The 56379-nt window shown below is 71.0% G+C and carries 52 protein-coding genes and 1 pseudogene (2 of these 53 cut by a window edge); 27 read left to right on the top strand and 26 right to left on the bottom strand.

What is annotated here, in order from left to right; all coding sequences use genetic code 11:
• From ACIOHP_RS11655 to ACIOHP_RS11645, 3 genes are all read left to right on the top strand, one after another.
• On the top strand, positions 1-415 hold the 3' portion of the coding sequence (locus tag ACIOHP_RS11655; RefSeq protein WP_361485142.1) for a glycoside hydrolase family 11 protein. Its footprint begins 266 nt before the window's first position; the window shows 415 of its 681 coding nt (coding positions 267-681); its start codon lies off the left edge, out of view; the stop codon is at positions 413-415.
• On the top strand, positions 415-1089 hold the full coding sequence (locus ACIOHP_RS11650; RefSeq protein ID WP_401885996.1) for a polysaccharide deacetylase family protein: 675 nt from the start codon (positions 415-417) through the stop codon (positions 1087-1089). The genes ACIOHP_RS11655 and ACIOHP_RS11650 overlap by 1 nt, the downstream gene beginning before the upstream one ends.
• 120 nt (positions 1090-1209) lie before the next feature.
• Complete coding sequence (locus ACIOHP_RS11645; RefSeq protein ID WP_401885993.1) at positions 1210-1974, top strand: hypothetical protein; 765 nt, start codon at positions 1210-1212, stop codon at positions 1972-1974.
• A 70-nt stretch (positions 1975-2044) separates the two neighbouring features.
• Here the strand turns inward: ACIOHP_RS11645 and ACIOHP_RS11640 are convergent, their stop codons facing one another.
• Genes ACIOHP_RS11640 through ACIOHP_RS11630 form a run of 3 tightly spaced genes read right to left on the bottom strand, consistent with a single transcriptional unit; the run spans position 2045 to position 3302 of the window.
• Positions 2045-2428: a peptidase inhibitor family I36 protein gene (locus ACIOHP_RS11640; RefSeq protein ID WP_351682887.1), complete on the bottom strand. Its 384-nt coding sequence runs from the start codon at positions 2426-2428 to the stop codon at positions 2045-2047.
• Between the two features lie 50 nt (positions 2429-2478).
• Complete coding sequence (locus tag ACIOHP_RS11635) at positions 2479-2940, bottom strand: hypothetical protein (protein ID WP_401885991.1); 462 nt, start codon at positions 2938-2940, stop codon at positions 2479-2481.
• A complete protein-coding gene (locus ACIOHP_RS11630; protein ID WP_401885989.1) occupies positions 2937-3302 on the bottom strand; it encodes a hypothetical protein in 366 nt (121 codons plus the stop codon). The genes ACIOHP_RS11635 and ACIOHP_RS11630 overlap by 4 nt, the downstream gene beginning before the upstream one ends.
• Positions 3303-3461: 159 nt before the next feature.
• On the opposite strand from ACIOHP_RS11630, the gene ACIOHP_RS11625 reads away from it, so the two are divergent.
• Complete coding sequence (locus tag ACIOHP_RS11625) at positions 3462-3686, top strand: cold shock domain-containing protein (protein ID WP_351682896.1); 225 nt, start codon at positions 3462-3464, stop codon at positions 3684-3686.
• A 28-nt stretch (positions 3687-3714) separates the two neighbouring features.
• Here ACIOHP_RS11625 and ACIOHP_RS11620 read toward each other — a convergent pair whose 3' ends face one another.
• Complete coding sequence (locus ACIOHP_RS11620; protein ID WP_401885987.1) at positions 3715-4953, bottom strand: DegT/DnrJ/EryC1/StrS family aminotransferase; 1239 nt, start codon at positions 4951-4953, stop codon at positions 3715-3717.
• Positions 4954-5066: 113 nt separating this feature from the next.
• Positions 5067-6179, bottom strand: a complete 1113-nt coding sequence (locus ACIOHP_RS11615) for a GNAT family N-acetyltransferase (RefSeq protein WP_401885985.1) — start codon at positions 6177-6179, stop codon at positions 5067-5069.
• Positions 6180-6364: 185 nt separating this feature from the next.
• On the opposite strand from ACIOHP_RS11615, the gene ACIOHP_RS11610 reads away from it, so the two are divergent.
• From ACIOHP_RS11610 to ACIOHP_RS11590, 5 genes and pseudogenes are all read left to right on the top strand, one after another.
• Entirely contained in the window at positions 6365-7345 is a 981-nt protein-coding gene (locus ACIOHP_RS11610; protein WP_401885982.1) for a toll/interleukin-1 receptor domain-containing protein, read from the top strand.
• Position 7346: 1 nt separating this feature from the next.
• Positions 7347-7763 (top strand): hypothetical protein, encoded by a 417-nt coding sequence (locus tag ACIOHP_RS11605; RefSeq protein ID WP_401885979.1) that lies wholly within the window; start codon positions 7347-7349, stop codon positions 7761-7763.
• The gene (locus ACIOHP_RS11600; protein WP_401885976.1) at positions 7760-9766 is read left to right on the top strand and encodes a tetratricopeptide repeat protein; all 2007 of its coding nucleotides are present in this window, start codon (positions 7760-7762) and stop codon (positions 9764-9766) included. The genes ACIOHP_RS11605 and ACIOHP_RS11600 overlap by 4 nt, the downstream gene beginning before the upstream one ends.
• A gap of 41 nt (positions 9767-9807) precedes the next feature.
• Positions 9808-10641, top strand: coding sequence for a Scr1 family TA system antitoxin-like transcriptional regulator (locus ACIOHP_RS11595; RefSeq protein WP_401885973.1), 834 nt, complete (start codon positions 9808-9810; stop codon positions 10639-10641).
• Positions 10638-10742: pseudogene (locus ACIOHP_RS11590) on the top strand (DUF397 domain-containing protein); the annotation flags it as partial. The gene ACIOHP_RS11595 and the pseudogene ACIOHP_RS11590, both read left to right, overlap by 4 nt.
• Here ACIOHP_RS11590 and ACIOHP_RS11585 read toward each other — a convergent pair.
• A complete protein-coding gene (locus ACIOHP_RS11585) occupies positions 10713-11951 on the bottom strand; it encodes an MFS transporter (RefSeq protein ID WP_401885971.1) in 1239 nt (412 codons plus the stop codon). The pseudogene ACIOHP_RS11590 and the gene ACIOHP_RS11585 sit on opposite strands and share 30 nt — an antisense overlap.
• 71 nt (positions 11952-12022) lie before the next feature.
• Here ACIOHP_RS11585 and ACIOHP_RS11580 point away from each other — a divergent pair, with 71 nt between their 5' ends.
• From ACIOHP_RS11580 to ACIOHP_RS11570, 3 genes are read left to right on the top strand one after another with little or no spacing between them, the layout of a single operon-like run.
• Positions 12023-13048 carry an ArsR/SmtB family transcription factor gene (locus ACIOHP_RS11580; protein ID WP_401885968.1) on the top strand — a complete coding sequence of 342 codons (1026 nt, stop codon included), beginning with the start codon at positions 12023-12025 and terminating at the stop codon, positions 13046-13048.
• A 47-nt stretch (positions 13049-13095) separates the two neighbouring features.
• Positions 13096-13602, top strand: coding sequence for a glutathione peroxidase (locus ACIOHP_RS11575; RefSeq protein WP_401885964.1), 507 nt, complete (start codon positions 13096-13098; stop codon positions 13600-13602).
• Positions 13603-13658: 56 nt separating this feature from the next.
• Positions 13659-14525: a MerR family transcriptional regulator gene (locus ACIOHP_RS11570; RefSeq protein WP_401885962.1), complete on the top strand. Its 867-nt coding sequence runs from the start codon at positions 13659-13661 to the stop codon at positions 14523-14525.
• A gap of 7 nt (positions 14526-14532) precedes the next feature.
• On the opposite strand, the gene ACIOHP_RS11565 is transcribed toward ACIOHP_RS11570, so the two are convergent.
• Together ACIOHP_RS11565 and ACIOHP_RS11560 are read right to left on the bottom strand one after the other, a co-directional pair.
• Positions 14533-16392 (bottom strand): MFS transporter, encoded by a 1860-nt coding sequence (locus tag ACIOHP_RS11565; protein ID WP_361538318.1) that lies wholly within the window; start codon positions 16390-16392, stop codon positions 14533-14535.
• 205 nt (positions 16393-16597) lie between these two features.
• Positions 16598-19636: a D-alanyl-D-alanine carboxypeptidase gene (locus ACIOHP_RS11560; RefSeq protein WP_401885958.1), complete on the bottom strand. Its 3039-nt coding sequence runs from the start codon at positions 19634-19636 to the stop codon at positions 16598-16600.
• A 217-nt stretch (positions 19637-19853) separates the two neighbouring features.
• On the opposite strand from ACIOHP_RS11560, the gene ACIOHP_RS11555 reads away from it, so the two are divergent.
• The 3 genes from ACIOHP_RS11555 (at position 19854) to ACIOHP_RS11545 (ending at position 22238) form a co-directional block, all read left to right on the top strand.
• The gene (locus ACIOHP_RS11555; RefSeq protein WP_307029423.1) at positions 19854-20609 is read left to right on the top strand and encodes a GPP34 family phosphoprotein; all 756 of its coding nucleotides are present in this window, start codon (positions 19854-19856) and stop codon (positions 20607-20609) included.
• A 348-nt stretch (positions 20610-20957) separates the two neighbouring features.
• A complete protein-coding gene (locus ACIOHP_RS11550; protein ID WP_351682926.1) occupies positions 20958-21815 on the top strand; it encodes a helix-turn-helix transcriptional regulator in 858 nt (285 codons plus the stop codon).
• Between the two features lie 231 nt (positions 21816-22046).
• Positions 22047-22238 carry a DUF397 domain-containing protein gene (locus ACIOHP_RS11545; RefSeq protein ID WP_327717679.1) on the top strand — a complete coding sequence of 64 codons (192 nt, stop codon included), beginning with the start codon at positions 22047-22049 and terminating at the stop codon, positions 22236-22238.
• A gap of 108 nt (positions 22239-22346) precedes the next feature.
• On the opposite strand, the gene ACIOHP_RS11540 is transcribed toward ACIOHP_RS11545, so the two are convergent.
• Positions 22347-23186: a hypothetical protein gene (locus ACIOHP_RS11540; RefSeq protein WP_361538323.1), complete on the bottom strand. Its 840-nt coding sequence runs from the start codon at positions 23184-23186 to the stop codon at positions 22347-22349.
• 94 nt (positions 23187-23280) lie between these two features.
• Between ACIOHP_RS11540 and ACIOHP_RS11535 the strand changes: the two genes are divergently transcribed.
• Both ACIOHP_RS11535 and ACIOHP_RS11530 read left to right on the top strand, forming a co-directional pair.
• Entirely contained in the window at positions 23281-24066 is a 786-nt protein-coding gene (locus ACIOHP_RS11535) for an SDR family oxidoreductase (protein ID WP_361485103.1), read from the top strand.
• A 127-nt stretch (positions 24067-24193) separates the two neighbouring features.
• Positions 24194-25762 (top strand): sodium:solute symporter family protein, encoded by a 1569-nt coding sequence (locus ACIOHP_RS11530; protein WP_361538327.1) that lies wholly within the window; start codon positions 24194-24196, stop codon positions 25760-25762.
• 16 nt (positions 25763-25778) lie between these two features.
• On the opposite strand, the gene ACIOHP_RS11525 is transcribed toward ACIOHP_RS11530, so the two are convergent.
• Entirely contained in the window at positions 25779-26894 is a 1116-nt protein-coding gene (locus ACIOHP_RS11525) for an ADP-ribosylglycohydrolase family protein (protein ID WP_361538329.1), read from the bottom strand.
• A gap of 239 nt (positions 26895-27133) precedes the next feature.
• Here ACIOHP_RS11525 and ACIOHP_RS11520 point away from each other — a divergent pair, with 239 nt between their 5' ends.
• Complete coding sequence (locus tag ACIOHP_RS11520) at positions 27134-27628, top strand: DUF2165 domain-containing protein (protein ID WP_401885950.1); 495 nt, start codon at positions 27134-27136, stop codon at positions 27626-27628.
• On the opposite strand, the gene ACIOHP_RS11515 is transcribed toward ACIOHP_RS11520, so the two are convergent.
• The 3 genes from ACIOHP_RS11515 to ACIOHP_RS11505 all read right to left on the bottom strand — a co-directional run bounded on the left by ACIOHP_RS11515 (position 27625) and on the right by ACIOHP_RS11505 (position 32045).
• Positions 27625-28185, bottom strand: a complete 561-nt coding sequence (locus tag ACIOHP_RS11515; RefSeq protein ID WP_401885947.1) for a hypothetical protein — start codon at positions 28183-28185, stop codon at positions 27625-27627. The two genes, ACIOHP_RS11520 and ACIOHP_RS11515, sit on opposite strands and share 4 nt — an antisense overlap.
• A gap of 349 nt (positions 28186-28534) precedes the next feature.
• Positions 28535-31120, bottom strand: coding sequence for a bifunctional FO biosynthesis protein CofGH (locus ACIOHP_RS11510; RefSeq protein WP_401885945.1), 2586 nt, complete (start codon positions 31118-31120; stop codon positions 28535-28537).
• 79 nt (positions 31121-31199) lie between these two features.
• Positions 31200-32045, bottom strand: coding sequence for an LLM class F420-dependent oxidoreductase (locus ACIOHP_RS11505; protein ID WP_401885942.1), 846 nt, complete (start codon positions 32043-32045; stop codon positions 31200-31202).
• Positions 32046-32173: 128 nt separating this feature from the next.
• Between ACIOHP_RS11505 and ACIOHP_RS11500 the strand changes: the two genes are divergently transcribed.
• The gene (locus tag ACIOHP_RS11500) at positions 32174-33691 is read left to right on the top strand and encodes a CehA/McbA family metallohydrolase (protein ID WP_401885940.1); all 1518 of its coding nucleotides are present in this window, start codon (positions 32174-32176) and stop codon (positions 33689-33691) included.
• Between the two features lie 22 nt (positions 33692-33713).
• Here ACIOHP_RS11500 and ACIOHP_RS11495 read toward each other — a convergent pair whose 3' ends face one another.
• Positions 33714-34547 (bottom strand): endonuclease/exonuclease/phosphatase family protein, encoded by an 834-nt coding sequence (locus tag ACIOHP_RS11495; protein ID WP_401885937.1) that lies wholly within the window; start codon positions 34545-34547, stop codon positions 33714-33716.
• Positions 34548-34583: 36 nt separating this feature from the next.
• Between ACIOHP_RS11495 and ACIOHP_RS11490 the strand changes: the two genes are divergently transcribed.
• A complete protein-coding gene (locus tag ACIOHP_RS11490; protein WP_361485084.1) occupies positions 34584-34979 on the top strand; it encodes a nitroreductase/quinone reductase family protein in 396 nt (131 codons plus the stop codon).
• On the opposite strand, the gene ACIOHP_RS11485 is transcribed toward ACIOHP_RS11490, so the two are convergent.
• The 7 genes from ACIOHP_RS11485 to ACIOHP_RS11455 all read right to left on the bottom strand — a co-directional run bounded on the left by ACIOHP_RS11485 (position 34976) and on the right by ACIOHP_RS11455 (position 43313).
• Positions 34976-35749, bottom strand: a complete 774-nt coding sequence (locus ACIOHP_RS11485) for an alpha/beta fold hydrolase (RefSeq protein WP_401885933.1) — start codon at positions 35747-35749, stop codon at positions 34976-34978. The two genes, ACIOHP_RS11490 and ACIOHP_RS11485, sit on opposite strands and share 4 nt — an antisense overlap.
• 107 nt (positions 35750-35856) lie before the next feature.
• On the bottom strand, positions 35857-37308 hold the full coding sequence (locus ACIOHP_RS11480) for an aldehyde dehydrogenase family protein (RefSeq protein WP_401885930.1): 1452 nt from the start codon (positions 37306-37308) through the stop codon (positions 35857-35859).
• The gene (locus ACIOHP_RS11475; RefSeq protein WP_401885927.1) at positions 37305-39035 is read right to left on the bottom strand and encodes an amidohydrolase family protein; all 1731 of its coding nucleotides are present in this window, start codon (positions 39033-39035) and stop codon (positions 37305-37307) included. The genes ACIOHP_RS11480 and ACIOHP_RS11475 overlap by 4 nt, the downstream gene beginning before the upstream one ends.
• Before the next feature lie 121 nt (positions 39036-39156).
• Complete coding sequence (locus tag ACIOHP_RS11470) at positions 39157-40275, bottom strand: LLM class flavin-dependent oxidoreductase (protein WP_401885924.1); 1119 nt, start codon at positions 40273-40275, stop codon at positions 39157-39159.
• 100 nt (positions 40276-40375) lie between these two features.
• Positions 40376-41146, bottom strand: coding sequence for an SDR family NAD(P)-dependent oxidoreductase (locus tag ACIOHP_RS11465; protein ID WP_401885921.1), 771 nt, complete (start codon positions 41144-41146; stop codon positions 40376-40378).
• An 11-nt stretch (positions 41147-41157) separates the two neighbouring features.
• On the bottom strand, positions 41158-42066 hold the full coding sequence (locus ACIOHP_RS11460) for a TIGR03619 family F420-dependent LLM class oxidoreductase (RefSeq protein WP_401886411.1): 909 nt from the start codon (positions 42064-42066) through the stop codon (positions 41158-41160).
• Between the two features lie 5 nt (positions 42067-42071).
• Entirely contained in the window at positions 42072-43313 is a 1242-nt protein-coding gene (locus ACIOHP_RS11455; RefSeq protein WP_401885918.1) for an amidohydrolase family protein, read from the bottom strand.
• 208 nt (positions 43314-43521) lie between these two features.
• On the opposite strand from ACIOHP_RS11455, the gene ACIOHP_RS11450 reads away from it, so the two are divergent.
• Together ACIOHP_RS11450 and ACIOHP_RS11445 are read left to right on the top strand one after the other, a co-directional pair.
• Positions 43522-46476 carry a BTAD domain-containing putative transcriptional regulator gene (locus tag ACIOHP_RS11450; RefSeq protein ID WP_401885916.1) on the top strand — a complete coding sequence of 985 codons (2955 nt, stop codon included), beginning with the start codon at positions 43522-43524 and terminating at the stop codon, positions 46474-46476.
• A 224-nt stretch (positions 46477-46700) separates the two neighbouring features.
• On the top strand, positions 46701-46901 hold the full coding sequence (locus tag ACIOHP_RS11445) for a hypothetical protein (protein WP_361485072.1): 201 nt from the start codon (positions 46701-46703) through the stop codon (positions 46899-46901).
• A 114-nt stretch (positions 46902-47015) separates the two neighbouring features.
• Here ACIOHP_RS11445 and ACIOHP_RS11440 read toward each other — a convergent pair whose 3' ends face one another.
• On the bottom strand, positions 47016-48593 hold the full coding sequence (locus ACIOHP_RS11440) for a FadD3 family acyl-CoA ligase (RefSeq protein WP_401885913.1): 1578 nt from the start codon (positions 48591-48593) through the stop codon (positions 47016-47018).
• 94 nt (positions 48594-48687) lie between these two features.
• Between ACIOHP_RS11440 and ACIOHP_RS11435 the strand changes: the two genes are divergently transcribed.
• The 3 genes from ACIOHP_RS11435 to ACIOHP_RS11425 are packed head-to-tail and all read left to right on the top strand — an operon-like array spanning position 48688 to position 51029.
• Positions 48688-49836, top strand: a complete 1149-nt coding sequence (locus tag ACIOHP_RS11435; RefSeq protein WP_401885910.1) for a lipid-transfer protein — start codon at positions 48688-48690, stop codon at positions 49834-49836.
• Between the two features lie 15 nt (positions 49837-49851).
• Positions 49852-50259: a Zn-ribbon domain-containing OB-fold protein gene (locus tag ACIOHP_RS11430; protein ID WP_401885906.1), complete on the top strand. Its 408-nt coding sequence runs from the start codon at positions 49852-49854 to the stop codon at positions 50257-50259.
• Positions 50256-51029, top strand: a complete 774-nt coding sequence (locus ACIOHP_RS11425; RefSeq protein ID WP_401885903.1) for an enoyl-CoA hydratase/isomerase family protein — start codon at positions 50256-50258, stop codon at positions 51027-51029. Before ACIOHP_RS11430 ends, ACIOHP_RS11425 begins: the two co-directional genes overlap by 4 nt.
• Position 51030: 1 nt before the next feature.
• Here ACIOHP_RS11425 and ACIOHP_RS11420 read toward each other — a convergent pair whose 3' ends face one another.
• The 3 genes from ACIOHP_RS11420 to ACIOHP_RS11410 all read right to left on the bottom strand — a co-directional run bounded on the left by ACIOHP_RS11420 (position 51031) and on the right by ACIOHP_RS11410 (position 54962).
• Positions 51031-51534, bottom strand: coding sequence for a hypothetical protein (locus tag ACIOHP_RS11420; RefSeq protein WP_401885898.1), 504 nt, complete (start codon positions 51532-51534; stop codon positions 51031-51033).
• A 175-nt stretch (positions 51535-51709) separates the two neighbouring features.
• Positions 51710-54046, bottom strand: a complete 2337-nt coding sequence (locus tag ACIOHP_RS11415) for a serine/threonine-protein kinase (RefSeq protein WP_361538365.1) — start codon at positions 54044-54046, stop codon at positions 51710-51712.
• Between the two features lie 169 nt (positions 54047-54215).
• Positions 54216-54962: a VOC family protein gene (locus tag ACIOHP_RS11410; protein WP_401885893.1), complete on the bottom strand. Its 747-nt coding sequence runs from the start codon at positions 54960-54962 to the stop codon at positions 54216-54218.
• Between the two features lie 133 nt (positions 54963-55095).
• Here ACIOHP_RS11410 and ACIOHP_RS11405 point away from each other — a divergent pair, with 133 nt between their 5' ends.
• A complete protein-coding gene (locus ACIOHP_RS11405; protein ID WP_046262934.1) occupies positions 55096-55731 on the top strand; it encodes a TetR family transcriptional regulator in 636 nt (211 codons plus the stop codon).
• 78 nt (positions 55732-55809) lie between these two features.
• Here the strand turns inward: ACIOHP_RS11405 and ACIOHP_RS11400 are convergent, their stop codons facing one another.
• Entirely contained in the window at positions 55810-56262 is a 453-nt protein-coding gene (locus tag ACIOHP_RS11400) for an Lrp/AsnC family transcriptional regulator (protein WP_046262935.1), read from the bottom strand.
• 82 nt (positions 56263-56344) lie between these two features.
• Between ACIOHP_RS11400 and ACIOHP_RS11395 the strand changes: the two genes are divergently transcribed.
• Positions 56345-56379 carry the beginning of a LysE family translocator gene (locus ACIOHP_RS11395; RefSeq protein ID WP_401885887.1) on the top strand. The gene runs 583 nt beyond the window's last position, so only the first 35 of its 618 coding nucleotides appear in the window; it begins with the start codon at positions 56345-56347; the stop codon falls past the right edge of the window.

The following is a 56379-nucleotide window of genomic DNA, read 5'->3' as shown; positions in this document are numbered from 1 at the left end:
GAGCAACGGCAGTCGCAGGACCGTCAGCTACTCGGGGTCCTTCAACCCGTCCGGCAACGCCTACCTGTGCCTCTACGGCTGGACGTCGAACCCGCTCGTCGAGTACTACATCGTCGACAGCTGGGGGACCTACCGGCCGACGGGGACGTACAAGGGCAACGTCACCAGTGACGGCGGGACGTACGACATCTACCAGACCACCCGGTACAACGCCCCGTCCGTCGAAGGCACCCGCACCTTCAACCAGTACTGGAGCGTCCGGCAGTCCAGGCGGACGGGTGGCTCCATCACCACCGGGAACCACTTCGACGCGTGGGCCCGCGCGGGGATGACCCTCGGCAGCTTCCGCTACTACATGATCATGGCCACCGAGGGCTACCAGAGCAGCGGCAACTCCAGCATCACGGTGGCCTGATGAGGACCCGGACGCACCTACCGTTACTGGCCGCCGCCGCCCTGGCCGCCGCCGGCACCCTCACCGTCCCCACCGCCGCCTCCGCACAGCCCGCCGCCTGCACCGGATACGTCGGACTCACCTTCGACGACGGCCCGGGCAGCGGCACCACCGCCCTGCTCAACTCCCTGACGCAGAACGGCCTCAGGGCCACCATGTTCAACCAGGGCCAGTACGCCGCCGCCAACCCGTCCCTGGTCAGGGCACAGGTCAACGCGCGGATGTGGGTCGCCAACCACAGCTACACGCACCCGCACCTGACCCAGCAGAGCCAGGCCACGGTCGACTCGGAGATCTCCCGCACCCAGCAGGCGATCGCGAACGCGGGCGGTGGCACACCGAAGCTGTTCCGGCCGCCGTACGGCGAGACCAACGCGACGGTGAAGGCCGTGGCGGCCAGATACGGGCTGACCGAGATCATCTGGAACGTCGACTCGCAGGACTGGAACAACGCCAGTACCGACGCGATCGTCGCGGCGGCCGGCCGGCTCACCAACGGCCAGGTCATCCTCATGCACGACTGGCCCGCCAACACCCGCGCGGCGATCCCGCGCATCGCCCAGACGCTGGCCGCCAAGGGGCTGTGCTCCGGGATGATCTCCCCCACGACCGGCCGCGCCGTGGCCCCGGGCTAGCAGCCGACCGGACGACACCCGACCGCCGTACGCGGGAATGTCGTATCCTCATCGCACCTGCCGTGCCCGTGACCTGGGGGGTTCCAGGGTCAGCGGCCGGCTCGAAGCAAATGGGGATCCATGCGTGCAGCAGTCATGGGCGCCGCTCTCGGCGGCGCCCTCCTCCTTGCCGGCTCCGTGCTCACCGCCCCGGTCGCGTCCGCGGCCGAGACGGGAGTGGTGATCGAGAAGGTGTCGGTGAACGGTGGCAAGTCCATCGTCTTCGGTACGTCCCGTACGGAGTCGTTCACGATCGCGGTGACCGTCTCCGACGACTCCGGCATCAGCAAGGACCTCGCGTTCCTGGCGATCGACCGCGAGAAGGGGGACGACTACTGGTCGTTCCACGGCAAGCCCACGTGCACCGCCGTCAGCGCCACGACGTCGAACTGCAAGCTCGGCGTCCAGCTGGAGAAGGACATCGACCTGCCCCGCAACACCCTCGCGGGACCCTGGGACGTGTACGTCCAGTTCCAGGCCAAGGACGGTGACTACTACGGGGGCGTCTACCAGACCCACCCCGTGAAGCGGCGTTCCACGCTCGGTGTCGACGCCTCGCCCGAGCCCGTCACCAAGGGCCGGACCATCACGGTCACGGGCAAGCTGGCCCGCGCCAACTGGGACAAGTACGTGTACGCCGGCTACACCTCGCAGCCGGTCAAGCTGCAGTTCCGGCCGAAGAACAGTGCCACGTACACCACGGTCAAGACCGTGACGAGCGACGGCACCGGCAAGCTGAGGACGACCGTCAAGGCCGCCCAGGACGGCTACTGGCGCTGGAGCTTCGGCGGCACCGCGACGACCGCCGCGGTCAAGGCCACCGGCGACTTCGTCGACGTGCGCTGACCGTATCCCGCGCGGCCGAGGGCCGGTTCGCAGGTCGAGGCCTGCGAACCGGCCCTCGGCCGTGTCCGGGTCAGCAGCCCATCGACCACACATGCGCGTCGCCGCGGTCGTTGGCCGTGGCGTTGTAGCCCACCTCGTCGCCGGGGCGCAGACAGATCGTCATGGCGCCGCCGGTGGAGGGGAACTGGATGGCCGACTCGTAGACCTTGACGTGGTCCTTGACGCCGGGCCCGGAGATGCCGTGGTTGGCCCAGGAGGAGTCGGTGTCGGCGATCCAGCTCTCCCACCACTCGTCGTCGCCCGAGGCGTTCATGCGCTGGCCGCCGAAGTTGGCGTCGGTCCAGACGCAGAAGTTGCCGCTGGGGCAGCTTGCCGCCGAGGCCGGGGTGGCGGTGGTCAGGCTCGCCGCGGCGGCGAGCAGGGCGGCCGCCACGAGGGCTGCGGACTGCTTCATGAAAGGTGCCTTTCCTTGCGTTCTTGCGGTGGGTGCCGACTGGTGGCTGGTCACTGGTGGTGTGCGGCGCTGAGCAGCGCTCTCGCCTCGGCCAGTGCGTGCGTCCGCATCTGCCGATACGCCGCCCGATCCCGTCGCGGCGCGCGGGACTTGAGGTTGTTGACGAGCGTCACCGCCCGGAACCAGCGCCGCTGGTCGCCGTAGAGCCGGCGCTCGGCCCCGGCGAGACAGCCGTCGGTGTGGTGGGCGACGACGAGACCGCCGGGCAGCTTCACCGAGAGCTCGGGCCGGCCCGTGCCGAACAGCGCGCTGTCCACGCGGCTGCTCGGGGCAGGGCCGCCGGGCCGGGGCGGGGTGAGGCCGCGGTCGGTCAAGCAGCGGTCGGTGAGCAGGAGTTGGGCGGCCTTGAGGGTGTCGTCCGGGGTGAGCGACACGGCCGGTTCGCGTGCGGTGCCGCAGGCCGTCGTCAGCGCGGCCAGCAGACAGGCCACGGCGGCGGTCCTGGCCTTCACCCCGGTTCGCAGTCGGCGTGCGGGGTGGTGTCGACCGCGTCGAGCTTGTCCCACCACTCCCAGTTCTCGGAGTAGTCGCCGCCGCGGATCACGCGCTGCAGACAGGGGCCGTGGGCGGGGAAGTGGAGGGCGTACACGGTCTTGTCGACCTGGGAGCCGAACGACTTGGCATGCCGGAGCACACGGTCGGCGGGTACGGCGAAGCCGCCGCGCCCGGGGTCGTAGCACCAGCCGCCGCCCGCGCCGGTCTCCCCCGGCTCGGGCCAGAAGCAGACGTGGCCGGGCAGGGCCGAGGCGGGGGTGGGGGCGAGGGTGGGCACGAGCGCCGCGCACAGCAGAGCGAGGGCAGCCGAACGTCTCAAAGGGACCTCTGGGGACAGGGGTTGGATGGTGCACGCGCTGCCTTCCCGCGCACCATCCCCACTACACACCGTGAACGTCGGCACCACTCATTACGGTGAGTAGTCGTATTGCGGTAATCCGATGTCCCCGCCACCGCCTTCGCTCGTAGAGTTCCCTTCATGGTGATGGCGACGGTCCGCGAGTGGCGCGACGAAGAAGGCTGGGGTGTCCTCGACAGCCCCGAGACCCCCGGCGGCTGCTTCGGCCACTACGCCGACATCCAACGCCCCGGGTTCCGCACCCTCACCCCCGGCCAGCAGGTCGAACTCGTCTGGGAGGCCCCGGGCTTCAAGCAGGACGGCTACGACTACCGCGCCGTGAGCATCGTGGTACGTCCCACCTGACAGCCGGGTCCGGTCCTCCCCCGTCCGCTCACTGGCCCAGCGGTGCCGGTGGTGTGGTGTCCGGGACGGGCTTCGGGGGGACCGGGGTCGGGGGATGGGCTGTTTTCGTGCGTTCCTTGGTCAGGGCTTTTGTCATCCTGCGGGCCAGCAGGGGGTCGGCCGGGAGGACGTGGGAGGCGAACCAGCGGGCCGCGGTGGGGTCGGGGGACGGGTCGGTGAACTCCGGTCCCGCGTAGTCGTCCAGGGGTGGGTCGTAGATGTAGCCGGAGACGATTCCGTGGCTGACCAGGCGTTCCACGAGGGCGTCGCGGTCCTCGACCAGCAGGGGGACCCGGAACAGGGGCAGGGGGCCGTGGTGGGCCGCCCGGTCGTTCAGAGCCGGGGAGGCCCAGGGGGTGCCTGACAGCAGGGTGACGCCTTCTCTGCGGCGGGAGAGGTTCTCGTCCAGCACGTTCATGCGCAGGTTCAGGCCCGCCCGCACCAGTCGCCCGTGGCGGGCGCGGTAGTCGTGCAGGTCCACGCGGATCCAGGGGTCGTACGGCAGCAGGCTCGGAGCCTCGTGGGCACAGAGCGACAGCCTCGGTGCGTGCAGGGACATGCGGAAGGCGTCGCGTTCCAGAAGGCCCAGGCGCTGCATGGTGCGCCAGGTGGGGCGTACGAGACGCAGCGCGCGGACCGTGGAACGGGCCAGGGGGCGCAGGGCCGTCGACAGGTCCGCCGTCAGCCTCGCCGGTGTCAGCAGGTCGTCCCGCAGCAGCTCCAGCTCCCTGCGTGCCCGCGCGTCCTCGACCGCCAGGAAGCCGCCCGCCATTCCCGCCACGTGCTTGGAGAGACTGAAGGCGGCCGCCTTGCCGAACGTGCCGATCGGCTGCCCGTCCACGTGCGTGCCGATCGCATGCGCCGCGTCCTCGATCAGCGGTATCCCCAACTGCTCGCAGCGGTCGCGCAGTTCGACGATCCGGTCCGGCATCCCGTACAGACTCGTGGTCAGCACCGCGTCCACACCGCGCCAGGTGGACTCCGGTACGGCCGCCGGGTCGATGTTGCCGTCCCACGGCGACACCGGGGCCTGCACCGGGCGCAGGCCGGCCGCGAGGACGACGAAGAGGATCACGTCGTCGTTCACCGGGGACATCAGGACCCGGCCGCCCGGGCGGCACCAGCGCCGCAGGGCCAGGTAGAGGGCCAGTCGCGCCGAGGGCGTGTAGACGCATTCCCGTCCGAGCCGCCGTGTCATCGTCGCGGCGAGCCGCGATCCGTACGGCATCGTCACCTCTTCCAGCAAGGAGTCATGAAGGGATCGGAGCCCCAGCGAGAGGGATCTCCGAAGGGGCACCCGGGAGCGCTGTGCGCTCTCGGACGCGAGGCCGGACGACCGGTTCAGCGCGTCTTCGCGCGCAGACCGCCGATCGTCTTCAGCAGACGGTCCGCCGGCTCCCGCAGCCGCGGATGCGCCAGCACCGTGTTCCGCAGGCCCCTGACCGGTCTGCGCCACAGACGGTGGGTCGCGGCGACCGGGTGGGGCCGGTACGCGAAACCCTCGCCGACGCGCAGTTCACGGGTCTTGAGCCAATCCTTGTACTCCTTGTCGCCGCGCCCCAGGTCCATCACCCGCACGCCCTGCCGGCCCGCCGCTTCCGCCATCCGCAGATGCATGATCAACCCCGGTGAGTAGTACCGGAGTTCGGGGTCGTACGCCGTGAACCAGGCCGCGAACACGGTGCGCGAGGTGGGGCCGAAGTGGGCCGCGACCGGACGGTCACCGGCGTAGACGACCGACAGGACGCCGGTGAAGTGCTCCTCGCGCATCTGGAAGAAGTGGTCGGTGAGACCGACGATCCAGGGGCGGGCGAAGCGGTCCATACGGCCCGTGCGGCGGTACTGGGCCGACTTCCACCGCATCAGCTGCCGCAGCATCGCCGGATCCCGCTCGTCGAAGACGAACCGCAGCTCACCGAGGTCGCGGGCCAGCCGCCGTTCCTTCTTCAGAACCGTCTTGGCGAGTCCCGGATAGGAGCCGCGCAGCCACTCCGGATACGTCGTCCCCTCGGCCGCCTTGAGATCGACGACCGGGGACGCGAACGTCCCGGTGACGTACCGGCCGAGAGGTTTCTGCTCGTCGACCAGGTGGTCGAACTCGAAGACCGAGAGACCGCAGGCCCGCAGCAGCTCCCCCGTGTCCCACGTGACTCCGGGACGGTGGACCAGCGCCTGGCAGTCCGAGAGGCCCAGACCGATGGCCCGGCCGACACCGAAGGCGTTGCGTTCGTACGGGAAGAAGCCGACGGGCTCCCCGTGCTCGTGCAGGACCGCCACCCGGGCCCCGCCGCGGTATTTTCCGACTCCGGCCGCGAACTCCGGTGCCAGGAACGGGTTTCCGAAGTCGGGCGACTCGTCCGTCACCCGGTGCCAGGCCGCACGGAGCTCTCCGCCCAGCTCCTCGGGTCTGTGAATCGTGATCCGGTTTCTCATGGAGTTGCTCGTGGATCGCATGGGCGACCGCTCCCCCCAGTTCCCCCCACGACGCGTCTACCGCGTCCTGCCACGCGCACAGAGTGCGGTGAGGCTCAAACGTCGCGAAACAGTACGCAGACTGTCAAGAGTGCCTGTCGTAACGGAACCGTACGGAGTGGGAGGTTCCGTTCCCTCCGCGTTTGCGCGACCCCTACATTGATCTCATGGCCGTGCCCGTTCCCGATGTCCGTGTGCTCATCTCGTACTCGCACGACGGCGATGGACACCGCAAGGCGGTCCTCAACCTCGCGAACCGGCTCCGCCACGCGGGCATCGACGCCTGGATCGACCAGTTCGAGGAGCACGAGCCGCCCGAGTCGTGGCCGGACTGGATGCGGCGCGAGCTGACCAGGGCCGACTTCGTGCTGGTCGTGGTCACCGAGGTCTATCTGGAGCGGTTCAACCGGGACTCGCCGCAGGGCGTCGGGTCCGGGGTCAGGTGGGAGGGCGCGCTGATCACCGCCGGGCTGTATCACGGGCGGCAGGACAAGGCGCGGTACCTGCCGGTCGTGCTGCGGGAGGAGGACCGGCCGCTGATCCCCGTGCCACTGAACCTGACGACGTCGTACGTCGTCGGCGAGACCGGCGACGGGGACCTCGCCCCGCTTCTCCGGGTCCTGCGAGGAAGCCCCGGGGCCGTTCCCGTCACGCTCGGCTCCCGGCCGGAGGACGCGGCCCGGGACTGGCAGATCGACCTGTATCTGGGAAATGCGCGGGAGGTCTGGAGGCGGCTCGACCCCGACCTCCGTCTCGCCCTCGCCCAGGACTGGATCACCGCCAACTCCGCCCACCCGGAGGTCCGGGACCACGACCGGGACGAACTGGCGCACGCCCTGGCGGAGGAGCGGCCGCGGCACGCGCTGTCCGAGCTGCTGCTGGAGGGCAGGGTGGAGGTGCTGCGGGACCACTTCGCCACCGTGAACCCGTCCTCCTGGGGTCCCGTGGGGACTCCGCGCCAGGTCGGCCCCGACCACGCGATCGTGGCGATGGGCTCGTCGGACGGGGGCTCGCCGGAGCGGTCGTTGCTGATGAGGCGAATGGGCCGTGAGTGGCTCGTGGCCAACTTCCGGGCGGCGTACGTGATTCCGGGGTGGCCGCCTCGGCAGGAGGAGATACCCGGAGCGTTGTCGGACAGGGGGATGTGACATGGCGGACGCCGAGTTCGTGCAGGGGATGACGCCGTTCCTGAGGGAGTCCTTGGGCGTGTACGGCGATGAGGTGCTGACGAGTGCGGCCGTGGCCGGCGCGGGGGCGGGGGCCGAGGTCGGGCGGGAGCTGTTGCGGACGACGCACCGCCGGGTCGATGAGCGCGGGCGCGAGGGGCTGACGGAGGCGGTTCGGGAGGCGGCCGCCGAGCCGGGGAACGAGGACGCGCTCGGGGTTCTCCGCCAGGAGATCCGGCGGGCGTTGCGGAAGCATCCTGAGTTGGAGGGGGAGTTGGCCGCGCTGTTGCCGAGCGGGGGCGGTACGACGGTCATCGCGTCGGGGGCTCGGTCGATCGCCGCGGGCGGGAACATCGGGATCGCCATCACCGGTGACGGTCACGGTTCGTCGAAGCGATGAGCGAGGCGGGGTCGGGGGCTTCGGCTTCCGGGGAGCGGGCGATCTCGGCGGGTGAGTCGATCGGGGTCGCGGTCAGTGGGGACAACGCGCGGGTCGTTGTGCTACCTGCGGAGGCCGTGCACTGGGCGCGGACCGTCGGGGCGTCGGCGGGGGCGGGGTTTCTGCCGGGGTCGGCTACCGAGGTGTTCGTCGGGCGGGGCAGTGAACTCGACCAGCTGCGCGCGCTGTTGACCGGGGGTGGTTCGGCCGCGGTGACTCAGCAGGTCGCCGTGCGGGCGATCCATGGGTTGGGCGGGGTGGGGAAGAGCTCGCTGGCCTTGCACTACGCCCAGGAGTACCGGGAGTCGTACTCGCTGGTGTGGTGGATCACCGCGGAGAGCGCCGAGTCGATCGTGTCGGGTCTGGCGGGGCTGGCCATGGCGCTGTGCCCGCAGTGGGCGGGAGCGGTGGGGTCGGACGAGCGGGCGGCCTGGGCGGTGCTGTGGCTCCAGGAGCATGAGGGGTGGTTGCTGGTCTTCGACAACGTCGAGGATCCGGCGGTGCTGAAGCCGTATGTGGGGACGCTGCATCGGGGGCATCATCTGGCGACCAGTCGCAAGGCGACGGGGTGGCATGTGGTGACCACGCGGACCATGGCTCTGGGAGTGCTGCCTTTGGAGGACGCGGTCGATCTGCTGACCCGGCTGTCGATTCCCGGGCGGGCTCCGTCGGGTGAGGAGTGGGAGGCGGCTACGGAGTTGGCGCGGGACTTGGGGTGTCTGCCGCTGGCTCTGGAGCAGGCGGGGGCCTATGTCCATGAGACGGGGGCCGGGCTGGATGAGTATCGACGTTCACTGGGGTTGGTGCTGGACGAGGCGAGCGAGGGGATCGATCCGGAGCGGACGATCGCGCGGATCTGGGATCAGACGATCACCGCGGTCAGCGGACGGAACCCCTTCGCGGTGGTGCTGCTGAACGCTATGGCGTGGCTGGCTCCGGACGACATCCCCCGGGCGCTCCTCGCACCGCTGGCGCCGGACGGGGTCGCGTTGAACAGGGCGCTGGGCGTGCTGCACGCCTACAACATGGTCAGCTTCACCGATGCGCGGAACATCAGCGTCCATCGACTGGTGCAGACGGTGATCCGCGACAAGGAGCCGGCCGAAGGGAGGGAGAACGCAGAGCAGGCCGTTCAGCAGGTCTTGCCATCCGGAGTCGATGACGACAGCCTCGGTACGGACCGCTGGCGGCGGATCCTCCCGCACATCACCGCTCTGGCCGAGAACGCGCCGGCGGACCGTGTGAACGTCGGGATGCTCTTCGCCTATCAGGCAGCCTCCGCCTATCTGTCCCGGCAACAGCGAGACGCCCAGACTGTCGGCTTGCGTCGGCAGATCGTCATCCAGTGCGAGCATGTCTTCGGCGACACCCACCCCAACACCCTCGGCGCGCGCAACAACCTCGCCAGCGCCTACGCCACCGCCGGGGACCTCGAACGAGCCATCCCCCTGCTGGAAAGCAGCCTCGCAGAGACCGAGGCGACCTTCGGCGATACCCACGCCAACACCCTCACCGCACGCCATAACCTCGCCGACACCTACGCGGACGCCGGGGACCTAGAGCGAGCCATCCCTTTGCTGGAAGCCAATCTGGCCCAGTACGAGCAGATCCTCGGCGACACCCACCCCAACACTCTCGGCGCCCGCCACGGCCTCGCGCGCGCCTACCACGCCGCGGGGGACCTGGAGCGAGCCACTCTCCTGCTGGAGACCACCCTCGCCCAATGCGAGCAGGTCTTAGGCGACACCCACCCCAACACCCTCACCGCACGCCACAACCTCGCGCAGGCCTACAACACCGCCGGAGACTGGCAACGAGGCATTCCCCTCATGGAGGCGGCCCTCGCGCAGCGCGAGCAGGCCCTCGGCGACACCCACCCCTACACCCAGGACAGCCGCAGCGCCCTCGACCGTGCCCGCACGGCGTCGGCCGTGGTCACCCGTACAAATGACTTGTACGGGTGACCAAGGGTGAACGTACGCCGCCCGATGGGCAGTTCCTCCGCATGAGCAACAAGAGCCGCAGCTCGCGGATGAGGAAGAACGCGTCCGCCGTGAAGATGGTCGGGAGTCTCGTCGGTACGTTTCGGCGGGCGGCCGGGCTGACCCAGGTGGCGCTCGCCGAGCGGGTGGGCGTGGACGAGGAGACCATCGCGTCGATCGAGCAGGGCAGACGGACGCTGAAGGAGGATCTGGCGGCGCTGCTGGACGAACTCCTGGACACCAAAGGTGCGTTGGCCGTCGCGCTGGCGCACATGCCCGAGGTCGACCTGTTCCCGCGGTGGGCGGAGGAGTACATCGACCTGGAGCGGGAGGCGTTGGCCCTGTCGTCGTTCGAGAACCAGGCCGTGCCGGGCCTCCTGCAGACCCCGGCGTACGCCCGTGCGGTCTTCCTGAACGAGGTGCCCGCCTTGACCGAGGGCGAGATCGAGCAGCGTGTCACGGCGCGCGTCGAGCGTCAGGAGGTCCTGACCCGAAAGGTCCCACCGACCGCGACCTTCATCCTCTCCGAGATGACTCTCATGGATCGGCTGGGTGGGGACGAGGTGCGCGACGGACAGCTGCGGCGCCTGCGTGAGTGGGCCGTCCTGCCCGGGATCACGATCCAGGTCATGCCGGTGGGCCGGGACTTCCACGCCGGACTCTCCGGCCCCTTCGTTCTCATCGAGACCCTCGACCACCAGCACCTCGCCTACGTCGAGGGCCAGCGCAAAGGCTGGATGATCGCCGACCCCGACGAGGTGTCCGTCCTGGAACTCAAATATGCGATGCTGCGGTCACAGGCTCTCAACCCCCAGGAGTCCAGAGACCTGTTGGACCGTCTGCTAGGAGAGCGATGAGCACCGCACTTGAGTGGTTCAAGTCCAGCTACAGCACCGAGCAGGGCGGTAACTGCCTCGAAGTCGCCACCTCACCCCACACCATCCACATCCGCGACTCCAAGCACACCGACGGCCCCGCCCTCACCGTCACGCCCGACACCTGGACGTCGTTCCTCACGCTTGCCGGCCGCCACTAGAGCCAGCGTCACCGCCACCGACGCAGCGGCCATCACCGTCATCCCCGTCGCCGGGGACGTCAGTTGGGCCACCGTGCCCGCCAGCGCCGCCGCCACGCCCTGCATGGTGAGCATCCCGGCGGACCGCAGCCCGAGCGCGTGGCCCGCCATGTCGTCCGGGGTGAGGGACATCAGCCGCTCCTGCTGGACCAGGCTCGCGGCGAAGCCGACGTTGGAGAGGCATACCGCCAGCGCCGCGACAGCGACCGGCGGGTGGAACGCGAAGAGCAGGTACGGCGTCGCCAGCAGCAGGAGCAGCGGGGTGGCCAGCCGGGGTCGCAGCGCGGGGCGTACGAAGCGGCCCACCCACACGTCACCGGCGAACATGCCCAGCGCCCCGCTCGCGAACAGCGCGCCCGCGGCCTCCGGGGCGTAGGAGACGTAGAGGGAATCGCAGCCCACGACCAGGCCGTTGGGGATCCACAGGCCCAGGTAGGTGAGGCGGCGGGGGCGTGAGGACCACAGGACGGCGTTGTTGCGCCAGGTCGCCGTGACCGAGAGGCGGCCCGAGGTGCGGGGCGGGCGGGCGGTCAGGCCCAGGCGGTAGCCCAGGGCCTGCGTCAGATACAGGGCGGCCGCCAGGAGCAGGCAGGTGCGCGGGGACAGCAGTGCCAGGAGCGCGCCGCCCATCGCGAAGCCCAGAACCTGCATCAGGCCCGAGGCCATGTTGAACATCGAACGCCCCAGCACGAAACCGGACTTGGGGAGGATCTCGTTCAGCAGCCCGCCGGTCACTCCCCCGCCCAGCGACGCGATCAGTCCCTGTACCAGGACCACCGCGAAGACCGCCCAGACCGGCAGCCCGGGCACCGCCAGCACCGCCGTCAGGGCCGCGAAGGCGAGCCCCATCCCGGCCAGCGTCGCCCGCGGGGGCAGCCGGTCGGCGCCCGAGAGCAGGAAGGTCGCGCCCAGTACCTGCGCCAGCTGCGGGCCGAACATGCTCAGCGCCGCCAGCAGCGGCGAGTCCGTGGCCCGGTAGACCAGCGTCGCGAGCGACAGACCGCCGATCGTCAGGGCCGCGTTGAAGGCGGCGTAGGAGAGGAAGAAGGGGGTGAACTCCGGGGTACGGAACAGGTCGCGGTAGCTGCGCATGGACGGGAGTCTCGGAGCGATCACCGGTCGGTCGTTAATGTTTCGCGCAGACACGAAAGGTCGTACGACGCATGGGCTTGTGGCTGATCGACGCCGACACCCTCGCCCGCAGCCGCTTCCTGGTCTCCCCGTTCGCGGAGACCTTCGCGAGCCTGAAGCTGCTGCACGCGGGGGTCGGCGCCCACTCGGGCGAGGAAGCGTGGCTGCGCGCGCATCTGCCGGGGTACCGGGCGCTGCTCGCTGCCGACCCGGTGGCGGGACCGCTCGTCGACGCCGGGCTCAGGTCGTGGATCGCCGACTTCATCTGCCCCACGCCGTGCGCCGGGGAGACCTTCGAGGAGACGGTGGTCCGGGTGCGGGCGGCCGCCCCCGAAGCGGCCCGCGCCAACCTCCGGGTGTCCCTCGCCGGACCGCTTCCCGCCGTCCTGGAGCGGGACGACCTGCCCGAGCGGGCGGCCGCGCTCCTCACGTACGTCTGGGAGGAGACCGTACGGCCGTACTGGGACCGTCGGCGGCGCGTTCTGGAGGCCGACGTGGTCGCGCGGACCGCGCAGGTGAGCCAGGGAGGCTGGGCCGCCGTACTGGACTCGCTGCGGCCCTGGACCCGCTGGCTCGGCGGCAGCCGGTTCCAGGTCAACCTGCACGAGTATCCGCCGCGGGAGATCGCCTCCGGGGCCGAGCTGGCGTTCGTCCCGGTGACGACGGGACGCGGCTGGGTGTCCTGGGAGGGGCGGGAGCGGTACGCCGTGGTCTACCCGTGCTCCGGGGTGCTCGCCGAGGACCACGACCGGCGGCCGGTCCCGGCGGGGCTCGGCGCGCTGCTCGGGCCCGCGCGGGCCACGGTGCTCACACTGCTCGGCTCCCCCATGAGCACGACCCAGCTCGTCGCCGTCACCGGCCAGTCACTCGGCTCGGTCGGCCGTCATCTGCGGGTGCTCCTGGACGCGGGGCTGGTGGAGCGGCGGCGGGCGGGTCGGTCGGTGCTGTACGACCGGACTGCGGCGGGGGACGTGCTGGTCGAGGCGCCGGGTGCCGGTCCGCGCCCCAAAGGGGCGCGGGGAACGGCGCGACCAGCCACGGACGGCCCGCAGCCGTAATACGACCTTCGTTCGGCCGCCCCCAGCGGAGCGCCTAGCATCCGCTTATGACGCTTTCTGACAGCACCTCCCCCCTCGCCGTCGACGTCGACACCCTCCAGGGCGGCGCCGCCGACCTCTCCCAGTACGCCGGCCAGGCCGTTCTCGTCGTGAACGTGGCCTCCAAGTGCGGGCTGACCCCGCAGTACAACGGGCTCGAGAAGCTCCAGGAGCGGTACGCCGAGCGCGGCTTCACCGTCCTCGGCGTGCCCTGCAACCAGTTCCTCGGGCAGGAGCCCGGCAGCGCCGAGGAGATCGCGGAGTTCTGCTCGGCGACGTACGGCGTGACCTTCCCGCTGACCGAGAAGGTCGAGGTGAACGGCGAGGGCCGGCACGCGCTCTACGAGCGCCTTGTCGGCTTCGCGGACGCCGAGGGGCACACCGGGGACATCCGCTGGAACTTCGAGAAGTTCCTCATCGGCCGCGACGGCACGGTCGTCGCCCGCTTCTCGCCGCAGACCGAGCCGGAGTCGGACGAACTGGTCGCCGCGGTGGAGGCGCAGCTCGCCGGTTGACCTTGCCCCTGGGGCAGGGCTGAGCCTCCTGGTCACCGGGCGGAAGAAGCCGCCCGGTGACGGAGGATGAACCGGTGACCGACGAACTGCTCACCATCGGCGCGTTCGCCGCGCGGGCCCGCCTCTCGGCCAAGGCCCTGCGGCTGTACGACCGGCTCGGCCTGCTGGCCCCGGCCCATGTGGACGCGGCCAGCGGCTACCGCTACTACCGCGCCGGCCAGGTCGAACGCGCCCGGCTCGTCGCCATGCTGCGGCAGCTCGACATGCCGCTCGCCCGGATCGCCGAGGTGGTCGAGGCGGGCGGGACCGCGGGCGCGGACGTGCTGGCCGCGTACTGGGCGGACGTCGAGGCGCGGGTGGCGGGGCAGCGGACGCTCGCCGAGTACCTCCGTGGACGACTGTCGGGGAGGAGCTCCGAGATGTACGGGAAGTTCGTGGTGGAGACGGTCCGGCTGCCGGAGCAGGTGGTGATCGCCGAAAAGCGGCACACGCTGGCGGACGAGCTGCCGACGTGGATCGGGGCGTCGCTGGGGCGGCTGGAGGGGGCCTCGCGGGCGTGCGGGGGTGCGACGGCGGCGCCGTTCGTCGTCTACTACTCCGAGGTCTCCATGGAGAGCGACGGCCCCGCCGAGTCCTGTGTGCCGGTCGCCGACGAGACCGCGGCACGGGCGTGGGCGGCGGAGCAGGGGCGGGCCTGGGAGACCCGGGTCCGCGTCGAGCCGGCCCAGCGGTTCGCGTACACGCGCATCACCAAGGCCCAGGTGGCCCATCCGCAGATCCTGGCCGCGTTCGAGGCGGTGGAGGAGTGGATCACCTCGCAGGGCCTGGAACAGGCCGGGCCCTGCCGGGAGATCTACTTCGCGGACTGGGATGCGGCGGGACCGGACGACGCGGTGTGCGACGTGGCGTTCCCGGTCAGGTGAGCCGCACTCACTTCAGCTCGTCGGGGCACGGCGTCCCGCGCGGCAGCTGATAGGGCGCCGCCAACCGGTACGTTCCCGCCTTCGGCGCCAGCAGTTCGGTCCACTTGTCGCCGTGGACGTCCTCCTCCGTCTCCATCAGGCAGCCGTTGACGTTGTCGTACGACTTCGGCTCGCCGTCGGGCCGGTCCTTGGACGCCTCCGTCTCCCGGGGGCCCTCGAGGCTCTTGCCCTCGGCGTCGACGATGCTCAGCCACGGCGAGTAGGGGATGCGGATGAGGATCCGGCCCGGCTTGGTCACCTGGAGGGTCCACTCGCCCTGCTCGGCGCGCTCGACGACCGCGTCGGGCTCGGCGAGCGGGGCCGGGTCGGTGACCTTGAACAGCTGCCAGTTGGCGTCGCCCCAGACCTGCTTGAGGTACGGCATCCCGCGCTGCACGAGCTCCCGCTCGCGCTCCCCGCCGTCCCCGTCGGGCGCGTCCTTCGGCAGCACCACGAAGTGCACGGCCCAGCGGCCGAGCCACTCGTGGTAGTTCGCCGAGTTCAGGGTGTCGTCGTAGAAGAGCGGGTTGCGCTCCATGTCGGCCTGGCGGTTCCAGCCGCGGGCCAGGTTGACGTACGGGGCGAGCGCGGAGGCCTCGCGGTGGGAGCGCGCGGGCACGACTTCGACGCGGCCCTTCTCCGCGCCGACCCCCTGGAGTTCGTTGACGAGCGGGGCCAGTTCGCGGGCCCAGGAGGCGGCCGGGGTGGTGTGGACGACGTCGTCGACCGACTTGAACCCGATCCAGCCGGTGAACACGGCGATGGACAGGACGATCGCGTACCACTTGCGGGAGCGCGGCACCGCGAAGGGCAGCGCCGCCACCAGCACGACCCCGGCGAAGAGCATCGGCAGCCGCGAGATGTTGGTCCCGATCTGCGAGCTGATCAGCCAGACCAGGACCACACCGAGCGAGTACACCCCGGCCGTCAGCCGGACCGTCTTCCACTCCTTGGGGACGAGCACACAGACGAGGACGCCGTACGCGAACGGCAGGATCACCGAGCCGAACCCCATCGGCTGGGTGCCCGAGAACGGGAAGAGCCAGGCCGACACCGCGACCACCGCGGTCGGCGCGAGCCCCAGCGCCCACGCGCCCGGCCGCCGCTTCTGCAGGAACAGCGCCGCGGCCACCAGCCCCACGAACAGTCCCGCGACCGGCGAGGCCATCGTGGCGAGCGCGGCCAGCGGGGCCGCGCACAGCGCCTTCGCCCAGCGCTTGTAGCGCCAGCGGTGCGGCCAGCAGAACACGACGGCGACCGCGCCGAGCGCGAACACCGTGCCCAGGCCGAAGGTGACCCGCCCCGAGGCGGCGTTGCAGAGGAAGGCGACGAGCCCGGCGAGCGCCGCCCACAGCGGGTTCTGCACCGACCGGCTGCGGATGAGGATCATCGTGAGCAGCCCGGCGGAGATCGTCCCCGCGATCATCATCGTCGTACGGACACCGAGAACCGACATCAGATACGGCGACACCACGCTGTACGACACCGGGTGCATCCCGCCGTACCAGGCGAGGTTGTACGCCGAGTCCGGGTGGCGGCCGACGAACTCGGCCCAGGCGTCCTGTGCGGCCAGGTCGCCGCCGCTGTTGGCGAAGGTGAAGAACCAGACGATGTGGAGCACACCGGACAGGGCGGTGAGGGAGAGGGCCGGGTGTCTCAGCAGCCGCTCACGCAGAGCGAGGAAGGCGGTGGACGCAGCCGACGGCTGCTCCTCCGCGGGACTGCTCGTGCGTTCCCCGCCGTCACGCGGCGCGGGCACACGTATTCGCGGGCCGGTACCCGGGCCCGGATCGGCGTCGTCGGCGCGTGTCGGCTCGGCTGTGGCCACCTTCAGGCACTCCCCGTGTCCCGTCTTCTGTTCTCGGCCGCGTCCCGTTCCGGCCATGTTCACGGCTGCGTCTCCGGGAGCGGCGACCTGCCCCGATTCGTGACGCTAGCACGCAGCCCGCCGACGGGCGCCCTGACGGGTACCCGGTCGACGGGGTGCATACAGGATCTTCGCTCCTCTTTCGCCGTACGAGCCGCCCCACGGGTCAGCTGATGCGCGTCAGCTTGTCCGTGAAGCCCGGTTCGACGAGGTCCTTCTGGAGTGCGACGGGCACCTTCACCGCACCGGCCGAGGCGTCACCCACGGTGAGCGTGCCGACCTTGGTGCCGGCCTTCGCGGTGTGCGGTACGTCGTCGGCGGCGAAGGTCAGCTTGACGGTGAGCCCGGACCAGCCGACGGCCGTGACGTCCTTGGTGGCGACGACCGGGGTCCTGCCGCCGAGGCCGTCGTCGACGTAGCCGACGACATCGCCCTTCTTGAGGATCGTCGCGGACTCCAGCGCGCCCTGCGCCGCCCGGATCAGCTGGTCGCCCGCGGTGAGGGCGGCGCTGAGGATGGTGTTGTCCACACCGCCGGCGGGCTGGCGGACGACGGCGCCGACGATGGTGCGGGTCTCTCCGTTGACCTCTTTCTTCGCCGCGAAGAGGAGGTTGCCGAGGGCGGAGGTGGTGGTGCCGGTCTTGATGCCGACGACGTTGTTCTTGCCGACGATCTGGTTCCAGTTGGGGTGGTTGACGCCCTTGTAGTCGTCGTACGACATCATCGCCGCGACCTCGCGGAACGCGGGCTCCTCCATCGCCTTCTTGCCCAGCTTCACCTGGTCCACGGCGGTGGAGACGGTGGTGTTGTTCAGACCCGAGGGATCGGTGTACGTCGTGTTCGTCATCCCGAGGTCCTCGGCGGCGGCGTTCATCTTCTCGACGAACGCCTTCTCCGAGCCGGCGTCCCAGCGGGCGAGGAGCCTCGCCACGTTGTTCGCGGAAGCGATCAGGATGCTCTCGAGGGCCTCGCGCTGGGAAATGGAGTCCCCGGCGGTCACGTTCACGGTCGATTCCTGACCGGCCTTGGACTGGGCCTCGGCGGTCTGGTCGATCTTGATCTTCGGGCCTGCGGCGCCGCTCTTGAGCGGGTGGTCGCGCAGGATGACGTACGCCGTCATGACCTTGGCGACACTGGCGATCGGGACGGGCTTCTGGTCACCGGAGGAGCCGAAGCTGCCGATGCCCTGGACGTCGAGGGCGGCCTGGCCCTCCGCGGGCCACGGGATGTCGACCTTGCTGCCGTCGAAGGAGTAGCTGTCCTCGGCGGTGAGTTCGAGGGTGGGGGTGGGCAGCGGGCGCATTGCCTGTGCGACCGCAAAGACCACCGCGAGGAGCAGGACGAGGGGGGTCCAGATCTTGACCCGCCGGAACGTGGTCCGCAGCGGTGTCTGCGGGGGCGGCGGGGTGTTCGTGAGCTCGGCCAGCAGGTCCAGCGGGGGCTTGGGCGGGAGGGGCTGCTGGGTGGTGCGCTCGGGGCCGACCTGGGGAATGGCGGTGGTGACGTCGGGCTTCAGCGCGACGAACTTGCTGGGCAGCTTGAGCATGGTGGTGGGCTGGTCCACGCGAGCCTTCGGTGCGGGCTCGTCGGCCTTCACCCCGGGCTCAGGGGCCGCCTGAGCGGACTCCTCAGGGGCATCCACGGCGTCACTCGGGGCCGCGTCGGCGCGGGCGCCCTGAGCGGACTCCTCACGGGCGTCCACGGCGTCGCTCGGGGCCGCGGTGACCCGGGGGTCGGCCTTCGCGGCGCCCGCCGGTCGCTCACCGTCCTCGGCGCCCGGATCCGCCGCCCCCGGAGAATCCCCGGACCGCACCCAGGCGGCCACGGCAGCACGCAACCTGGCATCACCACCGGGTTCACCCGGCGCCGATTCGCGCGCGTCCCGCGAATCCTCGCCACGGTCGGCCGGCACGGCGTCCTGAACACGCTCGGCGCCGGCAGCCGAAGCGTCCTCGGGCGCGTCTGAAGCCTCCACGTCCCGCGAGCCCTCGGCACCGCCGGTCGGCACGGCATCCTGAACGTCCTCGGCACCCTCGGCGCCCTTCACGGGCCCGCTGTCGGTCGCTGCGGCGTCCTCCGCGCCCTCGGCAGCCCTCGAAGCTCCGGCACGAGCGCCGGCAGCCCCTGCGCCGCCCTCAGCCCCGCCAGACGCCGACTCGGCGGGCACCGCCGAGTCGCCCGCGTCCCGCGAACCCTCGGCACCATCGGCAGGCACGGCGTCCTGGATGTCCTCGCCCGCCGGTGCGCCCTCGGCACCGCCGGTCGGCACAGCATCCTGGACGTCCTCGGCCGCCGCAGCGCCCCCGGCACCCTCGGCGCCCTTCACGGGCCCGCTGTCGGTCGCTGCGGCGTCCTCCGCGCCCTCGGCACCCCTCGAGGCTCCGGCACGAGCGCCGGCAGCCCCTGCGCCGCCCTCAGCCCCGCCAGACGCCGACTCGGCGGGCACCGCCGAGTCGCCCGCGTCCCGCGAACCCTCGGCAGGCACGGCGTCCTGGACGTCTCCGGCCGCCGCTGCATCCCCGGCGCCTTCGGTGCCCTTCACAGGCCCGTCGTCGGCCACCGCGGCCGCCTCCGCACCCTCCGAAACCCCGGCACGGGCGTCCGCAGCGCCCTCGGCACCGGCAGACGCCGACTCGGCGGGCGCCGCCGAAGCCCCTGCGTCCCGCGAACCCCTGGCACCGCCGGTCGGCACGGCGTCCTGGACGTCCTCGGCCACCGCAGCGTCCTCCGCGCCCCCGGCACCGGCCTCCGGAGCCTCTCCGGAGCGCTCAGCCCCGGCAGACGCCGACTCACCGGTCGCCGCCGAAGCCCCCGCGTCCCGCGAACCCTCGGCGCTGTCGGCCGGGACCGCGTCCTGGACGTCCTCGGCCGCCGGTGCGTCCTCCGCATCGGCCGTGGCGTCGCCCGCCCCGGCCTTCCCGGCGTCCTGGGGGCCTTCCGTCGCCGTGTCCTCGTCGGGCGTGCCCGGAGGGGTCGGCTTCGTGTCCTGTGCCGCGGCGCGGGCCTGGGCCACGTCGCGGGCCGAGAAGACCCGTGTCGCCGTGTCCACGCCACCGCGGACCGCGGGCGGCTCGGTGTCGCGGGCGACCGCCAGGCGCGGGTCGCGCACCTCACCCCGGGCTTCGGGAACCGGACTCGCGCTCCCCGACGTCGGTTCTGCCGACGACTCGCGCTGCTTCGACCTGTCGGGGGACTCGCCCGCCACCGATGCCTCCTAAACCGTGAACGCGTATGGACCGCCTCGCCCTGACACCGCTCCCCCACGGTGTCCGAACCATGTACCAGTGTCCTGTGTGAGGGCTTGGCTCCTGCGGTAGACGAGAACGACATACCTACCGGTTCCACTACAAACAGGTCACGCACCCTCGACAGACCAATGTGAGAGGGGTCACCCTGTCTTTCATCCACGCGGGGAGGCATGGATGGGCATGAGCCGCAGAACACTTCCGGAGGAGCTTCTGCTACTGGCGCTGGACCCGGCCACGGGTACCACCGCACAGCCGCAGTCGCTCGACCTCGGTCTGGCCGGAGCACAGCTAGTGGAGCTGGCGCTGGCCGGACGGATAGCCCCAGACGGGGATCGTATCGCCGTGGTGTCCCCACGGCCGACTGGAGATCCAACACTGGACTGCGCGTTGGAGTTGCTGCGAAGGCGTGGCGCTCCGGTTCGCGCGATCCACTGGATTGGCGGGCCGCGTCTAGGGCTCCGCCAGACCTACCTCTCACATCTGGAGCGGTGCGGCATGGTGCATGCCGTGGCGGGCCAGATGTGCGGAGTGCTGCCGACGACTCGCTACCAGGCGAGTCAGACCGAGATCAGCCGGGAGATCAGATCCCGACTGGACTCCGCGATCCGCACCGGCGTACCGCCGGACCCGCGGACCGCGGCGCTCGCCGCCCTGGCGCACGCGGTCGGACTGGGCAAGCACCTGTATCCGGGCAACGAGGGACGCTCCTCTCGCTCCCGGCTGCGGGACCTGATCAGGCACGACCCCATGGGCGGTCTCGTGGCGCACGCCGTGATGGACGTCCAGAACGGTGTGGCCGCACAGCCACGCCGCAGCCCGGCACCGACCGGCCGTCCGGCCGGACCAGGCGCCAGGCAGGCACCGGAACCCGCCCGCGGCGTTCCGGTGCAACCGCGCCGCGGTGCCATGGCGCGTGTCGTGGCTCACTGAGCCGCAGTTCCACGGCACGACCGACGTAGCACCGCACCACGCACCACACGCACCTCCGGCGTACCCCAGACCCGGTATCGGGAGCCGCTGGTCCGCGCGGGGCGGCGGGATCGCGTGTCCGAGAGGACACCGCGGTCCTGCCGTCCCGCGCGGCCTTTTTGTGCCCCGGATCATGGCCGAGTCGCGCCCTCGATGCGCCAACTGCCTTGTGATCATGGCGAACTGGCGCGTACGCAGCGCATATCCACTGTTTCCCAGCGGTAGAAACCACCTTGGTGGCAGTCTGCTCAACAGCAGATACGCAAAGTGGCCATTTTCGAAGGCACGCAGCCGGAGGTGCACGTTCCCGTGGCGTCCAATGTCAATCCCACCGTCAGGCGACGCCGGCTCGGCCAGGAGTTGCGCCGGCTCCGTGAACTCAAGGGCATGACGGCCGAGGAAGTCGCCGAACGGCTTCTGGTGTCGCAGTCGAAGATCAGCCGGCTGGAGAACGGCCGGCGCAGCATCAGCCAGCGCGACGTCCGCGATCTGTGCGGTGTGTACGAGGTGGAGGACGTCCGGATCGTCGACTCCCTGATGCAGATGGCCAAGGACAGCCGCCAGCAGGGCTGGTGGCACTCCTTCGGCGACATCCCCTACAGCGTCTACATCGGCCTGGAGACGGACGCGGCGAGTCTGCGCGTCTACGACCCCCAGGTCGTCCCCGGGCTCCTCCAGACCCGCACCTACGCCGAGTCCCTCATCTCCGGCGCGCTGCCCGAGGCGACGCCCACCGACATCGACAAGCGTGTCCAGGTGCGACTGCGCCGACAGGAACGTATCTCTGCCGCCGAGAACCCGCTCCGGCTGTGGGCGGTTCTGGACGAGGCGGCGCTGCGCCGCGAGGTCGGCAACCGGCAGGTGATGATCGAGCAGTTGGAGCATCTGATCGAGATGTCGCAACTGCCGCACGTGACGGTGCAGATGATCCCGTTCACGATGGGCGCGCATCCCGGGGTGAGTGGGCAGTACGCGATCCTCGAGTTCCCCGATGCCGCCGATTCCAGCGTGGTCTACATCGAGGGCGTGACAAGCGACCTGTACCTGGAGAAGGCGCAGGACGTACAGAAGTACAGCGTCATGTACGAACATCTGCGGGCACAGGCCCTGAATGTGGACCAAAGCCGGGAATTCATCTCAGGCATCGCCAAGGACTACGCACGCTGACCCACTTCGTCAGGCGAGGCGCCGCAAGGTACACCTTCGCCCGGTCGCAGCGGAAGACCCCAATGGAATATGCCACCCGCCCGGGTGAATACTTCCTCCGCTCCCCGATGTTGGCGAGTAGCGTCGATCACGCCATCGGATAACAACGTTGGCGCAAACCCGTGCCGTGCAGATGGAGACATACGCACGCCACGGCGACAGCAACTCAGCAACTGGCTAATCGGAGCGAAAATGGCAATCAAGCAGGGCGCCGCGGACCAGTGGGTCAAGTCCTCCTACTCCCAGGGCAATGGCGCGTGCGTCGAGATCAAGTCCCCTGTCGTGTCGGCGATGGCCGTCCGGGACTCGAAGATCCAGAACGGCCCCACGCTGGCCTTCCCCGCGGACGCGTGGAACGCCTTCGTCGGCTCGGTCAAGGCTTAAATGGCCGAGTGACCGAGCACTACACAACTGCACAAGCATCACCGAAGAGCCCTCTCGACCAGATCGCCGTCCTTGCCGAGGGGGCTCGGCTTGTGTCCCGGCGCGGGCCTACCGGAGACGGTCGACGTAGGTGTCCGTTCCCGGCACGGTCGGGATGAACGGCGCCACCAACTCCACCCTCCCCAGGCCGGTTTCCGCCACCGGCTTCTCCAGGCCCGTGAAGTACTCCTCCCAGCACTCCCGCGGATCCGCCTCCAGGAACCACAGCAGCGTCAGTCGGGTGTCGACGCCCTCGACCTGCTTCACATACGTCATCCGGTCGCCCGGCAGCGGCGTCGGCCTGAAGACGGTCACCATCGCCGCCGGTGACCCCGCGATCCGCTTCGGCAGGTGCCGGGACCGCAGCCACTCCAGCAACTCCTCGCGCTGTGCGGACGATTCGGCGTCGATCACCTCGACGACCAGGCCCTTGTACGGGTGGTCGAGGGCGTGGAAGTCGCGGGGCCCGGCCGCCCCGTCCCGGTAGACCGTCGCCTCGTGGTCCTGGAACGCGGTGAAGACGTGCGTGCGGTCCTGGTAGACCCGGGCGTCCCGGTTGAGGCGCTTGTTGATGCCGACGGTCCACTTCATGTGGTCGTCGTAGCGGCCGTCGGTGATCCAGTACGTCGAGATGTAGCACCCGGCGGTGACGGGCTGGGCGATCGCCGACTTCTCGGGGTAGCGCAGGAGCTGGAGGTCCCGGGTGGCGACCCAGCGGCGCCCGGCGTACATCCAGGGCATCGCCATCGCGCCGGCGTAGTAGTGGTCGTCCTCGTACCAGCGGTTGTACGCGTACTCGTGGCCCGGATGCGGCTCGACCATGGTGATGAGCGCATGGCCGGGACGGACTCCGTACGGGCCCACGGCGGCCAGTTCGGCGTACGTCCGGCTGCGGGTCTCTTCGCTCATTCCCTTCCCCTTCCTGGATGGCTCGCCCATACTCTGACGCCCCGTCAGATATATCGCCAGGGTCAGGGCGAGCGAACCGAAGGGGAGGACTCCCATGCCACTGCTCACGGGCAGGACCGTGGTCGTGTCGGGCGTCGGTGCCGGACTGGGCCACCAGGTCGCCGCCGCCGTCGTACGCGACGGCGGGAACGCCGTGCTCGGGGCGCGCACCGAGGCCAACCTCGCCAAGAGCGCCGCCGAGATCGACCCGGACGGGACGCACACGGCGTACCGGCCCACGGACATCACCGACGAGCAGCAGTGCGTGGCGCTGGCGGAGGTGGCGAGCGAGCGGTTCGGGCGGATCGACGCGGTGGTCCATGTGGCCGCCTGGGACAGCTATTTCGGCGGCGTCGAGGATGCGGACTTCACCACCTGGCAGTCGGTGATCGACGTGAACCTGCTGGGGTCGCTGCGGATGACGCGGGCGTGTCTGCCGGCGCTGAAGAGGTGCGGCGGGTCGGTCGTCTTCATCGGGACGCAGTCGTCCGTGGCCGCCCCCTCGCAGGTGCGGCAGGCGGCGTACGCGGCCTCCAAGGGGGCGCTGACGAGTGCGATGTACTCCCTCGCGCGGGAGCTGGGGCCGCACCGGATCCGGGTCAACACCGTGCTGCCGGGCTGGATGTGGGGGCCGCCGGTGCAGGCGTACGTGCAGTTCACCGCGCACACGGAAGGGGTCGGGGAGTCCGAGGTGCTGGCGAGGCTCACCGAGCGCATGGCCCTGCCCGATCTCGCCACGGACGGGGATGTGGCCGATGCGGCGGTGTTCCTGGCGTCGGATCGGGCGCGGGCGATCACCGGACAATCACTGCTGGTCAACGCCGGGGAGCTGATGCGGTGAGTTCATGTAGGTGAACCGAGGCCATCATGCCGAATACTTTTACCTCCCTTTGACCTTACGCTCACTTGTCGTGTTCACGCGACAGCGCCCACGATGAGCGCCGGGTCGAACCCCTGGGAGGGCGCACATGAACGGTCTCGACTGGGCCGTGCTCATCGGCTATTTCGGCGTGATGGTCGCGATCGGCGTGTGGTCGCACAAGCGCGTGGACAACGTCAGTGACTTCTTCACCGCCGGCGGCAAGATGCCCTGGTGGCTCTCCGGCATCTCGCACCACATGTCGGGCTACAGCGCGGTGATGTTCACGGGATACGCGGGCATCGCCTACACCTACGGCGTCACGTCCTTCGTGACGTGGTCGTTCCCCATCGCCCTCGGCATCGCGATCGGTTCGAAGCTGTTCGCGCCGCGCATCAACCGGCTGCGCTCACGTCTCCACGTGGCCTCCCCGCTGGAGTACCTGAAGAACCGCTACGACCTCAAGACCCAGCAGGCGCTGGCCTGGTCCGGCATGCTGCTGAAGATCGTGGACGTGGGCGCCAAGTGGGCGGCGATCGCCACCCTGTTGTCGGTCTTCACCGGCATCTCGCTGAACCAGGGCATCCTCATCACCGGCACGATCACCGCCGTCTACTGCACGATCGGCGGGCTGTGGGCGGACGCGCTGACCGAGCTCGGCCAGTTCGTCATCCAGCTCCTCGCCGGTGTCGCGATGTTCATCGCGGTCGTCGCGGAACTGAGCGACAAGGGCATCGGCTTCTTCGAGGCCTGGGACCGTCCGGAGCTCCAGGGCCACGGCGAGCCGTTGGTCGGCCCGTACGGCACGGTCTTCCTCCTCGCGTTCCTCTTCATCAAGCTCTTCGAGTACAACGGCGGCATGCTCAACCAGGCCCAGCGCTACATGGCCACGGCCAACGCGTACGAGGCCGAGCGCTCGGCCCGGCTGTCCGCGATCCTCTGGCTGGTCTGGCCGGTCGTCCTGTTCTTCCCCATGTGGATGTCGCCGCTGCTGGTCGAGTCCCAGAAGCCGGACGGCTCCGACTCCTACGGCCTGATGACCGAACAGCTGCTCCCGCACGGTCTGCTGGGCCTGGTCATCGTCGGCTTCTTCTCCCACACCATGGCGATGTGCTCCTCCGACGCCAACGCCATCGCCGCGGTGTTCACCCGGGACTGCGCGCCGGTGGTCTGGCGCAGGGCGCGGACGTGGAACGAGGGTCAGGGCCTGAAGGTCGCCCGCATCGCGACCGTCGTCTTCCTGGGCCTGTCGATGGCGGCGGCGACGCAGGTCAACTCCCCCGCGTTCAAGGACATCATCACGGTCGTCATCAAGTGGGTGGCCGGTCTGATGGGCCCGATGGCGATCCCGATGATGCTCGGCCTTCTCCGCCCCTTCCGTCGCTCCGGTCCGACGGCCGCGCTCACCAGCTGGTCGATGGGTCTGCTCGCCTTCTGGCTGGTCAACTACCCGATCAACTGGAACGTCGACGGCGGCGTCCCGCTCCAGTACCAGGTCTCGATCCCGCTCGCGGTGTCGCTGGTCCTCTACATCCTCATCGGCTTCGTGAAGCCGGAGGACACCCCGGAGCGGCTCGCGATCATCGAGAAGATCAACACCGACGGGGACGGGGCGGCGGCCGCGGCCGTGCCGGTGCCGGCGGGGCCGGTGGACGAGGTGGTGCGGACGAAGGACTAGGCAGGCTCCCGGGGGGTCAGCCCCTCGGGTACCTGGCCAGCCATCCCGGGGACGACCCCGCCGGACCGTGGAGCGCGGGCCCCTGGGTCATCTCCATGGCGAAGTCGTCCGCGAGTTCCAGCAACGTGGGACGGCCCTCCAGCTCGGCCAGCCAGGCCGGCGGGAGGGCCGTTTCGCCGTGCAGGGCGCCGAGGAGGCCGCCGGTGAGGGCGCCGGCCGCGGCGGAGGGGCCGTCGTGGTTGACGGCGAGGCAGAGCCCGTGCCGGACGTCCTCGCCGACGAGGGCGCAGTACACGGCGCCGGCGAGCAGCCCCTCGGCCGTCCCCTTCCCCATGAGCTCCCCGACCCGCTCCGGGGTCGGCATGCCCTGCCGTACGGCGCCCAGCGCGTGCTGCAACGCGTCCGAGACGGCCTGATGCCCCGGCCGGGCGGCCAGCATCGCCAGCGCCCGCTGCACGGCCCCGTCGAGGCTCTCGCCGCGGGCCAGCGCGTGCACGATGACGGCGTACGCCCCTGCGCAGAGGTACGCGACCGGGTGCCCGTGGGTCTGCGCGGCGCACTCCACCGCGAGCTGTGCGACGAGCTGCGGCTCCCATCCGACGAGCAGCCCGAAGGGCGCGGACCGCACGGCCGCCTCGGGCCCCGCCTCGCCGGGGTTCTTGGGGGCCTCGAGGGTCCCCATGTTCTCGTCGCCGAACCCGACGAGCAGCGAGCGGGCGGGGTCACGCCGGGCGTACAGCCACTCCTCCCTGGCGAGCCACCCGTCTTCCTTGCGCCGCTCGTCGGGACCCCAGTCCCGCTGGGTGGCGGCCCATCTGAGGTACGCCCGGTGCAGATCGGTGGGCGGATGCCAGGCCCCTATGTCGCGGCGCACCTGGGCCCGTATGAGCCCGTCGACGGAGAAGAGGGTGAGCTGGGTGAGATGGGTGACGGCACCGCGTCTGCCGTAGGCGGCGCCGAGATCGACGACGCCCTCGGCGCCGTAGGCCTCCTGTATCCCGTCGAAGCCGAGCTGGTCGACGGGCGCCCCGAGCGCGTCCCCGACGGCGGCTCCGAGCAACGTCCCCCGCACCCGGCTCCGGAAGTCCTGCTGCTCGACACGGCCCCATATGGCCCCGGCTGTCGCACCCACCAAGACCTCCCCAGCGGCACCGCCCGCGTACACGACGATTCAGCACTGTAATCGACCGGGAACGGTCGGTTCAGGGGGCGTAGGGGTATGGGGGGTGTGCCCGGAGTGGTCGGAAATGGTCCCGGGTGGTCAGGTATCACCCGTACCGCATCACATCGCAACCCGGTCGCCCGGACGTCGGCCACTCTGGCTCAATGCGTACGGCGTACGGCGGGTGCCGGAGGGGAAAGCTGATCGCCATGGCCACGACACCCCCACGCAGCGCACTCCACCTCGCCGGCACCCTGCTCACGGCGACCGTCGCCCTCTACATGGCCCTCGTCGCGTTCGGGAACATCACCGACTTCGGGACGAACCAGGCGTTCGTCCAGCATGTCCTCGCCATGGACACCACCTTCAAGGACGACGACCTGATGTGGCGGGCCGTCACCAGCGAGGGACTTCAGAACACGGCGTACGTCGCGATCATCGTGTGGGAGGTGCTCGCGGCCCTGGTGCTGATCTACGGCACCTGGCTGTGGACCCGGCGCGACGACCTCCGCGCCCGGCGCTTCTCCACGTACGGCCTGCTCATGGTGATGCTGCTCTTCGGCGCCGGGTTCATCGCGATCGGCGGCGAGTGGTTCTCGATGTGGCAGTCGGAGGACTGGAACGGGCTGGACGCGGCGCTGCGGGTGTTCCTGCTGAGCGGGGTCGCGCTCGTGGTGGTGCAGTTGCCGTCCGCCGAACGCTAGGCGACCACCACCACCGACGTCCCCGTCTCCCCGAACGTCCACAGCGCCGAGCCGTCCGCCTTTGCCATGCGGATGCCGCTCGTCTGTGCGCCGGAGGCGACCGCGGGGGGCGATGAGCCGTCCACCGCGTTGGAGAAGGCGATGGAGAGGCCCGACTTGCTGGCGAAGTAGATGATGTGCTCGATCTGGACGCCGTCCGAGCCGGTCGTGGCGTCGCGGCGGACGTCGACCTTGTAGGCGCCGGGGTCGGGGCTCACCGTGCCCGGCCAGACCGGGAAGGTGCGCTGGGCCGCGTCGCTCGCGTCGACCAGCCAGACCCGCTTCTCGGCGAGGGAGTAGACGATCCGGCGGCCGGTGCCGGAGTCGTCCGGCACCGCGGCGGGCGTCGACTTCGTGGGGGACGCCGAGGGCTGCGCCGAGGCGGAGGCGCTCGGGCGGGGGGCGGAGGCCGTGGGCTTCGTGCCCTCGTCCGCCTTGACGGCGAGGACCGCGACGGCGGCTATCGCCCCCACCGTCAGACCGGTCACCCAGACCTTCGGGGCAGGCACGGCACGCATCTCCTCAGCTACGGCCCCCTCCGGACAAACAGGGGTCCGATCATCGTACTGTGAGCCACCCCGAGCTCCCGCCCCAAGCCCGGCCCGCGCCCGCGCCCCGCGCCTCCGATCCGGCCCAGCCCGTGCCCGCCCTCAGCTCAGCCCGAGCCCCAAGCCCAGCTCTCCGCCTTTCCCCTCGCCCCGGCCCGCCCCAGCCCGCACCCGCGGTCCAGCCCAAGCCCCGAGACCAGCCCCCGCTTCACTCCTGGCCCCGGCCCGTCCCAGCCCCGCGCCTCCGGTCAAGGCCGCGCCGCCGGTCCAGCTCGGCCCGCGCCCGCGGTCCAGCCCGGCTCTGAGCCCCGCCCCGCCCTCAGTCCAGCACCGGCAGCAGCTCCGGCAGATGACCGTCGGACGCCGCCGCCGCCCGCCGGCGCTCCTCCGGCACCTCGCCGTAGAGCGTCGTGCGCGGCCTCGCGGGGCGGCCCGCCAGCTCCGCCACCGCCACCAGGTCACGCACCGACTTGTAGGAGCCGTACGACGAGCCCGCCATCCGCGAGATCGTCTCCTCCATCAGCGTGCCGCCGAGGTCGTTCGCGCCCGAGCGCAGCATCTCCGCCGCTCCCTCCGAGCCCAGCTTCACCCAGCTGGTCTGGATGTTGGGGATGTGGGGGTGCAGGAGGAGACGGGCCATCGCCGTCACCGCCCTGTTGTCCCGCATCGTCGGACCGGGGCGCGCGATGCCCGCCAGGTACACCGGCGCGTTGGTGTGGATGAAGGGGAGCGTCACGAACTCCGTGAAGCCGCCCGTGCGTTCCTGGATTCCGGCCAGGGTGCGCAGGTGGCCCAGCCAGTGCCTGGGCTGGTCCACGTGGCCGTACATCATCGTCGACGAGGAGCGGATGCCCACCTCGTGCGCCGTCGTGATGACCTCGATCCACGTCGCCGTCGGCAGCTTGCCCTTGGTCAGGACCCAGCGGACCTCGTCGTCCAGGATCTCCGCCGCGGTGCCGGGGACGGAGTCAAGACCCGCCTCCTTCGCCGCCGTCAGCCACTCGCGGATCGACATCCCGGTGCGGGTCGCGCCGTTCACCACCTCCATCGGGGAGAACGCGTGGACGTGCATCCCCGGGACCCGCTCCTTCACCGCCTTGGCGATGTCGAAGTACGCCGTCCCCGGCAGGTCCGGGTGGATGCCGCCCTGCATGCAGACCTCCACCGCGCCCACCTCCCACGCCTGCTGGGCGCGGTCGGCCACCTGGTCCAGGGACAGGGTGTAGGCGTCCGCGTCCGTGCGGCGCTGCGCGAACGCGCAGAAGCGGCAGCCGGTGTAGCAGACGTTGGTGAAGTTGATGTTCCGCGTGACGATGTACGTGACGTCGTCGCCGACCGCCGACTTGCGGACGTCGTCCGCGACACCGCAGAGCGCGTCCAGCGCCGGCCCGTCCGCGTGCAGCAGCGCCAGCGCCTCCGCGTCCGTCAGACGGGTCGGGTCGTCGGCCGCCACCCGCAGGGCCTGGCGTACGTCCGTGTCGATCCGCTCCGGGACCATCCCGGGTGCCGCAGCCTCCCGCAGGGCGCCCCAGTCGCCGTACACCTCGTCGAAGTCGTCGCGGCGGTCGGAGGTACGGCCCTCGGTGTCGATGGTGGTGTGGAGGTCCGTACGGCCCGACGACACGAACGCCTCCTCCGGCTCCTGCCACGGGTGGCCCTCCACGACGGCGTCGGGACGTGCCAGTCCCGTCTCCGGGTCCGCCAGCGCCCGTACGTGCGGCAGCAGCCGCGGGTCCAGCCACGGCTCGCCGCGCCCCACGAACTCCGGGTACACACAGAGGCGTTCCCGCAGGGAGAAACCGACGGCGGCCGAGCGCTCGGCCAGCTCCTCGATCTGGGGCCAGGGGCGCTCGGGGTTCACATGGTCGATCGTCAGCGGCGAGACCCCGCCCCAGTCGTCGATGCCGGCGCCGATGAGACGCTCGTACTCGGAGTCGACCAGGTTCGGCGGGGCCTGAAGACAGGCCGACGGGCCCATGATGTGCCGCGCCACCGCCACGGTCGCCACCAGCTCGTCCAGCTCCGCGTCCGGCATGCCGCGCATCGCGGTGTCCGGCTTGGCGCGGAAGTTCTGGATGATCAGTTCCTGGATGCCGTGGTAGGAGCGGGCGACGCGGCGCAGCGCGAAGAGGGACTCCGCCCGCTCCTCGTAGGTCTCGCCGATGCCGATGAGGATGCCGCTGGTGAAGGGGACCGAGGAGCGGCCCGCGTCCTCCAGCACCCGCAGACGGACGGCCGGTTCCTTGTCGGGGGAGCCGTGGTGCGGGCCGCCCGGCTCCGACCAGAGGCGGGTGGCCGTCGTCTCCAGCATCATGCCCATCGACGGCGCGACCGGCTTCAGACGCTGGAAGTCCGTCCACGACATCACGCCGGGGTTCAGGTGGGGCAGCAGACCCGTCTCCTCCAGGATGCGGATGGAGATGGCGCGGACGTAGGCGATGGTGTCGTCGTAGCCGTGCGCGTCGAGCCACTCTCGAGCCTCGGGCCAGCGGTCCTCCGGTTTGTCGCCCAGAGTGATCAACGCTTCCTTGCAACCCAGCGCGGCCCCGCGCCTGGCTATGTCGAGCACCTCGTCCGGGGACATGAACATGCCGTGCCCGGCGCGGCGCAGCTTGCCGGGGACGGTCACGAACGTGCAGTAGTGGCATTTGTCCCGGCACAGCCGGGTCAGGGGGATGAAGACGCTCTTCGAGTACGTGATGACGCCGGGGCGGCCCGCCGCCTGAAGGCCCACGTCACGGACGCGGGCCGCGGAGGCGGTGAGATCGTCGAGGGCCGCGCCGCGGGCCTGGAGGAGGACCGCGGCCTCGTCGACGTCGAGGGCCACGCCGTCACGGGCGCGTTTGAGGGCGCGACGCATGGAGTTCTCGGTCGGGCCGGTTCCGGGGGTCGCGGAAGTCGTCATCCATCGAGCATACGAGCGAGGTGATCAGGCCAGACAGGCGCTGCCCGATTCGTCCCCTCCCGTCGGGCGTTACAGGGTGTCACTGGAAGCGGGCGTAGTCGTCGAGTAGCCGCAGGACCTCCGCCTCCCCCGCCGGCGGTAGCTGCACCACGACCTCCTCGATGCCCAGGTCGGCGTAGTGCGCGAGCTTGCCGGAGCTGGGGAAGACGGCGTACGGGACGATCTGGAGGGCTTCCGGGTCGCGGCCCGCGTCCGCCCAGGCGGCGCGCAGGACAGGCAGTGACTCCGTCAGGCCGCGCCCGCCGATCGGCAGCCACCCGTCGGCGTACTCGCAGATGTGCGCGAACAGCTTGGGGCCGGCGGCTCCGCCGACGAGGGTGCGGGGGCCGACGACCGGACCGCGCGGCTTCTGTACGGGCTTGGGGTAGGCGTGCGAGGCCCGTACGCTCCCGAACTCGCTCTCGTACGCGGCCGGCTCCTCCGACCACAGCGCGCGCATCAGGGCCATCCGGTCGCGCACCAGCTCCCGCCGGGTGCGCCATGCGACGCCGTGGTCGGCGGCTTCCTCGACGTTCCAGCCGAAGCCGAGGCCGAGGGTGAACCGGCCGCCCGACAGATGGTCCAGCGTCGCGATCTGCTTGGCGAGATCGATCGGGTCGTGCTGGGCGACCAGGGTGATGCCGGTGCCGAGGCCGAGCCGCTCGGTCACCGCCGCCGCCTGGCCGAGCGCGACGAAGGGGTCCAGGGTGCGGCCGTACTCGGGGGGCAGCTCGCCGCCCGCCGGGTACGGCGTCACACGCTCCACCGGGATGTGGGTGTGCTCGGGCAGATACAGGCCGGCGAACCCCCGCTGCTCCAGCTCAGGAGCGAGCCGGGTCGGGGTGATCGTCTCGTCGGTGAGGAAGATCGTCGCGGAGATACGCATGCCCTATCTGTACCCGGAGGGGCCTCATCTGTCCATACCGACTGGTCGGCATCTTCGGCCGATTTCTCAGTCGCCTCAATTCCCCTGTCTTTCCACGGCAGTTCACGGACGTCCGGGAGAGTTGAGGCATGTGTGACGACAACGAGCTCCATCACAGCATCGGAAGACGCACACTCCTCGTGACGGGAACCGCCGCCGCGCTTACGTTGGGAAGCGTGACCTTCGCCGCGGCCGCCGACGGTGACCAGGAGACCAGGACGATCCGGGGCACCCTGCCCACCGGGTCCCCCGACTTCGTGTACGTGCCGGTCGAAGTCCCTTCCGGGGTGCGGGAGATCAAGGTCTCCTACACCTACGACCGCCCCTCCGTCCCGGCGGGCACGGCCGGCAACGCCCTCGACATCGGCATCTTCGACGAGCGGGGGACGGAGCTGGGTGGGCCGGGCTTCCGGGGCTGGTCGGGAGGGGCCCGCAGCGAGTTCTTCCTGCGCGCCGACGACGCGACGCCGGGGTACCTCCCGGGGCGGGTGCGCGCGGGCATCTGGCACATCGCGCTCGGCCCGTACACGGTGGCGCCGCAGGGCCTGTCGTACGAGATCACCGTCACGCTCACCTACGGCGAGCAGGGCCCCGTCGTCGAGCCGACCTACCCGCCCGAGCGCGCGAAGGGGCGGGGCCGTGCCTGGTACCGGGGCGACTGCCATCTGCACTCCTGGTACTCCGACGGCCGCCGCACCCCGGCCGAGATCGCGACCCTCGCGCGGGCGGCGGGCCTGGACTTCATCAACACCTCGGAGCACAACACCCATGCGGCACACCCCCATTGGGCCGGGGAGGCGGGCGACGACCTGCTGATCATGCTGGGCGAGGAGGTCACCACGAGGAACGGCCACGTGGTGGCGCTCGGCACCGACCCCGGCACCTTCGTCGACTGGCGCTACCGGGCCCGCGACCACCGCTTCGGCCGTTTCGCCCGCCGGATCCGCAAGGCCGGGGGGCTGGTCGTCCCCGCCCATCCGCACGCCACCTGCATCGGCTGCAACTGGAAGTTCGGCTTCGGCGAGGCGGACGCGGTCGAGGTGTGGAACGGCCCCTACACGCCCGACGACGAGGTGGCGCTGGCCGACTGGGACGGCATGCTCGTGGCGTCTGTGCGCGAGGGACGGGACTGGATTCCGGCCATGGGCAACAGCGACGCCCACCGGGACCCGGACGTCGTGGGCCTGCCGCAGACCGTCGTCCTCGCCGACGACCTGTCCCGCGAGGCGATCCAGGAGGGGATCCGGGCGGGGCGGTCGTATGTCGCCGAGTCGAAGAACGTGTCCCTGAGCTTCACGGCGACGGGCGGCAAGGGCGAACACGCCGGCATCGGCGAGCGGTTGGCGGCCGCACCGGACACGCCGGTGACGGTACGCCTCGAGGTCTCGGGCGCGCCCCGCTGCACCGTCCGGTTCGTGACCGACCAGGGGGTGCTGTTCACCGGCGGGCCCCTGCCGGTGGCGGGGTCGGGGGTGTTCGAGTGGCGGACCACGCCTGCCTACGCGGCGTACGTGCGGGCGGAGTTGCGGCACGAGACGGCGGCCGGACCACTGCCGGGCGCGCTCGCGGCGTTCACCAACCCGATCTTCCTGGGCCGCGTCCACTAGCACCGCGCGGGAGGCCCGCCCGTCAGGGATGCCGGGACGCGAGGTCGGCGACGACCGCCGCGTGATCGGACGGCCACACCCCGTCCACCGGCCCGTCCCCGGCCCGCCGCACCCCCAGCACCGTGCCCTCCCCCGCCGGACCGGCGGGACCGCCGACGTGGATGTAGTCGATGCGGCCGCCGGGGCCCAGGCCCGGGTGGACGTACGGGTTCGCCGGGCCCCAGGTGGTGGCGGGGGCGGCCGGGTCGGCGTACTCCCAGGCGTCGAAGAAGACCTGGCCGGGGACGACGGGGGCGGTCCGCAGGCCGCCGAAGAGGCGGACCTCGTCGGAGTCGGGCCAGGCGTTGAAGTCGCCGGTCACGACGGGCGGGAAGGCGGTGCCGTCCCGGTGCGCGGCGACGAACTCGGCGAGCGCGGTGACCTGTTCACGGCGTACGGCCGAGGCGTGCAGGGGTGAGGCGAGGTGGGTCGTGAAGAAGGGGACGGGGTGGCCGGGGGCCGCCAGCCGCGTGTGGAGGGCGAGGCGGCCGTCGTCGAGGTCGGCCGGGGCGGGCAGTCGCAGGACGTCCTGTTCCAGCACCGGCCAGCGGCTCAGCACCGCGTTGCCGATGTCGGCCGTCGGGTCCCCGATCCGCCGCCGCCAGCGCTCGGGCGCGTGCGAGGCGGCCCAGGTCCAGTGCAGTCCGAGCTCCCCGGCGAGCCAGGCGGCGAGGTTCTCCCCGCTGCCGCGATCGGCCCACACCTCCTGCAAGCCCACGACATCGGGCCGCAGTTCCCGCAGAACGGCGACAATCGCCTTCTGCCGCTGGGCCCACGGACCGAACCGCCACCACAGGTTCCACGTCACCACACGCATGGCACACCGCCGCAATCTCCAGGAGACTCGGTAACCATGCCCCGCCACAACGAACGCAAGTACCGTGCCGTGTCCGCCCTCCAGCGCCGGATCGGCAACCCGATCCTGCGCCGCCTCCCCTTCCAGACCCTCCTGGAGACGACCGGCCGCACCTCCGGCCTCCCCCGCCCGACCCCGGTCGGCGGCCGCCGGGTCGGGGACTCCTTCTGGCTGGTCTCGGAGTTCGGCGAACGCTCCCAGTACGTCCGCAACATCAAGGCCGACCCGCGCGTCCGGGTCCGCCTCCGCGGCCGCTGGCACACCGGAACGGCCCGTCTCCTGCCCGACGACGACCCGATCGCCCGGCTGCGGGGTCTGCCGCGCATGAACAGCACGGCCGTGCGGGCGATGGGGTCGGGGCTGCTGACGGTGCGGGTGGACCTGGACGGCTAGGACCTGGCGCACATCTCCAGCACCAGGTCGCGCACCGCCTCGGGCGCCCGCAGCGTCGGCAGATGGTCGCAGTCCGGCAGGCGTACCAGGTGGCAGTCCGGGATGGCGGCGGCCATGTCCTCGTTGCAGCGGACCGTCCTGGCCGTGTCCTTCTCGCCGAGGAGGAGGGTGCAGGGCATGGCCAGTTCGCCGAGGCGGGGGAAGGCCGGGGGGTCCTCGGTCTGGTGACCGTACGTCGTGAACCAGGCCGGGATCGCCGCCCGCAGCCACTCCGCGGCCCGGTCGTCGGGGGGTGTGCCGGCCGCCGCCCAGGTCTCCAGGGACAGGGCGAGCAGACCGCCCATGTCTCCCGCGGTGGCCAACTCGGCGATCCGTGACGTCAGTTCGGGATCGTCCAGATCCGGGTAGCCGGTGATGCCCGGCACGAGCAGCACCAGCCCCGCCACCCGCGACGGCTCGTTCAGCGCCGCGCTGACCGCGGTCACCCCGCCCATGCTCGTACCGACGAGCACCGCGCGCTCCACGCCGAAGTGGTCGAGCACGGCCCGCAGATCCTCGGCCAGGGAGTAGGCGGCCGTGGGGTTCGGGGAACGCCCGAACCCCCGGGCGTCGTAGCGGATCACGCGGTGGCGCGCGACGAGCTCCGGCAGCACGGGTTCCCAGCACCTGGAGTCCGCAATCCCGGGATGCAGCAGCACCACCGGGACCCCGTCCCCGCCCGTGTCCTCGGCCCAGACCTCGCCGTCCTTGACCTGCACCATGGTCTCCATGGGACGACTGTGCCCGAACCGGGCGCCGGGAGACAGCACCCTCCTGGCCAACGGGGCACCGGCGTGGCCCGATACGCGACCGCGCCGAGCAGATCGACCGTGCCCCGTCACCCCGGCCAGACGATCGCCTGCACCTCGCTGTACGCGTGCAGCGCGTACGACCCGACGTCCCGCCCGACCCCGCTCTTCTTGAACCCCCCGAACGGCGCCTCCATGTTCCGTCCGACGGTGTTCACCCCCACCCCGCCCGCCCGCAGCCGCCGCGCCACGCGGAAGGCACGGGCCACGTCCCCGGACCAGACATAGTCGATGAGGCCGTAGTCGGAGTCGCCGGCGAGGGCGATGCCCTCCTCCTCGTCGTCGAACGGCACCACGGACACGACCGGTCCGAAGATCTCCTCCCGGACGACCCGCATCCCGCTCGTGCAGTCGGCGAGGAGGGTGGGAGCGACGTAGAAGCCATGGTCGTACGACGGCCTCTCGCCGCCCGCGACCACCACGGCGCCCTCCTTGCGCCCGATGTCGACGTAGGACTCCACCCGCTCCCGGTGCCCGGCGGAGATCACCGGCCCGACGACGGTGTCCGCCGCCCGCGGATCCCCCACCTTCAGATGCCCGGCATACGCGGCGAGGCCGTCCACGAGCCGCTGGTACACCCCGCGCTGTGCCAGCACCCGGGTCGGCGCGGTGCAGATCTGGCCGCTGTAGAAGGAGAAGGTGGTCCCGATCCCGGCCACGGCGGAGGCGATGTCCGCGTCGTCGAAGACGAGGGCCGCCCCCTTCCCGCCCAGCTCCATCAGCTGCCGTTTCATACCGCGCCCGCACACCTCGCCGATGCGCTGTCCGACGGCGGTGGAGCCGGTGAAGGAGACCATGTCGACGTCGGGCGAGTCCACGGCGGCCTCGCCGACCTCGACGGACCGGCCGGAGACCACGTTGACCACGCCCCTCGGCACCCCGGCGGCCTCCAGCGCCTCGGCCATCCGGTACACCGACAGCGGGTCCTGCGGAGCGGGCTTCACGACGACCGTGTTGCCCATGGCGAGGGCGGGGGCGATCTTGCCGGCCGGGTTGGCCCAGGGGTTGTTGTACGAGGTGATGCAGGTGACGACCCCGACGGGCTGACGGACGGCCAGCGCGCCCATGATCCCCGCCCTGCCCATGGGCCCGGCCTCGTTGATCTGCGGCGGGATCGCCCACTCGGCGGGCTCCACGCGCGCGTACCGCTGGAAACGGGCGGCGGCGACCCCGACCTGCATCGCCCGCGCCGTCCCGGTCGTGGCACCGGTCTCGGCCTGGGCGAGCTCGGCGTATTCCGCGAACCGGGACCGGATGACATCGGCGGCCCGCGCGAGGATCGCCGCCCGCTCCTCGGGCGCCGTGCGCGACCACGGACCGAAGGCCTCGCGGGCAGCGGCACAGGCCGCGTGCACCTGGTCCCGCGAGGCCTCCGGTGCCCACCCGACGGTCCGCTCGGTCGCCGGATCGACGACCTCGTAGTGCCCGCCCTCCGGCTCGGTCCACGCCCCGCCGACGAACAGCCGCTGTTTCGAGGTCACTTGGTCGCCACCGTCCGGGTGTCCCGCCCCGACCGCAGCACCTTGCCCGGCACGGCCCCGCTCACCACGTCGTCCCGGATCGCCTCGACCCCGTTGACCCACACGGCCCGTATCCCGAGGGCCTTGGAGTCCAGCCGTGGACTGTCACCCGGCAGGTCGTGCACCAGGGTGGCCGTGCCCGCGGCGATCCGCTCCGGGTCGAAGAGCACGAGGTCCGCATGGAAGCCCTCCTGGATCCGCCCGCGTTCCCTGAGTCCGAAGAGCTGAGCCGGGTCGTCGGTGAGCATCTTCACCGCCTGCTCCAGGGTGGCGAGCTTGCGCCCGCGCAGACAGTCCCCGATGAACCGGGTCGTGTACGGCGCCCCGCACATCCGGTCCAGATGCGCCCCCGCGTCCGACCCGCCGAGCATGACGTCCTCGTGCTGCCAGGTCTCGGCGCGCAGCGCCCAGGAGGCGGGGTCGTTGTCGGTGGGCATGGGCCACAGGACCGTCCGCAGGTCGTCGGCGGCGCAGATCTCGACAAGGCACTCGAAGGCGTCCTGCCCCCGCTCCGCGGCGATGTCCCGCACGACCCGCCCGCTGAGCCCGCGGTTCGCCTCGCTGTACGTGTCGCCGATGACGTACCGCCCGAAGTGCGCGAGCCGCCGGAAGACGCCCGCCTCCTTGGATTCGGCGCGCCGGAGCATCTCGGCGCGTACGTCCGGGTCCCGGAGCCTGGCGATCCGCTCGGGCACCGGCAGCCCGAGGATGGGTCCCCACCCGGGGATGAGGTTGAGCGCGCAGAAGGTGCCGAGGGACATGTTCATCGGCGTGAGGATCGGCATGGTCAGCGCGACGATCCGCCCGCCGGCCTTCCGTGCCTGCTCACTGGCGAACAGCTGGCGGGGTACGCGTTCGGGTACGGAGGCGTCGATGGTGAGGACGTTCCAGTTGAGGGGCCGTCCCGCCGCCGCGGTCATCTCCACGAACAGATCGATCTCGGCGTCACTGAACTGGTCGAGGCACCCGGCGACGATCGCCTCGATCTGCGTCCCCTCGTGCTCGCCGACGGCCTTGGCCAGGGCGATGAGTTCGGCGGGCTCGGCGTGCCGGGAGGCGACGGGCCGGCCGTCACCGTCGGAGTGCGTGGACGACTGGGTGGTGGACAACCCCCAGGCCCCGGCGTCCATCGCGGCATGGAACAGCCGCAGCATCTCGCCGAGTTGATCCTCACTGGGCTGCCCGCCCACCGCCTCCGCCCCCATGACATACCGCCGCAGTGCGCAATGCCCCACCATGAAGCCGGCGTTGACTGCGATCCGCCCCTCGAGAGCGTCCAGATACTCCCCGAAGGAGCTCCAGCTCCAGGGCGCCCCTTCTTCCAGGGCGACCAGCGACATCCCCTCGACCCGGGACATCATCCGACGCGTGTAGTCGGCGTCCTCGGGCCGGTCGGGATGCAGGGGTGCGAGCGTGAAACCGCAGTTCCCGGCGGCGACGGTCGTGACGCCGTGATTGAGGGAGGGGGTCGCGTAGGGGTCCCAGAACAGCTGGGCGTCGTAGTGCGTGTGGGGGTCCACGAAGCCGGGGGCGAGGACGAGGCCGGTGGCGTCCTCGGTGGTCCGGGCTTCTTCGGTGACGGTACCGATGACGGCGATACGGCCGTCACGGATGCCGAGGTCGGCGGTGATGGCGGGGGCGCCGGTCCCGTCGACAACGGTCGCCCCTTTGATGACGTGATCGAGCATGGGGGTTCACCTCCTGATGGACGGCGGGATGACCCACCTAGGGGCGCGGGGCTGTGTCGATTTGCGGCTACCGCCGCGTGAGCGCGACCAGCCACAAGGCACCCGCACCCCGCGACGGCGCTTACGAGGCAGCCCGGAACCGGGACGTCCGATGCACAGGATCCGTATCGATCTTCGGAATCACATGCTCACCGATGAGCCGAATCGTCTGAAGGGTCTCTTCCTTCGGCACCCCCACCGGCAGCCCGAAGCTCAACTGGTCCGCCCCCGCCTGCTCCCACCGCTTGCACTGCGTGAGCACCTCGTCCGGGTCCCCGCAGATCAGCAGCTCCTCCTCGATGAGCAGCTCCACGAACTCCGCGGTGTACTCCGGCAACGTCTCCGGCCACACCGGGAACCCCTCGGGACGAGGGAAGGTGTCGTGGTACCGGAACACCAGCGAGGGCAGATAGTGCAGCCCCCCGTTGACCGCGACCTCGATGGCCTCCGCGTGCGTGGGCGCGCAGATCGCGGTCGTCGTCACCATCACGTTGTCGTTGACGAAGTCCCCGATCGGCTCCGCGTTCACGATCGCGGTCTTGTACTTCTCCAGCACCCACTCCATGTCGGACACCTTCTGGATGCTGAAGCCGAGCACCCCGAGGCCCTTGCGCGCCGCCATCCCGTACGACGGCGGCGACCCGGCGGCGTACCACATCGCGGGGTGCGACTTCCCGTACGGCTTCGGCAGCACCTTGCGCGGCGGCAGCTGCCAGTGCTTGCCCTTAAAGCCGACGTACTCGTCCTGGAGCCACATCTTGGGGAACTCGGCGATGGTCTCTTCCCAGATCTCCTTGGTGTAGTTCATGTCGGTGATGCCGGGAAGGAAGCCGAGGATCTCGTGCGACCCGGCCCCCCGTCCGCTCCCGAACTCGAAGCGGTTGCCGGTGAGATGGTCGAGCATGGCGACCTTCTCGGCGACCTTCACCGGGTGGTTGACCTGGGCGAGGGGGTTGAAGATCCCCGATCCGAGGTGGATCCGTTCCGTCGCGTGCGCCAGATATCCCAGGAAGACGTCGTTCGCGGAGAGGTGCGAGTACTCCTCCAGGAAGTGGTGTTCGGAGGCCCAGGCGTACTTGAACCCGGACTTGTCCGCCTGGATGACGTACTCGGTCTCCTCCATCAGCGCCTTGTGCTCGGCCAGCGGGTCGGTCTCGGCGCGTTTGCCCACGTATCCCTGTACAAAGAGCCCGAATTCCAAGGAGGTTCACCGTCCCCACGAGTCGTTACCTGACGCATCGTCAGATTCACTGCCCAGACTGTTCCACCGGCCGCATGGAGCGTCAATAGCTGATGGGCCGTCAGCTGAGACTGACTCCCGCCATCCATCCGCCGTCGATCACGAAGGGCTGCCCGGTGATGTACGAGGAGTCGTCCGAGGTCAGGAAGAGCGCGAGCCGCGCCACCTCCTCCGGCTTCCCGATCCGCCCCAGCGGCACGAGCTTGCGGTAGAGCTTCCCGACCGCGCGCGAGACCTCCTCGGCATCGCCCCCGGGATCGAGCAGGGCGGGGTTGGCCATGGCGGTGTCGATGGCCCCGGGGCAGACGGCGTTCACACGGATCCCGCGCCGCGCCAGCTCCAGCGCGGCGACCCGCGTGAGGCCGAGGACGGCGTGCTTGGTGGCGGCGTACGACCCGACGGCGGCCATCCCCGTGAGCGCCGTGTAGGAGGCGGTGTTGACGATGGTCCCCCCGTCGGCCATCTCGGGGGCGACGGTCCTGATGCCGAGGAAGCAGCCGACCTGGTTCACCTGGACGACCTGCATGAACTCGTCGAGCGGGGTGTCGAGGAGGGAGTTGAAGCGCAGGATGCCCGCGTTGTTGACGAGCCCGTCGATGTGGCCGTACGCCTCCTTCGCGGCCGTGACGGCCGACCGCCACTGCTCCTCCTCGCCCACATCCAGATGGACGTAGGACGCCCCGATCTCCTTCGCGAGGGCCTCCCCCTGGTCGTCGAGCACGTCGGCGACCACGACGTCGGCCCCCTCCTCCCTGAAGAGCCGCGCCTCCTGCTCCCCTTGTCCGCGTGCCGCGCCGGTGACGATGACGACGCGTCCGTCCAGCTTGCCCATGCGGTGACTCCTCAGAGGTGGGGCGCCACGTCGGTGCCGAACGCGGCAATCTGGTCGGTGAGTTCGTCGCTGCCACGGCTGCGGAAGCGGACCTGGATCTGGTCGACGCCCATCTCGCCGTACGCCCGCAGGGATGCGGCGATCTGTTCGGGGCCGCCGGTGAGGGTGCGGCGCCCGACCTCCCACGCGGGTCGGCCGACATAGAGGGGCTCGACGATGGCGCCGATGGTGAACGGGCCTTGCCTGTCCTGGCGCAGCTCCCGTATCCGGGCGATCTGTGCGGGCAGCCGGTCCCGCGGGTCGCCCTGCGGCAGCCAGCCGTCGCCCTTGAGCGCCGCGCGCCGGACGGCCGCGGGCGAGGAGCCGCCGACCCAGAGGGGGACGTGCGGCTGGGCGGGCCGTGGGCGCTGGCCCAGGCCCTCGAAGTCGTAGAGCTTGCCGTGGTGTTCGGGGAACTCCTCGGGGCCGAGACACGCGCGCAGGGCGTCGAGGCATTCGTCGAGCACCGCGCCCCGCTGCCGGAAGTCGACCCCGAGCGCCTCGAACTCCTCCTGCACATGCCCGGCCCCGACCCCGAGGATCAGCCGGCCGCCGCTGAGATGGTCGAGGGTGGCGTACTGCTTGGCGGTGAGCAGCGGGTGCCGCAGCCCGACCACGGCGACGTGGCTGAGCAGTCGTACACGCTCGGTCGCGGCGGCGAGGTAGGCGAGGGTGGCGACGGGGTCGTACCAGACCGTGCTCATCGCGGGGGCGAGCCGGCGGGGGATGGCGACGTGGTCGCAGGCGGCGATGTAGGCGAAGCCGGCGCGGTCGGCGGCCCGGGCGATGCCGAGGAGGTCGGCGGGGGTGGCGGCGGTCTCCCAGGGCTCGGTGTAGAGGGTGCTCTGGGACTGGACGGGGAGCTGGATGCCGTACTCCATGTGCTTCATGTGCGGCTCCACAGGCCCTCGGGGGTGAGGCCGAGCAGTTCGATGGCGTTGCCTCGTACGATCCGTTCGACCAGGTCGGGGGCCAGGTGTCCCATCTGGGCCTCGCCGACCTCGCGGGACTTGGGCCAGGTGGAGTCGGAGTGCGGGTAGTCCGTCTCGTAGAGGACGTTGCCGACCCCGATGGCGTCGAGGTTCCTCAGGCCGAAGGCGTCGTCGAAGAAGCAGCCGTAGACGTGCTCGGCGAACAGTTCGGACGGCGGCCGGTGGACCTTGTCGGCGACCCCGCCCCAGCCGCGGTTCTCCTCCCAGACCACGTCGGCGCGTTCGAGGATGTAGGGGATCCAGCCGATCTGCCCTTCGGCGTACATGACCTTGAGCTGGGGGAAGCGTTCGAACTTGCCGCTCATCAGCCAGTCCACCATCGAGAAGCAGCAGTTGGCGAAGGTGATGGTGGAGCCGACGGCGGGCGGGGCGTCGGCGGAGGTGGACGGCATGCGGCTGGACGAGCCGATGTGCATGGCGATGACGGTGCCGGTCTCGTCGCAGGCGGCGAGGAAGGGGTCCCAGTCGTCGGTGTGGACGGAGGGCAGGCCGAGGTGCGGGGGTATCTCGGAGAAGGCGACGGCCCGGACACCGCGTGCGGCGTTGCGCCGTACCTCCGCGGCGGCCAACTCGGCGTCCCACAACGGGATGAGGGTCAGGGGTATGAGCCGTCCCCGGGCGTCGGGCCCGCACCACTCCTCCACCATCCAGTCGTTGTAGGCCTGGACGCACAGCAGGCCCAGCTCACGGTCCGCGGCCTCGGTGAAGGTCTGGCCGCAGAAGCGGGGGAAGGTCGGGAAGCAGAGGGCGGACTGGACGTGGTTGACGTCCATGTCGGCGAGGCGGGACGGGACGTCGTAGGACCCCGGCCGCATCTGCTCGTAAGTGATGACTTCGAGCTTGATCTCGTCCCTGCTGTATCCGACGGCGGTGTCGAGGCGGGTGAGGGGCCGGTGCAGGTCCTCGTAGACCCACCAGTCGCCGAGGGGGCCGTCGGAGCCGGGGGCGCCCATCACGGGCTTGAAGCGGCCGCCGAGGAAGGTCATCTCCTTCAACGGGGCGCGCACTATGCGGGGCCCGGTGTCCAGGTGCTTCTTCGGAAGCCGGTTCTGCCAGACATCCGCCGGCTCCACGGTGTGGTCGTCGACGGAGATGATCAACGGAAAGGCCGGGGTGGTGTCCGTGGTCTCGGTCATGGGGGTCACGGTAGCGCCGATCTGACGGCCCGTCAGCTACGGCGGCGGCGACCGGCTGTGACGCTTTATGTGCGGAACTGTGCGAAGACCACGTGAGGGGCCTGTGATATCCCGCGCGCCTCCCTGTGATCGGGGTCTCCACAGCTGACGCATCTGCCATGAACAAGGCAAACTGGCGTCGTTGCTCACTGTGTCTAGGGGGACGGCGATGGACGGAGTACCGCGGGTGCCTGAACAGCGGCGTCCCGGCTCCTCGGCGGAGCCGGAGCTGCCGCTGCGCTTCAGCGTGCTCGGACCGGTCCGCGCCTGGCGCGGCGAGGAGTCGTTGCCCATGGGCTCCCCGCAGCAACGGGCCCTGCTGGCCGCGCTGCTGCTGCGCGAGGGCCGTACGGCCACCGCGGCCGAACTGATCGACGCCCTGTGGGGCGAGGAGTCACCGTCCCAGGCGCTGGCGGCGCTGCGGACGTACGCCTCCCGGCTGCGCAAGGTCCTGGACCCCGACGTCCTGGTGAGCGAGTCGGGCGGGTACGCGATCCGCTCGCTGGGAGAGGGCGCGCTGGACCTCGCGGTGGCCCAGGAGCTGGCCACCGAGGCGGAGAAGGCGCGGGGTGCCGGGGATCTGTGCCACGCACGGGAGGTGCTGGGCCGGGCGCTCGCCCTGTGGGACGGCGAGGTACTGGCGGGAGTGCCGGGCCCGTACGCCTCCTCGCAGCGGGTCAGGCTGGAGGAATGGCGGCTCCAACTCCTCGAGTCCCGCCTGGACATGGACCTGGAGCAGGGCTGCCACGCGGAGGCCGTCTCGGAACTGACGGCCCTGACGGCCGCCCACCCGCTGCGGGAGCGGTTGCGGGAACTCCTCATGCTCGCCCTCTACCGCAGCGGGCGCCAGGCGGAGGCGCTGGCGGTCTACGCCGACACCAGGCGGCTGCTCGCCGATGAGCTGGGCGTCGACCCGCGCCCGGGCCTGCGGGACCTCCAGCAGCGCATCCTCCGGGCGGACCCCGGGCTCGCGGAACCGCCCTCCCCGCAGCCGGAGCCGGCTTCCGTCGCCGTCCGCCCCGCGCAACTTCCCGCCACGGTCCCGGACTTCACCGGCCGCGCGTCCTTCGTGTCCGAACTGGGCGAGGTCCTGGCATCGGCGGAGGGCCGCGTGATGGCGGTGTCGGCGCTGGCGGGCATCGGCGGCGTCGGCAAGACGACCCTGGCGGTGCACGTGGCACACCAGGCGCGCGGCGCCTTCCCCGACGGTCAGCTGTATGTCGACCTTCAGGGCGCCGGATCCCGGGCGGCGGAGCCGGAGACCGTACTCGGCTCGTTCCTGCGGGCGCTGGGCACCGCGGACTCGGCGATCCCGGACTCCCTGGAGGAGCGGGCGGCGCTGTACCGCTCGGTCCTGGACGGCCGCCGGGTGCTGGTGCTGCTGGACAACGCGCGGGACGCGGCCCAGGTACGTCCACTGCTCCCCGGCACCGAGGGCTGCGCGGCGCTGGTGACCTCCCGGGTCCGGATGGTGGACCTCGCCGGGGCGCACCTGGTCGACCTGGACGTGATGTCGCCGGACGAGGCGCTGGCGCTCTTCACGAAGATCGTGGGCGAGGAGCGGGTGGGCAGCGAGCGGGACGCCGCCCTGGACGTGGTGGCGGCGTGCGGCTTCCTGCCGTTGGCGATCCGGATCGCCGCGTCACGTCTCGCGGCCCGCCGTACGTGGACGGTGTCCGTCCTGGCGGCGAAGCTGGCGGACGAGCGCCGGCGCCTGGACGAACTCCAGGCCGGTGACCTCGCGGTGAAGGCGACGTTCGAGCTCGGCTACGGCCAGCTGGAGCCGGCCCAGGCCCGCGCCTTCCGGCTGCTCGGACTGGCCGACGGCCCGGACATCTCGCTCGCCGCGGCGGCCGCGGTACTGGACCTGGAGGCGGAGGAGACCGAGGACCTCCTGGAGTCCCTCGTCGACACGTCCCTGCTGGAATCGGCGGCGCCGGGCCGGTACCGGTTCCATGATCTGGTGCGACTCTACGCGCGTGCTTGTGCGGAGCGGGACGAGTGGCCGCCCAGCGAGAGGGGGTCGGCGCTGTCGCGGTTGCTGAACTTCTACCTGGCCACGGCGGCGGGGGTCTACGCGATCGAGCGGCCGGGAGACCGGCTGGTGGACCACCTGTACCCGACCGGCAGCGCGGGCCTGGCGTTCCCCGACCGGCAGGCGGCCCGGGACTGGCTGTACTCCGAAGCCGTGCCGCTCCTCGCCTGTGCACGGCAATCGGCCCGGGGAAGCACACTGGGACGCGCGATCGACCTCCTGTGGGCATCCGTCGACCTGGCCGAGTCGGGTGCCAACGCGAAGGAGTACGAGGCCTCCGCCACGGCCCTGCGCGATGCCGCACGCACGGACGGGGACATCCGCGCCGAGGGCCGGGCCTCCGTCGTACTGAGCAACGCGCGGCTGTTCTCCGGCCAGTTCGACCTGGCGTACCCGGAGGCCCAGGAGGCCATCCGGCTCGCCGAGGCCACGGACGACCCGCTGCCCTCCTGCTGGGCGGCGAACATCCTCGGCAGCATCGCGTTCTACAAGAACCGCCACTCGGAGGCCGAGCGCTACTTCAGCCAGGCGCTCGACCAGTTCCGCGACTGCGGCGACATGGCGGGTTCCGCCAGCCCGCTGTGCAATCTGTCGCGGCTCCATCTCGCCACCGGGCGGGCCGACACGGCCGTCGCCCTGGCCCGCCAGGGAACCGACATCTACCAAGGGCTGGGACACACCCTCAGGGGCGCCAACGGCCTGTACGCCCTGGGAATGGCTCTCGGCAAGACGGGACAGCACACCGAGGCCTCCGCCCAACTGGTGGAGGCGCTGCGCGTGTTCCGCGACAGCCGTCAGCGTCTGTGGGAGGGGATGACCCTCTGCCGGCTGGCGGAGGTCGAACTGGACGCGCGCAAGCCGGCGCCGGCGGCGAGCAACGCCGAGATGGCGCTCACCGTGCTGAGGGGCATCGGGGGCGAATGGCGCCGGGGGCACGTCCTCACGGTTCTCGGCCGGGCCTTGAACGGCATCGGCCACTCCGGCAGGGCGCAGGTCTGCTGGCGCGAGGCGCTGGAGATCTACGAGCGGTTGGACTCGCCGGAGGCGGCCGAGGTGCGCATGCTCCTCACTCCGGTCGCCGCCGCCTGAGGCCGCCACCCGGGGCTTTCTCCATCGGCGTTCATCGTTCGTTTATCGCGGCCCGGCAGTCTCTGTCTTGTCGATCCGTCGCGTCGGGGGGCAGACGGATCGCAGGTAAGGCCGCAGTGCCCACGGTTTAGGGTGGGCGGCCCGAGCAGCCCACCCGGGCACCCACGGGGGAGTGACCGGGTGGGCTCTCAGTTCACAATGATCCGCCCCAGGGGAGGCAGCACATGAGCAGCAGCGAGACCGACCCGGTCGTCAAGCCGGACAACACCCACGTCACCGACGCGGACAGCGGCGAGGAGATCAAGCCGCTCAACACCCACGTGACGAGCAGCCCGATCAAGCCGCTCAACACCCACGTCACCGACGTGGACGACGGCGGCGTGGCCACTCCGGACAACACGCATGTCACGGAAGAGCCCGCCTGACCAGACCTTTTTCCCGCACGGGGATCGGCCGCGGCGGCGCGGAGGGGGAGCCGTCGCGGCCGAGGCGTGTCCGGGAGTCCGCGGGGAGTCACCGGGGTGGGACGGATCCGCCGGTCACCCCCGCAGCTCCCCCTTGACCACCTTCCCGCTCGCGTTGCGCGGCAGCTCGGGCACGAACTCCACCGACCTCGGCACCTTGTAGTTCGCCATCTCCCGTCGTGACCAGGCGATCAGGTCGTCCCCGGTGGTCACCGCACCCGGCCGGCGCACGACGTAGGCCTTTCCCACCTCGCCGAGCCGGGGGTCCGGGACGCCGATCACCGCCACGTCGGCCACATCCGGGTGCAGGCCCAGGAGTTGCTCTATCTCCGCCGGATAGGCGTTGAAGCCGCCGACGATGAACATGTCCTTGAGGCGGTCGGTGATGCGGAGGTTGCCCGCCTCGTCCAGGACGCCGACATCGCCCGTGCGCAGCCAGCCGTCGGGGTCGAGGACCTCCGCCGTCGCCGTCTCGTCCTCGTAGTAGCCCCGCATGACGTTGAAGCCCCGGACCAGTACCTCGCCCGGGACTCCGGGCGCCACCGCCCGGCCGTCGGGGGAGACCACCCGTACCTCCGTTCCCGGGATCGCCCTGCCCGACGTCGACGCGATCACCGTCGGCTCGTCGCCGCGGCGGCACATCGTCACCACACCGCTCGCCTCCGACAGGCCGTACGCCGTCAGGACGGTCTCCACGCCCAGTTCGCTCCGCAGGCGCTCCACCAGGGTCAGGGGGACCACCGCCGCGCCCGTCACCACCAGGCGCAGGGCCGACAGGTCGTAGGTGTCGCGGGACGGGTGGTCCAGCAGGGACTGGTGGAGGGTCGGCGGGCCCGGGAGGACCGAGACGCGCTCCGACGCGATGTTCGCCAGGGCCGTGTCCACGTTGAACACCGGCTGGGGGATCATCGTCGCGCCCCGCATCAGGCAGGCGATCACGCCCGCCTTGTAGCCGAAGGTGTGGAAGAAGGGGTTCACGATCAGGTAGCGGTCGCCCTGGCGCAGGCCCGCGAGGTCGCTCCAGACCTCGTACGCCCGCAACGTCTGGGAATGCGTGATCACCGCGCCCTTGGGCCGGCCCGTCGTGCCCGAGGTGAAGACGATGTCCGAGGGCCACGAACCGCGTACCGAGGCCGCCCGCTCCCGTACCTCCGCCTCCCCCACTCCCTCGCCGCTCGCCAGGAAGTCCTTCCATGTCCGGTAGTCGGCCGGGGCGTCGTCCGACAGGACCACCACCTGGGCCAGGGACGGCAGCCCCGGGCCTTCCGCCACCGCCCGCCGCAGCGACGCCACGTACGACGTGCCCAGGAAGGTCCCCGTCACGAAGAGCAGGCGTGCTCCGCTGCGGCGCAGGACGTCCGCCGCCTCCGTTCCCTTGAACCGGGTGTTCAGCGGGACCAGTACCGCGCCGGCCGACACCGCGCCCAGCGCCGACACCATCCAGTCCAGGGAGTTGGGGGCCCAGACCGCGACCCGGTCCCCCGTCTCCACCCCGTTCGCCACGCACGCCGCCGCCGCTCGCTCCACCCGGGCGCCCAGTTCGGCGTACGTCACCCGGGTACGGCCCTCCACGACGGCCTCCACGTCCGCGTACCGCTCCGCCGCCGACCGGACCAGATCCGGAACGCTGCCCCACTCCACGTCTCCGCGCACAACCAGCCTCCAGAACCCAGTAGCTGACTACCCGTCAGATTAGCTGTAGCCTGACGCACTGTCAGCCTGGAGGACAGCCCCGCGGAGGTGCCCCATGACCGGACTCAAGGACGCCACCGCCATCGTCGGCATAGGCCAGACACCCTTCGCCAAGAACCTCCCCGAGGACGAGAGAACCCTCGCCTGCCGTGCCGTGCTCGCCGCCCTCGACGACGCCGGTATCGCCCCGGGAGAGGTCGACGCCCTCGCCTCCTTCACCATGGAGGAGACCGACGAGGTGGAGCTCGCGAAGGCGGTCGGGTTCGGTGACCTCACCTTCTTCAGCAAGGTCGGGTACGGGGGCGGGGGCTCCTGTGCCACCGTCGGTCATCTCGCCGCCGCCATAGCCACCGGCCAGGCGAGCGTGGGGGTGGCGTGGCGGTCGCGGAAGCGGGGGTCCGGGCCCCGGCCCTGGCGGAACACGGCCGTTCAGCTGCCGACGCCGGCCCAGTGGACCCGGCCCTACGGCCTGCTCCGGCCCGTCGACGAGATCGCCATGCTCACCCGCCGCTACATGCACGAGTACGGCGCGACCCGGGACCATCTGTTCAATGTCGCCCTCGCCTGCCGCAACAGGGCCAACCAGAATCCGGCGGCCGTCATGTACGAACGGCCCCTCACCCGCGAGATGTACATGACCTCCCGCTGGATCAGCGAGCCACTCTGTCTCTTCGACAACTGCCTGGAGACCGACGGGGCGTTGGCGTGTGTCGTCGTCAGCAGGGAGCGGGCACGGGACTGCCGCCACAGGCCCGTCCACGTCCACTCCGTTGCCCAGGGGCTCCCCGCCCAGCACCACGGCATGGTCAACTACTGGAACGACGACCCGCTCACCGGCCCGGCCTGGACCGCCGCCCGGCATCTGTGGAAGCACGCCGACTTCACCCCGCAGGATGTCGACGTCGCCCAGATCTACGACGCCTTCACCGCTCTCATCCCGCTCTCCCTGGAGGGCTACGGCTTCTGCGGGCGCGGGGAGGGCGGCGCCTTCACCGAGCAGGGCGCGCTCGAGATCGGCGGGCGGCTGCCGCTCAACACCGGCGGGGGCGGGCTCAGCGAGGCCTACGTCCACGGCTTCAACCTCATCAACGAAGGCGTCAAACAGCTCCGCGGGACCAGTACCGCCCAGGTCCCGGGCGCCGCGACCTGTCTGGTCACCGCCGGCGAGGGCGTCCCCACCTCCGCGCTGCTCCTGAGGACCTAGAAGGAGGCAACTCCCATGCTCACCCCCGTCACCGACTCCGACGGCGCCCCGTTCTGGCGCTACGCCGCCCAGGGCGAGCTCAGGGTCCAGGCCTGTGCCGACTGCGGCGAACCCCGCTTCCCGCCCCGGCCGTGCTGCCCGCACTGCCAGTCCTTCGAGGCCGAGTGGCGGCCGGTGTCCGGCCACGGCCGTATCTGGTCCTACGTCGTCCCCCATCCGCCGCTCCTCGCGGACTACGCGGCGCAGGCGCCGTACAACGTGATCGTCGTCGAACTCGCCGACCATCCCCGCGTCCGTCTCGTCGGCAACCTGGTCAGCGCCGCCGGGGCACCGCTCAACTCCCTTGATCCGGGCCGGATACGTATCGGCGCCCGTGTCCATGCGGTGTTCTCCGGCGGGCTTCCGCAGTGGGTGCTGTCGTGAGCGGCCTGGGGGTCGCCGTCGACAAGGACTCCGGCGTCGCCGTCGTCACCCTGGACCGGCCGCACCGGCTCAACGCGATCGACCTCGCCCTGCGGGACGCACTCGTTCAGGCGTGGCGGGAGCTGCGGTTCGACGACTCCGTGCGGGCGGTGGTCCTCACCGGCGCGGGTGAGCGCGCCTTCTGCACCGGGCTGGACCGGGACGCGGAGGTTCCGCAGCCCGGCTCCCCCTATATGGCCGACGATCCGCTTCTCCGTGTCGGGCCCAAGGCCAACGACCTCTGGAAGCCCGTCGTCACCGCCGTGCGGGGAATGGCCTGCGGTGGCGCGTTCTACCTGCTCGGCGAGAGCGAGTTCGTCGTCGCCGACGCCACCGCGACGTTCTTCGATCCGCACACGACGTACGGCATGGTCAGCGCGTACGAGTCGGTCCTCATGGCACAACGGATGCCGTACGGCGAGGTCGCCCGGATGATGCTCATGGGGACCGCCGAGCGGATGTCCGCGCGACGGGCCCACGAGATCGGGCTGGTCTCCGAACTCACCGAGCCCGGCGCCGCGTTGGACGCGGCGGTGGAGTGCGCCGCCGTCATCGCCGGGTATCCGGCCGAGGGGGTGCAGGGCACCGTCCGTGCCCTGTGGGCCGCCAGGGAGTCCGCGCTCGCCGCCGGCTTCGCGCAGGCCCCGCATCTCATCTCGCTCGGGAACCTGCCGGACGAGCGGCAGGCGGAGCTGTTCACCGCCCGCCGCCCGGAGTTCAGGACGCGCTGAGCTATCCGGCCACGCGCTGTGGGTCCACCAGCTCGCAGGTGCCGTCGGTCACCGTGGTGCTCGCGGTGACGACGGCGGAGTCGGTGGCGCCCGCGGCGACGGAGAAGATCCCGCTGCTCCCGGTCGCGACCGTCGTGCCGGCGGCGTCCTTGAAGGCGACCTGGAACATGTAGGAGTACGTCTCGCTCGTGCTGCTGTTGGTGGCGCGGACGTCGGCGGTGAGGGTCTGGCCCTCGACCGCGCACTCCTCGATCCTCAGGTCCTGGGTCGCCTCGCCCAGGGAGCTCGACTCGACGCCGCCGCCTCCGGAGACCGAACCGGAGTCGTCGTCGTCATCGTCATCGTCATCGTGGTGGCTGCTGCTGCCGCCGGTCGAACTGCTCGAAGAACCGCTGGAGTTCGAGCTGCCGCCGAAGCAGCCTCCGCCGGACGAGTGCCGGGCACCGGTCAGGGCGACGACCACCCCGACGACGACGGCCACCTGACGGACATGGCGAAGCTTCACTGCTGATCCCCCGTTGTCACAAGCCCCGAAAGGCACTGTCATGATCGTGAGCACGTCACGCTAACAGCCGTCATCCGGCGCCCGTCCCGCCCCGGGCGCAGCGTCTGTGTGAGAGCGGTGAAGGAACAAGGAATCCGCTCGCCGGTACGACGACCGTCCCGGCCGCGAGAGCCGCTCACGCGGTCCTGGCCGTCCCCGTTCCCTTCTCCGCGTCCAGCGCGTACACGCAGCGGTCCTTGCTGCACGCGTACACGACGCCGTCCTTCACCACCGGGGCGCCGGTGATCTCGCCGCCGGTCGCCAGCTTCCAGCGCAGCCGGCCGTCGTCGGCCTTCAGGGTGTACAGCAGGTGGTCCGTGGAGCCGAAGTGGATGCGGCCCTCCGCCACCGCGGGCGCGCCCACGATGTCGCCGCCCGCCTGGAAGCGCCACTTGGGCGTGCCGGTGACCGCGTCCAGGGTGTAGAGCCCCTTGCCGCTGCCGACGTGCACATGCCCGGCCACCACCAGCACCGGCTCGATCGAGGCGCGGGCCTCGGTGGCGATGCGCCAGCGGTCGCGGCCGTCGGCGGCGTCGAGGGCGTAGACCGTGCCGAGATAGTCGGCCAGGTAGACGCCACCGCCGGTCACGGCCGGGCCCGGCACGAAGGCGGGCGGGCAGAGGAAGGCCGCCGGGGCCTCGAAGTGCCACTTCACATGGCCGTTCGCGACGTCCAGCGCGAGCACCCGGGTGCCGGCCGAGACGTACACATAGCCGTCGGGCGCCTGCGTCACCCGGACCGGTACGCCGCCGCAGGAGGCCGCGTCGCCGATGGGGTAGGACCAGCGCTCGTCGCCGGTGCGGGCGTCCAGGGCGCGCAGCCGGGCGTCCTGCCAGACGTACACCGTGCCGTCGTGCAGCGCCGGGCCGGCCTCAGGGGACTCGAAGTCCGTCTGCGCCCCGGTGAGCTCCCACAGTTTCTGGCCGCCCGAGGCCTCCCAGCCCTGGACGCCGCCGCCGCGGCTGCCGGTGACGACCGTGCCCCGGTCGGCCTTGAGGGAGTACACCCAGGCATCCGTCTGGATCCGCCACAGGTCGGCGCCCTCGCGGGCCTCCAGGGCGAACAGGGTGGGGCCGTCGGAGGCGTGGATACGGCCGTCCGCGACCGCCATCGACCAGGCGACGTCCCGGGTCTTGAAGCGGCGGCGGCCGGTGGCCACATCGAGGGCGTGCACCTCGAAGGAGGTGACGTAGACGAGGTCGTCGGCGACCGAAGGGGTCCCCCACACATCGTTGGACATGCGGAAACGCCACGGTCGCCAGCCGCCGCCCGGCTCCTGCGCGGGCGGTGCGGGTACGGCGGGGCCCACGGCGGCGTCCGTGCCGTTGACACCGGGGCGCGGCTTGGACCAGCTGGCGACCAGGCCGGCCTCCGGCGGCGGTGCCTTCACGGCGGCGGCGCGGGCGTCGGAGACGCGCGGTCCCGGCCCGATGGGCACCTGGGCGCCCGCCAGCCGCACCGGGCCGGTGTCGGGGGCGCCGACGGGTACGGGGGCGGGGTCGTGGGAGGGCGGCGGGGGCAGGGGGGCGACGCGGCCGCCGCCACTGCGGCCGCCGGGGCCCGGCTTGACGGCCGGGCGTCCGTTGCGGCGTGCCTCGATCAGACCCACGGCCCGCTCGGGCAGCCAGGCCGACGCCGTACCGCTGTCGTCGGAGCCGGAGCCGAAGAGGTGCGGGGCGAGCTGGGACTGGAGGTCGGCCGGGTTGGGGCGGCCGGTGGCGTCCATCTGCATACAGGACTCGATGAGCGGACGGAGTTCGTCCGGGAGGCCTTCGAGGTCCGGGCCCTCGCGGAGCAGCATGAAGACCGTCTCGACCGGGTTGGCGCCGTGGAAGGGCGGGTGGCCGGTGGCGGCGAAGACCAGCATGGAGCCGAGCGAGAAGACGTCGCTCGCGCCGGTGACGCTGCGGGAGTCCTTGGCCTGCTCGGGCGACATGTAGGCGGGGGTGCCCACCGCCACATTGGTCATGGTCAGACGGGTGTTCGAGACGCCGGAGGCGATACCGAAGTCGATCACCCGGGGGCCGTCCTCGACGACCAGCACGTTGGACGGCTTGAGGTCGCGGTGGACGAGGCCCGCCCCGTGGATCGACTGCAGCGCCTCCGCGACGCCGGCCGCGAGCCAGCGCACCGCCTGGGCCGGCATCGGCCCGCACTCGTTCACTATCTCTTCGAGGGAGGGCGCGGGGACGTACGCGGTGGCCAGCCAGGGCACGGCGGCGCGGGCGTCGGCGTCGACGACGGCCGCCGTGTAGAAGCCGGAGACCGCGCGGGCCGCCTCCACCTCGCGCGAGAAGCGGACGCGGAACAGCTGGTCCTCGGCGAGTTCCGTACGGACCGTCTTGATCGCCACGCGCCGGCCGGACGCCGAGCGCGCGAGATAGACCAGCCCCATGCCGCCGGCGCCCAGCCGTCCCAGCACCTCGAACGGCCCGATCCGCCGCGGATCGTGCTGTGTCAGCTGATCCACCACTTGCCTGCCACCTCCCCGTACGGGCCGCGTCACACCCTTATGCACGCGACCCCGTGCAGCGTCTCACCACCGCACCGCCATGGCGGCACGCACCCTGATTCTTCCTGGCCGAGGCGCAGGTTGCGAACCCAGTTGCAAATCGGGATGTCCCACACCAAAACGGCGCTTTTCACCGCTCCGGTCGGCCGTCGAGACGTTCCAGTACGGCGAACGACGCCCCCTGATTGTCGGTGACGACGGCGACTTTGCCGTACGACGTCTCGAAGGGTGGAGCCTGGACCCGCCCGCCGAGCCGGTTCACCGTCCCGAGAACGGCCTCGCAGTCCTCGACTCCGAAGTGGACGAGGAAGTGGGGCGGCATCTCGGCCGGAAAGACGTCGGAGACGGGGGCGCGGCCGAAATCGGGCCTCGCGTCCGGTCCGAACAGGGCGTCATGGAACAGCCCGCCGTAGAAGGTGTTGGCGCCCTCGGTGTCCCGGGCGTACAGCTCGGCCCAGACGAAGGTGCCCGGCTCGTGCCGTACGCCGAAACCGGTGTGGGAGTCCGGCTCCCACAGGCCGAAGACTGCGCCGTCCGGGTCGGTGACCAGGGCGCTGGTGCCCAGGTCGCCGACCGGCATGGGGGCGGTGACGACCTGTCCGCCGGCGGCCCAGACCCGGTCGGCGAGGCCCTCGATGTCCGGGGTCGCGAAGTACACCGTCCAGACGGTGGGCATCCGCCCGTCCGTCTTGTGCGCGAGCGCGGCGGCGGGCTCGCCCTCCTTCAGGGCCCATACGGCCCCGCCGTACCGCTGCTCCTCGAAGGTCCACCCGAAGAGCTCACCGTAGAACCGCTTGCCCGCCTCCACGTCGGGAAGCTGCGCGTCCACCCAGCACGGGACGCCCTCTCCGTACGCGGATGCCCTGTTTTCGGCCATACCGCCAAACTAACGGCGACTCACGCAGCGCGCAGACCAGCGCACCAGTCCCGAAGTGCCCTCGCACCCCATTTGCAGTCGGCCGAATCGCGCTCCGATCACCCCTCGGTAAGCTGACGGCATGACAGGACAAGTGCGTACCGTCGACGGCCGCGTGGCCGGCCGGCGTGGGCAGGCGACCCGGCAGAAGCTGCTCGACTGCCTCAGCGAGATGCTCAGCTCCTCCCCTTACCGGGACGTCAAAGTCATCGATGTCGCCCGGAAAGCGGGCACTTCGCCCGCGACCTTCTACCAGTACTTCCCGGACGTCGAGGGCGCCGTCCTGGAGATCGCCGAGCAAATGGCCACCGAGGGCGGCCAGTTGACCCAACTGCTCGAGGGCAGATCCTGGGTCGGCAAGGCGGGCTGGCAGACGGCGCAGGAACTTGTGGACGGTTTTCTCGAGTTCTGGCGCAGGAACGACGCGATCCTCAGGGTCGTCGACCTCGGTGCCGCCGAGGGCGACAAGCGGTTCTACAAGCTCCGTATGAAGATCCTGAACTCCGTGAACAACTCCCTGTCCGACTCGGTCGCCGAGTTGCAGGCCAAGGGCAAGGTCGACAAGGACGTGAACCCGGCGGCGGTCGCCGGTTCACTGGTCGCGATGCTCGCGGCGGTCGCCTCGCACCAGAAGGGCTTCCAGACATGGGGCGTCAAACAGGCTGAACTCAAGCCGAACCTGGCGCTGTTGGTGCATCTGGGTGTGACCGGAAAGAAGCCGACCAAGTAACCGAAAGTCTTTTTCCAGGCACCAAGTCCTGTCTGGCGGGCGGTGGTTCACACGGGTGAGCCGCCGCCCGCCGTGTTTTCATGCCGGTAGCGGCCGGTCCTTCACGACGTGCTTCATCACCAGCGTGGACGTCAGCCGCTGCACCCCCGGCAGCGTGGCCAGCCGCTCGTCGTACAGCCGTTGATAGGCCGTGAGGTCCGCCGCGACCACCCGCAGCAGATAGTCCGGCTCCCCGAACAGCCGCTGCGCCTCCTGCACGCCCTCCACCTCCGCGAGCGCCCGCTCGAACCCGGCGACGGTATCCCGGTCCTCCTGCCGCATGGTGACGAAGACGAGCGCCTCGAAGTTCAGCCCGACGGCCGAGGGCTCCACGACCGCCCGGTACCCGCTGATGGCGCCGGCCCGCTCCAGCTCCCGCAGCCGCCGATGACAGGGCGAGACGCTGAGCCGCACCCTCGCCGCCAGCTCGGTCACGGTCAGCCGCCCGTCCTGCTGAAGCTCGGCAAGAATTTTCCGGTCCACGTCGTCCATGGGGGAGATCTTCCCCCAGAACATCCGATCAAGGGCAAATTTCAGGAACACTTTCGGGCCATTCACGCCTAATGTCCCCTACATGAACTCGGGAACCCTCCTCTCCTTCCTCGCCGT

The sequence above is a fragment of the Streptomyces sp. NPDC087859 genome (assembly GCF_044742595.1).
GTDB classification, from domain to species: Bacteria; Actinomycetota; Actinomycetes; order Streptomycetales; family Streptomycetaceae; genus Streptomyces; species Streptomyces canus_F.
The sequence above is the reverse complement of the archived record's forward strand: the minus strand, read 5'-3'. Positions and strand labels throughout refer to the sequence as shown.

Coding starts and splice junctions, on each gene's coding strand:
- ACIOHP_RS11650 (WP_401885996.1), top strand. CDS start 415: ATGAGGACCCGGACGCACCTACCGTTACTGGCCGCCGCCGCCCTGGCC.
- ACIOHP_RS11645 (WP_401885993.1), top strand. CDS start 1,210: ATGCGTGCAGCAGTCATGGGCGCCGCTCTCGGCGGCGCCCTCCTCCTT.
- ACIOHP_RS11640 (WP_351682887.1), bottom strand. CDS start 2,428: ATGAAGCAGTCCGCAGCCCTCGTGGCGGCCGCCCTGCTCGCCGCCGCG.
- ACIOHP_RS11625 (WP_351682896.1), top strand. CDS start 3,462: ATGGTGATGGCGACGGTCCGCGAGTGGCGCGACGAAGAAGGCTGGGGT.
- ACIOHP_RS11620 (WP_401885987.1), bottom strand. CDS start 4,953: ATGCCGTACGGATCGCGGCTCGCCGCGACGATGACACGGCGGCTCGGA.
- ACIOHP_RS11615 (WP_401885985.1), bottom strand. CDS start 6,179: ATGCGATCCACGAGCAACTCCATGAGAAACCGGATCACGATTCACAGA.
- ACIOHP_RS11610 (WP_401885982.1), top strand. CDS start 6,365: ATGGCCGTGCCCGTTCCCGATGTCCGTGTGCTCATCTCGTACTCGCAC.
- ACIOHP_RS11605 (WP_401885979.1), top strand. CDS start 7,347: ATGGCGGACGCCGAGTTCGTGCAGGGGATGACGCCGTTCCTGAGGGAG.
- ACIOHP_RS11600 (WP_401885976.1), top strand. CDS start 7,760: ATGAGCGAGGCGGGGTCGGGGGCTTCGGCTTCCGGGGAGCGGGCGATC.
- ACIOHP_RS11595 (WP_401885973.1), top strand. CDS start 9,808: ATGAGCAACAAGAGCCGCAGCTCGCGGATGAGGAAGAACGCGTCCGCC.
- ACIOHP_RS11585 (WP_401885971.1), bottom strand. CDS start 11,951: ATGCGCAGCTACCGCGACCTGTTCCGTACCCCGGAGTTCACCCCCTTC.
- ACIOHP_RS11580 (WP_401885968.1), top strand. CDS start 12,023: ATGGGCTTGTGGCTGATCGACGCCGACACCCTCGCCCGCAGCCGCTTC.
- ACIOHP_RS11575 (WP_401885964.1), top strand. CDS start 13,096: ATGACGCTTTCTGACAGCACCTCCCCCCTCGCCGTCGACGTCGACACC.
- ACIOHP_RS11555 (WP_307029423.1), top strand. CDS start 19,854: ATGGGCATGAGCCGCAGAACACTTCCGGAGGAGCTTCTGCTACTGGCG.
- ACIOHP_RS11545 (WP_327717679.1), top strand. CDS start 22,047: ATGGCAATCAAGCAGGGCGCCGCGGACCAGTGGGTCAAGTCCTCCTAC.
- ACIOHP_RS11540 (WP_361538323.1), bottom strand. CDS start 23,186: ATGAGCGAAGAGACCCGCAGCCGGACGTACGCCGAACTGGCCGCCGTG.
- ACIOHP_RS11535 (WP_361485103.1), top strand. CDS start 23,281: ATGCCACTGCTCACGGGCAGGACCGTGGTCGTGTCGGGCGTCGGTGCC.
- ACIOHP_RS11530 (WP_361538327.1), top strand. CDS start 24,194: ATGAACGGTCTCGACTGGGCCGTGCTCATCGGCTATTTCGGCGTGATG.
- ACIOHP_RS11520 (WP_401885950.1), top strand. CDS start 27,134: ATGGCCACGACACCCCCACGCAGCGCACTCCACCTCGCCGGCACCCTG.
- ACIOHP_RS11515 (WP_401885947.1), bottom strand. CDS start 28,185: ATGCGTGCCGTGCCTGCCCCGAAGGTCTGGGTGACCGGTCTGACGGTG.
- ACIOHP_RS11510 (WP_401885945.1), bottom strand. CDS start 31,120: ATGACGACTTCCGCGACCCCCGGAACCGGCCCGACCGAGAACTCCATG.
- ACIOHP_RS11505 (WP_401885942.1), bottom strand. CDS start 32,045: ATGCGTATCTCCGCGACGATCTTCCTCACCGACGAGACGATCACCCCG.
- ACIOHP_RS11500 (WP_401885940.1), top strand. CDS start 32,174: ATGTGTGACGACAACGAGCTCCATCACAGCATCGGAAGACGCACACTC.
- ACIOHP_RS11495 (WP_401885937.1), bottom strand. CDS start 34,547: ATGCGTGTGGTGACGTGGAACCTGTGGTGGCGGTTCGGTCCGTGGGCC.
- ACIOHP_RS11490 (WP_361485084.1), top strand. CDS start 34,584: ATGCCCCGCCACAACGAACGCAAGTACCGTGCCGTGTCCGCCCTCCAG.
- ACIOHP_RS11485 (WP_401885933.1), bottom strand. CDS start 35,749: ATGGAGACCATGGTGCAGGTCAAGGACGGCGAGGTCTGGGCCGAGGAC.
- ACIOHP_RS11475 (WP_401885927.1), bottom strand. CDS start 39,035: ATGCTCGATCACGTCATCAAAGGGGCGACCGTTGTCGACGGGACCGGC.
- ACIOHP_RS11465 (WP_401885921.1), bottom strand. CDS start 41,146: ATGGGCAAGCTGGACGGACGCGTCGTCATCGTCACCGGCGCGGCACGC.
- ACIOHP_RS11460 (WP_401886411.1), bottom strand. CDS start 42,066: ATGGAGTACGGCATCCAGCTCCCCGTCCAGTCCCAGAGCACCCTCTAC.
- ACIOHP_RS11455 (WP_401885918.1), bottom strand. CDS start 43,313: ATGACCGAGACCACGGACACCACCCCGGCCTTTCCGTTGATCATCTCC.
- ACIOHP_RS11450 (WP_401885916.1), top strand. CDS start 43,522: ATGGACGGAGTACCGCGGGTGCCTGAACAGCGGCGTCCCGGCTCCTCG.
- ACIOHP_RS11445 (WP_361485072.1), top strand. CDS start 46,701: ATGAGCAGCAGCGAGACCGACCCGGTCGTCAAGCCGGACAACACCCAC.
- ACIOHP_RS11435 (WP_401885910.1), top strand. CDS start 48,688: ATGACCGGACTCAAGGACGCCACCGCCATCGTCGGCATAGGCCAGACA.
- ACIOHP_RS11430 (WP_401885906.1), top strand. CDS start 49,852: ATGCTCACCCCCGTCACCGACTCCGACGGCGCCCCGTTCTGGCGCTAC.
- ACIOHP_RS11410 (WP_401885893.1), bottom strand. CDS start 54,962: ATGGCCGAAAACAGGGCATCCGCGTACGGAGAGGGCGTCCCGTGCTGG.
- ACIOHP_RS11400 (WP_046262935.1), bottom strand. CDS start 56,262: ATGGACGACGTGGACCGGAAAATTCTTGCCGAGCTTCAGCAGGACGGG.